Source organism: Chromobacterium phragmitis, assembly GCF_003325475.1.
GTDB lineage: Bacteria > Pseudomonadota > Gammaproteobacteria > Burkholderiales > Chromobacteriaceae > Chromobacterium > Chromobacterium phragmitis.
Genome location: NZ_CP029495.1, coordinates 4,341,652 through 4,399,322 on the forward strand (window position 1 = coordinate 4,341,652; position 57,671 = coordinate 4,399,322).

Here is a 57,671-nt window from a genome sequence, read left to right on the forward strand (position 1 = left end):
CCCACTCATGCGAGGCGCGCAGGGTGAAATTGCTGCTGCCAGGCGTATCGCTATTCAAATTCAAGCCGAAACGCAGCGTATTCTGACCTATGCCCCGTTCTACCGGCATGACCGTCATCACATTGCGGCCGGATACGTTGTCCACCCGGTAGCCGAGCTTATCGTATTCGCCGCCGGTGAAGATGTCGGCCAGCCGCTGGCGCGCTTCCCCAACCGGAATCGAGTGGCCTGGGAAAGTCAGCGATTTCTGCAACGTGGAGACCTTGGTGAAGTCGCCATCCTTGCCCTCCACCCTCACTTCGTCCAGCACCGGATAGTGCGGCCTGCGCAAGCGGCTTTTCCAGGCCGCGTACGCCTCTTCGGACACCGAGTACGCCGACAGCTGCTTGGCCATATTGCGCGCGGCCTCTGTTCCCCGGTCCACAATGGCCTGATGATCCGCGAAGGAGGATGTGGTGTAGCCGCTCAAGTCCGGCCTAACCACGATGTCCTGCTTGTCCAGCAACTTCATCTGCTCGCGCACGTTGCGCATCACCGCCAGATTGGAGCTCTGGTCGACGACATCGAACAGGGTGTGGATTTCGTCAGCCTTCAGCAATGGGGTGCTCACATCCACCACGATCACATGCTGCGCGCAGCGGCCCTTGACGTCCTGCACCGGCACATTGCGGGCAATCAGGCCATCCACCAGCAGCTTGCCATCTTCCTCCACCAGGTCGAACACGCCCGGCACCGCCATGCTGGCCCGAAGCGCGCGCGACAGCGAGCCCTTGTCGAACACCACCGCGTCGCCGGTCAGCAAGTCCGCCGCCACCGCGCGGAACGGGATGGGCAGCTTGTCGAAACTGTCGATGTCACGGTCGCGCGTCAATTTGTGGATATAAAGCTCGATGCCCTGGGAATTGATCGCGCTGCGCGGCACCCGCAGCGCGCCATGCTTCACGCCGATGCTGATATCGGCATAGTTTTTGTAATCGTTGCGCTTGCGGTCATAGGGAATCTCGGAGCGGACTGGCTTGCCGGACAGCATCTGGTCCCAGTCCGCCGCATTGAACTCGCGCTCCATCTCATCCAGCGGCAGGCCATTGGCGTAAATACCACCAATCAGGGCTCCAGCGCTGGTGCCTGCTATGCATGCCACAGGTATCCGCAGCCGCTCCAGCTCCTTCAACACCCCCAGATGGGCGAAGCCCCGCGCCCCGCCGCCGCCCAGAACAACGCCAACGCCTTCAGGCACTTGCGTCGCACTTTCCGCCGCCGTAGCTGTCGAAACAAACAGTCCAGCCGAACACAAAGCCGCGGCCAGACGATGATAAGAAAAAATCTTGCTTTTAGGCATGCCCGATAAATTTGCGATTATGGTTTCACCAGCGTCAAAGCGTGACGTAAGATAGAGTGACATATAAGTGTGAACATAAATCCCCAATCCCGAAACCTGGTTCAATGTTCGACTTCAAATCCCTGGTCAGCTCACTTTTAAGCAAGAACACGCCGGCATCCGGCGTGGCGCAATCGGCGACCCTGTTGGTTCGCGATCTGCCGCAGGCAGAATACTTTACCGCCTTGGTGGAAATCATCAAGGCCGTATCCAAAATCAACGCCGATCCGGAAATGTCGTTGAAGGAGCGTGTCAAAACGCTGCTCTACGTCGACGACAAAGCCGCCGGCATCCATCATCAGCTCTGCCAGGACTACCTCCATTCGAAAGGCGGCAGCAAAGGCTACCTGCCCACCATTCTCGCCTATTGGCACGAACTGGCCAGCGCCTACCAAATTTGCCTGCGGCTCTGCCGCGGCGCACCTAACCAGATAGCCGAGCCCGAGCAGCAATTGGTCACCGCCCGCGGCCTGCATCACCAGATGCGACTGCTGGCCTGGAACGCGCTGCGCTACCTGAAGCCGGAAGGCAACGCCTGGCAGCAGGGTTTCCGCTTCTACACTCACGCGGAAGAATCCGGCTTCGCCCGCACGCCCGTCGCGCTCTATCCCGACTCACACCAGGAAGTCAGCTGCGAGCATCTGCTGATCCAGGCCGGCATGCTGCATATGGCCCAGACCGAAAACATGCTGCACAAGGAAATCGTCGCGGTCGACCAGTTGCTGATGCTGCTCTGCAATCAGATCCCGCTGGAAAAGCAGCCTCCGACCGAAACGCCGATTTTCGTCTACAACCTGTCCATGCCCGAGCCGCCGCAGCCCATGCTGCGCGGCATGGCCGGAAAATGGCATCGCTACTGGTCATCCTACGAGATATCCACCCGTCTGGCCGACCTGATGTTCGACCTTGACACCCGCATCCCGTCCCAGTTGGCCGCGCTAGGTTGCGAGCTGGAACGCGAGGAATGGTCGGAGCTGTGCGAAAAGCTGGCGATCCGCTGGTCCAACGACGGCGGCAAATCGCTGCGCAAATCCGAACGCTCGCTGCACTCGTCCAGCGCCCAAGTCTCCATAGGCTTCGACCGGGTCGCCTTTCACATCAAGGTGCAAGACGTCGGCGGCCTGGATTCCGAGCGCAGCGACGACTGGCGCATCAATGATATCAGCAGCACCGGCATGGGACTGACCTTCATCGGGAAAACCGTAGACCAACTGTCGATCGGCCGGCTGATCCTGGTGAAGACCGAGAGCCACCCCCCGCTCCTGGGCGTGATCAGGCGCATTTTACGCCAGAACAACGGCACCAAGGTCGGCATAGAAATCCTGGGGCAAACGCCGGTCGGCGTATCATTGCTTGACCCCGCTCAACCGGACAGCCCCCCCTTCACTGCGATTTACATCACCCAACCCAACTCCCGCAAAGGCCAGCGCTGGTTCCTGATGCCCAAAACCTTAATGGCGGACGACAAACAGCTAGTGCTAAGCGCGCAGGGCAAATCCTATCAGATCAAGCTGAAGGCGCCGCAGCAGGAGTTTGAGGATTGCAGCCACAGTAATTTCGACACGCTGGCCAAGATGGACTGAACCTGTACGCGGGAACAGTCCAGCCGACACACTGGCCCACAGCCGGCCTTGCCATGCAAGGCCGGCTTCTTTTTGTCCGGCGATCATCCAAACTGTAAATTCTTTCATGCGAAGATAATATGACAAAAAGATATTTGCGCAATAAAAATTTACAAATATGATCCTCAAACGGCAACAGCCGCAAAACACAAAGGCAAATAGAGGATCTCAATCATGCGAGTTCGCATCACCAGCAGTGCTGTCGTGCTGGCTCTGGCTTCCATGGCCAGTCATGCCGCCCCAACCGCGGAACGCAGCATTCCGCAGCTGCCGGGCGACCCCCTGGCCAACCAACAATGGTTCCTGAAAAACACTGGCCAAAACGCTTTCTCCAAGCGAGGCGGCGTCAAAGGCATCGATCTCAATCTCGGCTTCAGCCATGTGCGCGGCATCCGCGGACTGGGCGTCACGATCGCAGTGATCGACGACGGCCTGGAAATCAAGCACCCCGACTTGGCAGCCAATATCGTTCCGGGTTCGAAAAACCTGGTTGACGGCAGCAACGATCCGACCCCCGCGTCCGGGGAAAACGGCCATGGCACCGCGGTGTCCGGCATCGCCGCCGCAGTGGCCTTCAATGGCATCGGCGGCCGCGGCATCGCCCCTTCCGCAGGCCTCAAAGGTTTCAACTGGCTGCTGAACCAGACGCTGGACGGCTGGCTGCTGGCACATGGCAAGAAACCCAATGGCGGCTCGCTGGAAGCCTTCACCGACGCCCGCGTATTCAACCAGAGCTACGGCTCCTCCACCCTCACCTCGGTGCCCGCCAATCCGGATCAGGACATTGAGCTGAAAACCGAGGAGGAAACCTACGAAGACATCAGCCGCAACAGCCATTGGGGCCGCGGGGCAATCTTCGTCAAATCGGCCGGCAACGCCTACAACTCCTTCCGTCTGAGCCAAACCGAATCGCTTCTGGGCTACCAAGGCAATAACGGCCTGCCGGTGCAAGACTCCAACCTGACCGCCGACAACAACAACTACTGGAACGTGGTGGTGTCGGCGCTGAACGCCGACGGCGTCCGCTCCTCGTACTCGTCGGTCGGGGCCAACGTGCTGCTCACCGCGCCCGGCGGCGAATACGGCACCGACTCCCCGGCCATGGTCACTACCGACCTGTCCGGCTGCGCCCGGGGCTACAACGTGGCCGGCAACACCTCCAACGGCCTGCATGGCGGCACCGCGCTGGACCCCAATTGCGACTACAACGGCATCATGAACGGCACCTCGTCGGCCGCGCCGTCCACCTCCGGCTCTTTCGCCGTGGTGATGTCGGCCAACCCGGCCCTGTCCGCGCGAGATGTGCGCCACATCCTGATCACCACCGCTCGCCAAGTGGATGCGGCGAATCCGGGCGTGACTCTGGCGTTCAAGGACAAGAGCGGAGGCGCGCATAGCTACCAGGCGATCCCCGGCTGGCAAAAGAACGCCGCAGGCCTGCCCTTCCACCAGTTCTATGGTTTCGGCCTGATCAACGTCGACAAGGCCGTGGAAAAGGCTCTGTTCTACAACAAGCCGCTGCCGCCGCTGAAGAAGACCCGCTGGGAAACCATCCCGGTCCAGGCCGCCATTCCCGACGCCAACGAGAGCGGCGTGGAAAGCGTGTTCAATCAGCCGTCCGACCTGACCGTGGAAGCCGTGCAGGTCCTGGTGGACGCCGAGCACGGCCGCGCCAACGACCTAGCGGTGGAGCTGATCTCTCCGTCCGGCACCCGCTCTGTGCTGCTGTCGCCGCGCACTGCCCTGGTGGCGGAAACTTATGGCCTGAACCAGCAGCGCCTGTTGTCCAACCAGTTCTACGGCGAGCAGGCCAAGGGCCAATGGCGTTTGCGCGTGATCGACACCAACGGCGCCGATTACCAATACGTCATCCGCAACCGCTCGACCGGCGCCAACACCACCTACTCCCTGCCTAACGCGGAAGGTAAACTGAAATCGTGGTCGATCCGCTTCTTCGGCCACCGGAGCGCAGCATGAAACTGATCACCCGACTCTTCCCCCTCGCCCTCTTGACCCTGGCCGTCCACAGCCAGGCCGCCGAGCCCTCCTTTCTGGCCAAGCCGGCCGGCCAGGCCGTGGTGATCAACGGCAAGACCTACTACAAGCAGGTTCCGCAGTCCAAGTTCAACGCTTCCGCCCGCAGCACCGGCGTATCCGCGCCTTCGCTGAAGCGCGGCGACGTGGTGCAGGCGTCGAAGCAGCTGGTGCCGTCCGTCGTCAGCGGCACCGTGCTGGTGCAGCTGGCATCGCCGCAGGATGAGGCTGCTGTCGCCCGCGACCACAACCTGACCGTGCGCTATCGCACCGCCAGCATCGTCATCTTCAACGCGCCGGCCCAGGCCGACCTGTTGGCGCTGCAGCAAAAGCTGTCCGCCGACAAGCGAGTGAAGAAGGCTCAGCTGGAGCTGGCCAGCAACGACAAGCAGATCGAATAAACGGAAATCCTCTTCGCGCACAAGGACGGCCCCGGAATCTCCGGGGCCGTTTTTCATCTTTCAGCCCTTGCGGCAGCCTCTCCTCCGCTGCAGAAAGCCAAACGCCTCACCGCCGGTGCGCATCGCATCCGCAGCCATGCCAACACCAACGAGATGCCTCCCGAACCGGCTCAACATTTGGCGGACAGCGGCGCAAACCGCCGGCCACACCCGCATCCGGCTCTACAGGCAAAGAAAAACGCCACAGCACATGCTGTGGCGTTGAACCGACTACAACCAAAATCGCGTGCTTACAGCACTTCGATGATGCCCGCCGCGCCCATGCCGGTGCCGATGCACATCGTCACCATGCCATGGCCCTTCAGGCCGGCGCCGCGCATGCCGTGCACCAGCGTGGCGGTACGGATGGCGCCGGTGGCACCCAGCGGGTGGCCCAGCGCGATGGCGCCGCCATGCGGATTCACCTTGGACGCATCCAGATTCAGATCGCGAATGACCGCCAGCGCCTGGGCGGCGAAGGCTTCGTTCAACTCGATCCACTTCAGATCGTCCTGCTTCAGGCCGGCCTGAGCCAGCGCGGCCGGGATGGCCTCCTTGGGACCGATGCCCATGATTTCCGGCGGCACGCCCTTGACCGAGAAGGTCACGTAGCGAGCCAGCGGCGTAAGGTTGAACTCCTTCAGCACCCGCTCGGACACCAGGATCACCGCGCCGGCGCCGTCGGACATCTGCGAGGAGTTGCCGGCGGTGACGGAGCCCTTGGCGTCGAATACGGTTTTCAGCTTGGCCAGGCCTTCCAGCGAAGTCTCGCGGCGCGGGCCTTCGTCGGTGTCCAGCACGCGCTTCTTCACCACCACTTCGCCGGTTTCCAGATTCGGCGTGCGGTAGGTCGCTTCCAGCGGGGTGATTTCGTTCTTGAACTTGCCGCCGTCGATGGCCGCCAGCGCGCGGCGGTGGGATTCCACCGCGAACGCGTCCTGATCTTCGCGCGACACGCCCCATTGCTGTGCCACTTTTTCAGCGGTCAGGCCCATGCCGTAGGCGATGCCGTAGTTTTCGTCCTTGGCGAAAATTTCCGGATTCAACGACACCTTGTTGCCCATCATCGGCACCAGGGACATCGATTCGGAACCCGCCGCGATCACCACGTCGGCTTCGCCCAGGCGGATGCGGTCGGCCGCCATCTGCACGGCGTTGATGCCGGACGAGCAGTAGCGGTTGATGGTGATGCCGCCCACGGTGTTGGGCAGGCCGGCCAGCAGCACGCCGATGCGCGCCATGTTCAGGCCCTGCTCCGCTTCCGGGAAGGCGCAACCCACCACGCAGTCGGAAATCAGTTTCGGGTCCAGATTCGGCACCTGGGCCAATGCGCCGGTGATCACATGCGCCAGCATGTCGTCCGGGCGCACATGGCGCATCATGCCGCGCGGCGCCTTGCCCACCGGGGTGCGGGTGGCGGCGACGATGTAAGCTTCTTGTACTTGTTTGCTCATTTTCGATTCTCCTGTCGGCCGGCTGATCCAAACTGTAGAAATCAACCGACCTATCATCTGGCTATTGGCCGTGCTTGCGGGAGGATTCGCAGCGAGCGGGCTGAGGTCAAGGCGAGAAGCGCAGCCGTACAAGTGGTACGGCGAGCATCACAGCCTTGAGATCGGCACGCGCAGCAGAATCATCCCCAAGCACTTAGTTGCGCAGCGGCTTGCCGGTGGTCAGCATGTTCGCGATGCGGTCCTGGGTCTTGGAGTTCTTCAGCAGGGTCATGAAGGCCTTGCGCTCCAGGTCCAGAATCCATTGCTCGTTGACCAGGGTGCCGGCTTCAACATCGCCGCCGGTCATCACGTCGGCGATCTGCGAGGCGATGAAGAAATCGTGCTGGCTGATGAAGTTGCCTTCCAGCATATTCACCAACTGGCCCTTGATCGACGCCGCGCCGGCACGGCCGGCAACCGGGAAGCCCTTCACTTTCAGCGGCGGACGGTAGCCGGATTCGGCCAACGCCAGCGCCTGCTGCTTTGCGACATAGAGCAGTTCATAAGCGTTGAACACCACGGAATCGCCCTTGCGGAAGAAGCCCAGCTCTTGCGCTTCCACGCCGCTGGTGGCGACCTTGGCAGTGGCGATGTTCATGAAGTAGTCCTTCAGCGCGGCCAGCACATCGCCCTTAGCCTCCTGAGCGGCGCGCAGCGCGAACTCCTTGCAGCCGCCGCCGCCCGGCAGCAGGCCGACGCCCACTTCCACCAGGCCGACGTAGGATTCCAGCGCGGCCACGGTCTTGTCGCAGTGCATGGCGAACTCGCAGCCGCCGCCGAAGACATAGCCCTGGGTCGCGGCGATGGTCGGGATTTGGCTGTAGCGCAGGCGCAGGGCGGTGGATTGGAAGCGGCCGATCATGGAATCGATGGCATCCCAGTCGCCCATCATGAAGGCCGGCATCATGGACTGCAGGTCGGCGCCGACGGAGAACGGCTCTTCGGTTTGCCAGATCACCAGACCCTTGAAGCGGTCCTCGGCGATGTCCAGCGCGGTGTTCAGGCCGTCCAGCACGGCCGGGCCGATGGCGTGGGCCTTGGATTTGAACGACACCACCAGCACCTCGTCGCCAGTGGTGAAGGCGCGCACGCCTTCGTTCTCGAACACGGTTTCGCCCAGTTGCTCGGACTTCTCGCCCAGCACCTTGGCCGGGGCCAGTTGACGCTGGTAAACGTCCAGGGTCGAGCGGCCCACCAGTTTCTTGTCGGCGGCATTGTAGGAGCCATCGGCGAAATGCACGCCGGCGCGGTCGCCTTCCAGCACCCAGCTCGGCAGCTCGGCCTTGGCCAGGGTCTTGCCGGCGGCGATGTCTTCCTGCAGCCACTTGGCCACTTGCTGCCAGCCTGCGGCTTGCCAGGTTTCGAACGGGCCGGAGGACCAGCCGAAACCCCAGCGAATGGCGAAGTCCACGTCGCGCGCGCAGTTGGCGATGTCGCCCAGATGGAAGGAGATGTAGTGGAACACGTCGCGGAAGCAGGCCCACAGGAATTGCGCCTGCGGATGCTGGCTCTCGCGCAGCTTCTGGAATTTTTCGGCCGGATTGGCGATCTTCAGGATGTCCTTGACCGCGTCGTCGCCCTTCTCGCCGGAGCCCACGTACTCGCCCTTGGCCGGGTCCAGCACCAGCATACGCTTGCCGTCTTTCTTGTAGATGCCGGCCTTGGTTTTGGAACCCAGCGCGCCAGCCGAGATCAGGCCTTGCATCCAGTCAGGCGTGGCGAACAGGCTGTGCCACGGGTCTTGCGGCAGCGTGTCTTGCATGGTCTTCACCACGTGGGCGAAGGTGTCCAGGCCCACCACGTCGGCGGTGCGGAAGGTGGCGGACTTCGGACGGCCCAGGCGCGGGCCGGTCAGATCGTCCACCACGTCGAAGCGGATGCCGTACTTGGCGGCGTTGGCGATGGTGGCCAGCATCGAGAACACGCCGATGCGGTTCGCCACGAAGTTCGGGGTGTCCTTGGCGCGCACTACGCCCTTGCCCAGGGTGGACACCAGGAAGCGTTCCAAGTTGTCCAGGATGTGGGCGTCGGAAGTCACGCAGGGAATGATTTCAACCAGGTGCATATAGCGCGGCGGGTTGAAGAAGTGCACGCCGCAGAAGCGCGGGCGCACCGCGTCCGGGCAGCCTTCGGCCAGCTTGTTGATGGACAGGCCGGAAGTGTTCGTCGCGAAGATGGTGTGCTCGCCCAGGTGCGGCGCCACCTTGTGGTACAGGTCCACCTTCCAGTCCATGCGTTCGGCGATGGCCTCGATCACCAGATCGCAGTCTTTCAGCAGATGCAGATGGTCGTCGTAGTTGGCGGGCTGGATGTGGGCAACCACGTCTGCGCCGGCCAGCGGCGAAGGCTTCAGCTTCTTCAAGCCCTCGATGGCCTTCAGCGCGATGCCGTTCTTGTCGCCTTCCTTGGCCGGCAGGTCGAACAGAATGGTCGGCACTTTGGCGTTAACCAGATGCGCGGCGATCTGCGCGCCCATCACGCCAGCGCCGAGCACGGCAACCTTGCGTACGTTGAATTTGGTTTGAGACATGGTTTCCTCGTTTTGTTGAAACACACATGAGACAGGCCCCTCTCAACCTGTCCTGCTTGCTTCCAAGGACGGGCGTTGAATCGTCCTTGCCCGGTTTCGCGCCGGCTGAGACGGGCGCGGCGCCGGGGTACTGCTTGATAGAAACGACCGGCGATATTCGCTGTTGTTCCGGCCGGGACCGCCATCGCCTCCGATCGAGTCTTGACAGCGGCCATCGCGCGCGCAGATAAAATATCAAACACTCGCTTTTATGTCGGATTAGTCTAACCCATTTTGGGCAAAATCAAAGCAGGTTTTGTAAAAAAAACGCATGCGGCGCTGGCGCGAGCGCAACACCCGCGAAACATCGGCCAAAACCAACGGGGCGGACGCTTCCGCGTCCGCCCCGAACCAGCCTCACAACGGCATGCCGCCGCTTAGAAACGGTAGTTGTATTGCACGCCGATCAGCTGCAGATAGGTCTTGTAGCTGCCCTTGACTGTGCCGCCGTTGCCGGTGCAAGTACCGCTCTGACCCGTGGGATCACATGCGTCGGTGTAGTTCATGGAGGCATTCTTGAAATCGATGAAGCTGTAAGCCAGATCAATGGAACTTTGCTTGCTGATCTTGTAATTGGCTCCCAGCGACAACCACAGACGATCGCTATCCGGCAGCGCGGGATGGCGATCATTGTCCGACTGAACCGGAGACTGCTCCCAGGCCACGCCGCCGCGCAACATCCAGGAATCGTTCAACTGGTAGTTTGATCCGAGCGAAAGACGCCAGGTATCCTTCCAGTTCTGATGCAGAACCAGGTCGCCTTGCACGGTGCCATTGACCACTGACTGTTTGATGTTCAGCTGTTTCAGCCGGGAGTTGCGCACCCAGGTAACGTCGCCCATCAAGGCTACCTTGGGATTCAACTGGTGGAAGAAATTCGCGGAAACCGTTTCTGGCGTGGTCACATCCACGGACGCGGAAGCATTCGGGTGCTTGGCTTTCGCAGCTTGCGCCGGCGTGGTGGCCGAACCGGGAATCACTCCGGTGACATTATCGAAAGTCCAGGTCGATGAACCCTGCAGGGTTTGCTTGACGCTGGAACGATAGGCCAAACCGAAACGGGTATTTTCGTCCAGCTGGAACATGTAGCCGACATTCCAGCCGAACCCCCAGTCATCTCCCTCTACATGCGCCAGGCCATCGCCCTTGATTCCGGCGAGCGCAACCGCGCCCTTGCCCGTTGCATCGGCAACCGCGGCGGACGCCCCACCCAGAATCGCCTGCTTATAAGCCGCGCTGTAGATCCCGGCGTTCAAACCCGTAGTGGAATCCGCCATCTGCTCCAGTGTGGCCTTCATGTATTGGGCAGACACGCCGAAGCCGAACGAATGACGATCATCCAGCTTGAACGACATGGAGGGGTTGATATTCAATGATTGCAGGTTGACGCTCTTCAGCGCGTATCTGCCAGCCCAATCGAACCCATAATCCAGCTTGGCGCCATAAGGCACGAAAATACCGACACCTGCCGTTATTTTGTCGTTGATCTTGCGGGAAAGATAAAATGTGGGCGCCGCTACGGCTTTAGGAGCGAAAGTGCCGCCATTGCCTCCGCCGGTAGCGCGCGAGGGAATGCCGATGGCGGCGAAGTTGCCAGTTGTGACCGAGCCATTGTCGGTATATTCAGAATGGGGCACGACCAGCGTCGCGCCGATCGCCAATTGGGTGCCGTCCAACCGCGACAAGCCAGCCGGGTTGGTGAAGATGGTGGAAGGATCGTTGGCTTCGGCGCCGTTGGCGTGGGCGGTGCCCTGGCCGGAGACGCTCTGCGAGCCGAACTGATAACCCGAGGCCGCAGCCTGAGTCGATGCCAGACCGAGCGCGGTGCCCATGATCATCACGGACAGGCTGAGATGCTTGAGCTTCATGCTTCCCTCTCTGTAGCTTGCTATAAGTTTTTTCATTAACGATGACCCGGCCAATGACCGCATCATCATCGATGCTACCAGAGAATTAGAGCATTCCAACCAGATATCAGAGCTTTTGTTCCAAACGTTCGTTTAATGCAACATTTCCACAACAATTTGTTTCCGCCACCGTATTTCGGCTAGGCGTCGCCCAGCAATCTGGACTTGCCCTCGCGGTCCACCGCCACGAAAGTGGCGATCACCTCGGTGATGCGCACATGCGCCCCATCCATGCGCTCCGCCTCCACCGATATTTTCAGCGTGATGGATTTCTGCCCGATTCGCAGCCGCTCCACATACATGTCCACCACGTCGCCCAGCATGATGGGCGCGGCGAACTGGAAAGCGTTGACCGCCACCGTGGTCACCGGCCCCCGCGACAGCCTTTCGGCGTCCAGACTGCCCGCCATGTCGATCTGGCTCATCAGCCAGCCCGCCTGCACCCTGCCGTAAGCGTTGGTGCTGGTGGGCAAGGCCCTCACCCTCAACACCGGGATGCGGCTTTCTTGCTGTTCCATCTCTGCTTCTCCCGCCCTTTCCGGGCTTGTATCGCGCCATTCGAAACGGCCGCCGAGCCGGCAGCCGCTTTGAATGGCGCCGAATGCCAGCGGCATCCGGCGCATGGTACCACGTTGACTGGCTTAGAAAATCAGGCGCTGCAGCAATTCTTCGTCATGCTGCTCCAGCTTCTTGTCGAAGTCGTCCACCATGATCACGTCGCGCTTGAGCTTGCGGGCGCGGGTGACGGCATCGAACTCTTCCTGATTGATCAGGCCGATCTGCAATGCCTCGGCCAGTCGCTCGCGCGCGGTGATGGTCTTGAACTTGCCGTCGCGCGCCAGCTTGCGCAGCTTCTGTTCCACCGGCTCCGTAGCCAGGATGGCGTTCAGCGCGTGGCCCAGCACGCCCACGGCATCGCCCTCTTCCTTCGGCACGTACATGCCGTGGGTCAGGCGGTCGCGGGTCGCGCCCGGCTCCATCATCGCGCGCGCCACCTTGGTGCCCACGCGGTCGGACGCCGGCTTCAGCGTCAGGCCCCACGGGAAGATGACGCGGCGCAGCACCCAGGCCAAGCCGCGATTGGGCAGGTTCGCCAGGAAGCCGTCCATCGCCACTTGCACGTCGTACAGCGCGTTTTCCACAGCCCAGCTCATCACGGCGATGTCTTCCTTCGGCGCACCGTCGCGCTCGAAGCGCTTCAGCGAGGCCGTGGCGATGTACAGGCCGGACAGCATGTCGCCCAAGCGGGCGGACAGCTTCTCGCGGAACTTCAGCGAGCCTCCCAGACTGAACATGGCCATGTCGGACAGCAGCGCGAAGGCGCTGGAGAAGCGGGTGACCCGCTTGTAATATGCCGACGTGGCGCCGCCCTTCGGACTGGATGCGAGGCAAGCCCCGGTCAGGCCCAGCCACAACGAACGCACGAAGTTGCTGATCACGAAATTGATGTGGCCGGTGATCGCCTTGTCGAATTCGACGCCGTCATTAGCCATCGCCGACTTCATTTCGCGCAACACGAACGGGTGGCAACGGATGGCGCCCTGGCCGTAGATGATCATCGAACGGGTCAGGATATTGGCGCCTTCCACCGTGATGCCGATGGGAATGGCCTGGTAGCCGCGCGCCAGATAGTTGCGCGGGCCCAGCACCACGGTCTTGCCGCCGTGCACGTCCATCGCGTCGTTCAGCGTTTTGCGCATGCGCTCGGTGTTGTGGTACTTCAGGATGGCGGACAGCACCGATGGCTTCTCGCCACTGTCGAGCGCGGTCAGCGCCAGATCCTGCGACGCCTCCATCTGGTAAGTGAAGCCGCCGATGCGGGCCATCGCCTCATCCACGCCTTCGAACTTGCCGATGGGCAGCCCGAACTGGTCGCGGATGCGGGCAAAGGCGCCGGTGGTGTAAGTGGTCAACTTGCCGCAGGCGACGGACATCGCCGGCAAGGAGATGCAACGGCCGACGGACAGGCACTCCACCAGCATGCGCCAGCCCTGGCCGGCGTATTCGCGGCCGCCGATGATCCAGTCCAGCGGGATGAACACGTCCTTGCCCCAGGTCGGGCCGTTCATGAAGGCGGAGCCGCCCGGGAAGTGGCGACGGCCGATCTCAACGCCACCGTGCTCAGTCGGAACCAGCGCGCAGGTGATGCCGATTTCCTCCTTGTCGCCCAGCAGATGCTCCGGGTCGTACATCTTGAACGCCAGGCCGAGTATGGTGGCGACAGGCGCCAGCGTGATCCAGCGCTTTTCCCAGCTGACGCGCACGCCCAGCACGTTCTCGAAGTGTTCGCCAGTGCGCGGATGAGTGTAGGAGCCGCGGCAGACCACGCCGTAATCCGGAATGGCGCCGGCATCGGAGCCTGCGTAAGGGCTGGTCAGCGCGAAACACGGCACTTCCACGCCCTTGGCCAGACGCGGCAGATAGTAGTCCTTCTGTTCTTCCGTGCCATAGTGCTGCAGCAACTCTCCCGGGCCGAGCGAGTTCGGCACCATCACCGACACCGCCGCCGTGCCGCCGCGGGTGGCGATCTTGGTCACCACCTTGGCGTGGGCGTAGTTGGAGAACTCCAGGCCGCCGTATTTCTTTTTGACGATCATGCCCAGGAAGCCGTGATCCTTGATGAACTGCCACACTTCGGGCGGCAAGTCTTTCAGCTCATGGGTGATCTTCCAGTCGTCGATCATCGCGCACAGCTGCTCGGTCGGGCCATCCAGGAAGGCCTGTTCTTCCGGCGTCAGCTTCGGATCCGGAAAGGACAGCAGGCGGCTGTAATCCGGCTTGCCGGAAAACAGGTCGCGATCCCACCAGACGGTGCCGGCATTGATCGCCTCCTGCTCGGTCTGCGACATCGCCGGAGTGATTTTCTTGAACACGCCGAACACCGGACCAGTGAATACGGCGCGGCGCAGCGGCGCGATATTGAGCACCGCCGCGACAACGGCGAACACCGTCCACACGGCGACAGGCACCGGACAGTGGAAGACGAATTGAAGCGCGGCCAGCCAGGCGGCGATAGCGACGGTCCAAGCCAGCACCGGCGCGGCGAAGTAAGCCAGCGCGCCTAGCAGCGCGACCAGAAGAATGGCAGCAATCATTGTGTTTACCCTCGTGTTGACCCCTCAGCTCCACACTCGCCGCCTTGATATTGTTATCGGCCGGCGGTGGGGAATCAGCTTTCGATGGGCGAGACCAGACCGGCAATCACGAAAGGCACCAGGTATTTGACGATCATGTCCGGATCCCGCGCGGTAACGATCTGGCTGCGCGTGAAGATTTTCAGCACATCGTTGCCGGCGAAGGCGTTGAACATGACGCTGAAGGCGAGGTGCATGCGCCAGGCGAGCTGTTCGGACTCCAGGTCAGGCAGCGCGCGTTGGAAAGCGCTGGTATAGCGTTGCACGAACACACTGTATTGCTGCGAAATGGTCTCTCGCAACAGGCGGTGGTTTTCCACCAGGGTCCGAGACAGCAGGCGCACGAACATGGCGCCGCCGCGCGACGGGTCCTTGGACAAGGCTAGACAGGGCCGTATGAAGGACAGCACGAGCTGTTCCAACGGCAAGTCGCCTTCCGCCGCCTCCAGCGTATCCAGTTCCGCCAGGCAGTCTTCCAGCAAGGGCGCCAGCCTGCGCAGAAACACGGATTCGAACAACGCATCCTTGGAGCCGAAGTGATAGTTCACCGCGGCCAGATTCACCTCGGCCTGCTGGGTGATCATGCGCAAGGAAGTCGCCTCGAAGCCGTGCTCCACGAACAGACGCTCAGCGACGTCGAGGATGCGGGTTGCGGTATCGGGACGGTTTCCCTCCATGATCTCCAGTGCCTTTGTTGTGTTTTGTGATTTGGTCTTGCTCATCTCTGCTTTCGAACAAGCGTTTCAAACTTACGTTTTAACTTGATCGATGTCAAGGCATGCTCAGCTCGCCTAGCCACCCATCTCCCAGGGCACACGAAAAACGGCAGTCCATATTTTAGACTGCCGTTTGAATGAAACACGCGTTAAAAGCGCTTAGTCAAGGCCTCGCGACAGATCTTGCTCGAGGTCCCGCACATTTTCCAGGCCGACGCTGATGCGCAACAGGCCCTCCACTATGCCCGCCCGCTCTCGCGCCTCCGGGGTCACTCGAGCGTGGGTGGTGCTGGCGGGATGCGTGATGGTGGTTTTCACATCGCCCAGATTGGCGGTGCGGGAAATCACCTGGACAGCGTCCACCACCTTCCAAGCCGCCTCGCGCCCTCCCTTGACCACGAAGGACACCACCGCGCCGCCGCTCTTTTGCTGGCGGAGAGCCAAATCATGCTGCGGATGGCTCTCCAGGCCGGGGTAGTAGACACGCTCGACATGGGGCCGCGCCTCCAGCCAGCGCGCCAGTTCCAGCGCGTTGGCGCTGTGTTTCTCCATGCGCAGATGCAGCGTCTCCATGCCGGACAACAGGGTCCAGGCATTGAACGGCGCCAGCGACGGCCCGGCGGCGCGCACGTGCAGATAGATCTGCTCGATCAGCTTGTCGCTTCCCACCACCGCGCCGCCCATCACCCGGCCATGCCCATCCAGAAACTTGGTGGCGGAATGCATGACCAGATCGGCGCCGAAGCGCAAAGGCTGCTGCAAGGCCGGGGAACAGAAGCTGTTGTCCACCACCAACAGCGCGCCATGGGCATGGGCGATATCGGCGATGGCCTGGATGTCGGCCACCTCGGTCAACGGATTGGACGGCGTCTCCAGGAACAGCAGCTTGGTATTGGGCCGCAAAGCCTCCCGCCAGGCCGACAGATCGCGCGCGTCGACAAAGCTTGTGGTCACGCCGAACTTGGACAGCTGGTTGGCGAACAGATTGGTGGTGGAGCCGAACAGGCTTTGCGAGGACACGATATGGTCGCCTGCCTGCAGCAGGGTCATCATGATGGCCTGGATCGCCGCCATGCCGGTCGCGGTGGCGATGGCGCGCTCGCCGCCTTCCATTTGCGCCAGCCGCTGCTGGAACGCCGCGACCGTGGGGTTGGTGAAGCGCGAATAGGTATAGCCGTCGATCTCGCCCAGGAACATCGCGGCGGCCTGGGCGGCGGATTCATAGGTGAAGCTGGAGGTGAGGAACAGCCCTTGGCTGTGCTCGTTGAACTGGCTGGTTTCCCGGCCGGCGCGGATGGCCAGGGTTTCGGGATGCAGGGTCGGGTGCGGCGCGTCGGATGCCATGATGATTCTCTCTTTGTTTCAGCCCGCTCCATGGCGGGCCGCTTCCCGACATCTTGCCTGAAAACGGCGGGTTCGCTAAATGCCGTCAAGCCATATGCAATTGCCCGGGCCGCTATTTGCCCTAGCCCAGCGCTTCCGGCGGCTGCAGCTGCCGCTTGACCTGCAACAGCAAGTCCAGCGACAAATGGCCGCCGTGATCCTGCAAGGCCAGCAGCTCGTCTCGGTGCGCGCCGGCCAGCCGGGCGACCAGCTGCTCGCCCTTCTCCTGCAAATGCACCTCCACGCAGCGCCTATCTTCCCTGCCCGGCTGCCGCCGCACCAGTTGCTGGCTCTCGCAACGGCTGACCAGTCCCACCACGCTGTGATGATGGGACTGCAGCCGCTCGGCCAACTCCGCCACCGTGGCCCAGTTGCGCCCCGGGTAGCCTTTCAATTGCAACAGCAACTGGTACTGCAGCGGCGTGATGCCGTTATCCTGCGCCAAATCCTCGCTGAAACGCAGAAAACGGCGCAAACGGTAGCGAAAGTCCGCCAGGCGTTCGAAATCTTCCTTGCTAAGTGTCATGCCGTCACTTCAATGCCATGAGGTAAGGCATGGCAGTCTACTCCATTGCAGCCGGGGCACAGAAGCCGCGCCGCTCATGCCGTCTCGGCTTGCCTTTCCCGGTAGCGCTGCGTCAGGAAGGATTCCAGCGCTTTCACCGGGCTATGCTCGTCGGCCTCACCGCTGTGCAGCAGCACCAGTTCGCCCTGCTCCATCGTCCGCAGCAAGGGCAGCCAGCGGCCCGGATTATTGCCCATGTCCGACCAGTAGATGTCGCAGAAAGTGGACCAGCGCAGCGGCTGATACCGCATCCACGCCACCAGTTCGTCGGTCGGCATCACTCGAGGCAACCAATGCCCGGCCGCCAGCGCCGAGCGCGGCAGCCCCCTGGGCCACTTGCCGTCCACCAAGAAAGCGCCTGCCGGAGGCTTGCGGCACCCATCCACCTGCACCAAACGAATTTCGATTCCCATGATTGTCACCCTTTATCCTGTTTCACTCGCGAATTGCGGCTCTCCAATGTTCTTCGCCTGCATAGCTTCTCATAAAAATATCGCAATACGATACATAAAATTAAAAAAAATCCGCGTCGGCGAGGCGACTTACCGCCGCCCCGCCTGCCGGGCCATCGCCCGGCTATTCAGGCATCGCTGCCTCTGGCACTGCTATAACGCCGCGCGGAAGATCGCGCAGACATCCGCATGACTGCCCTTGCGCGGATTGGTCAGGCCGCAGGCATCCTTCAACGCGTTGTCGGCCAAGGTTGGAATATCCTCCTCTTTCACGCCCAGCTCTTTCAGCCCCGTCGGGATTCCCACATCCGCCGACAGACGCTTGATCGCCGCGATGGCCGCCTCGGCCCCGCGGGTTTTCTCGCCCAGCGCCAGCGCCACGTCGGCCAAGCGCTCGCCAGCCACCGCCGCGTTGAAAGCCTGCACGTGCGGCAGCAACACGGCGTTGCACACGCCATGCGGCAGGTCGTAGAAGCCGCCCAGCTGATGCGCCATCGCATGCACATAGCCCAAGGACGCGTTGTTGAAGGCCATGCCGGCCAGGAACTGGGCGTAGGCCATTTGCTCGCGCGCCTCCATGTCTTTGCCATCCGCCACGGCGCGACGCAGAAAGCCGGCGATCAGCTCGACGGCCTTCAGCGCGCAGGCGTCGGTGATGGGCGTGGCGATGGTGGACACGTAAGCCTCCACCGCGTGGGTCAACGCGTCCATGCCGGTGGCTGCGGTCAAGGAGGCCGGCATGCCGGCCATGGTTTCCGGATCGTTGACCGACAGAATGGGCGTGGTGTGCTTGTCGACGATGGCCATTTTGATATGGCGGGATTCGTCGGTGATGATGCAGAAGCGGGTCATCTCGGACGCGGTGCCGGCGGTGGTGTTGATCGCCACCAGCGGCAGCTGGGGCTTGGCGGACTTGTCCACGCCTTCGTAGTCCTGGATCTTGCCGCCGTTCACCGCCACCAGCGCGATGCCCTTGGCGCAATCGTGCGGCGAGCCGCCGCCCAGCGACACCACCACGTCGCACCGCTTTTCCCGCAGCAGCGCGAGGCCGGCGTTGACGTTGGCGCAACTGGGGTTGGGATGGACGCCGTCGAAAACCACCGGCTCGATGTCGGCTTTGCCCAACATGTCGGCCACCTTGCCGGCCAAGCCCGCCTTGACCAGGCCCTGATCAGTGACGATCAGCGCGCGGCGGAAGCCGTGCCCGCGCATGGTATCCACCGCTTGTTGCAGACAGCCCGCGCCCATCAGATTCAGCGAGGGGATGAAGAAAGCGCTCGTGCTCATTGTCCGTCTCCATGAATGGACTTGGTATGAACTCAGTCTGCGCGCATCCCCCGCCGGCCTCTTTGCCTCAAATCAATAAACGCAACGCCATCCTCACCCGAAACGCATTTTGCGGGACTACCCCAGCAATGCGGCGTTGTCGCGCAGCCACTGGCTGGCCAGCTCGCCGAAACCGTCCCACATGATCTGCACGCCCAGACACAGCAGGATGAAGGCGGACAGCCGCAGGAACACCACCGAGCCGGTCTGGCCCAGGTAACGCAGCAGCTTGTCGGCGTTGGCGTAGCACAGATAGACCAGGGTGCTGCATACCAGCACCGCGCACAGCCCCGCGACAGGGCTGATCACAAAGCGCACCAGGCCCTTGCCGCTTCCGGTGAGCGTGGCACCGATGGTGATCGCTACCGATACCGAACCCGGCCCCACCGTCAACGGAAAGGTCAGCGGATAGAAAGCCCGTTGTTTGAGCTCGGCCTGGCTGTCCACCCTGGCCTGTTCGGCAGACGGCTGGCTGGATTCGGCCGGCGTGTCGTTCAGCATCCGCCAGGCGGCGAAGGTGATCAGCAGGCCGCCGGACATCTGCACCACTGGCAGCGACACGCCGAAGAAAGACAGCACATAGCCGCCGACGAACATGCTGCCGATCAACAATAGCGCGCAATAGACGGCGATGCGCCGCGCCAGGTAGCGCCGCTGCTGGGGCGTGTTGCGCGCCGTCATCGAGATGAAGATGGGCACCAGGCCGGGCGGGTTCATGATCGGCAGCAGCGCCGCCATCACGAACAGAAACTTGGTAATGAAGGTGGACAGCAACTGCATACGGCACCCCGCCTGGAAGGTTTAAAATGTTGTCAGGATAGCGGATGAAACCATAAAAAAAGCCCGCTTGCCAGCGGGCTCCGTCAAACGTTTTGCCAGATATGTCACACCTGGGCCGCGGCGGGCTTGCCGCCTCGATTTTCCTCGCGCTGGCGCACGGCGTTGTCGTGCGCTTCGGCCAGGTCCACCTTGTCCAGCGGCACCAGGCTGGTCTTGTGCTTGACGCGGTATCCCCACCACAGCGCCACAAACAGCGGAATGCCCAGATAGGTGGCGATGACGCCGTTCCAGTCCACCTTGGCCGCGGTGAAGGCGGTATAGTTCTGGCCCAGCATGATCAGCAGGCACAAGATGAAGGCGAACACCGGGCCCAGCGGGAACCACTTGGCTTTGTACGGCAGATCATCCAGGCTGTAGCCCTGCTTCACATAGGCGCGGCGGAAGCGGTAGTGGCTGATGGCCACGCCCAGCCAGGCGATGAAGCCGGTCATGCCGGACGAGTTCAGCAGCCACATGTAGACCGCGTTGCTCTGGAACAGCGAGGTCAGGAAGCACAGGCAGGCCACCAGCGTGGTGGCGTACAGCGCGTTGCGCGGCACGCCGTTGTCGGTCAGCTTGCCGAAGACCTTGGGCGCCATGCCGTTCTTGGCCATCGCGTACAGCATGCGGGTGGACGCGTACATGCCGGAGTTGCCGGCCGACAAGATGGCGGACAGGATCACCGCGTTCATCAGGCTGGCGGCGAAAGCCAGGCCTGCCCGGTTGAACACCAGCGTGAACGGACTGGCGCCCACGTCCTTCATGTCGTTCTTCAGCAGCGACGGATCGTTGTGCGGCAGGATCAGGCCGATGATCAGGATGGACAGCATGTAGAACATCAGGATGCGCCAGAATATCTGGCGCACGGCGCGCGGGATGGTGCGGCCCGGATTGGCGGATTCGCCGGCGGCGACGCCGATCAGCTCGGTGCCCTGAAACGAGAATCCCACCACCATGGCGACCCCGACGAAGGCCGCCAGGCCGCCGACGAAAGCGCCCTCGCCCTGCATCATCACATTGAGACCCGGCGCGATGCGCTCCGGATTGGGGCCGGTCATGATGCCCAGAATCATCAGGAAACCGATGACGATGAAGGCGATGATGGTGGCCACTTTCAACATGGAGCACCAGAACTCGGCCTCGCCGAAGCCCTTCACCGAGAAGTAGTTGAGCGCGAAGATGATGGCCAGGAAGCCGCCGCTCCACACCACGCCCGGTATGCCGGGATACCAGTAGTTCATGATGATGGCGGCCGCGGCCAGCTCCACCGCCACGGTGATGGCCCAGTTGTACCAATAGTTCCAACCCTGGGCGAAACCGAAGGCCGGATCGACGAAGCGGGAACCATAAGCCTGGAAGGAGCCGGACACCGGCATGAAGGCGGCCATCTCGCCCAGGCTGGTCATCAGGAAGTACACCATCAGGCCCACCAGCGCGTAAGCCAGCAGCGCGCCGCCGGCGCCGGCGCCGGAAATGGTGGCGCCGGACGCCAGGAACAGGCCGGTGCCGATCGAACCGCCGATGGCGATCATCGACAGGTGTCGAGCCTGCAGCGAGCGCCGCAGTTCGGGCGCTTCTTGTTTCTTGCTCATATCCAACTCACTCTATTGTTCTGCCGCGAGGGCCGAAACCCGCGCGCCCCAGGCTCTGCGCCGGGTTCGGGACAATCCAAAGCGGCAAAGAATGACATCGATCGCCGGCATTGCCTAGCCCGGATTAGGCGAATTACGCAAAAAACGAAGATGTCATGTTCAGAAGAGAAAGGAAAAGCCAACACCGGCAAGGCGCGGCCGCCTGCCAGCTCACAATACGGGCACGCAAAACTGGCTGAGGACAACACGCTACAGTTCGATGCGCGCCCCCAACTCCACCACCCGGTTGGGCGGCAAGCCGAAATACAGCGTGGCGCTGCGCTCGTTCTGCCGCAAAAAGAAAAACACCGCCAACATGGCGCGCCGCAAGCGGCCGCCGCGCGGCAACGCCACCAGCGTCTGCCGGCCCAGGTAATAAGATGTCGCCAAAGGCTCGAACACCGGAACGCCTAGCAGGCGGGCGGCGTCCGCCATCGCGGCCGGGACGTCCGGCTGCTCCATATAGCCGTAGCGCGCCGTCACCCGCGCCATCCCCTCGCCCAGCCAGCGCGCGCTCGTCCTCTCCCCTTCCGCCCGCGGCGCGTCCAGCATCTGCAGCGTCAACAGCAGAGCGGTTTCATGCAGCGCTTGGTTGTGCTTCAAATGGTGCAGCAATACCAGCGGCACGCCGTCCGGGCTCTCCGACAAAAACACCCCGACTCCCGGAATCCGCGCCACCGGATTGAGCCGCAGGCTGGACAACAGCGCATCGACGGGCAACAGGCCATCCCGCCCCTGCCGCGCCAGCATGCGCCGCCCGCCGAACCAGCACCCCATCGCGGCGAAAATCGCCGCGCCCAGCAACAGCGGCAGCCAGCCGCCATCCATGAACTTGAGCGCGTTGGCCAGCCAGAAGGCGAGATCGATGACGAGCAGCCCGCCTGCCGCCAGCGCCACCGCCCACCAAGGCCAACGCCAGCGCCGCCGCGCCAAGACTGCGAACAACACGGTGGTGATCGCCATGGTGGTGGACACCGCCAGTCCGAAAGCGGCGGCCAACTTGCCCGATTCGCGAAAGCCCAGCACCACCGCGATCGTAGCCAACATCAGCGACCAATTGAGCAAGGGCAGGTAGATTTGCCCCTTGTGGCTGCCAGAGGTATGCAAAGCCTTGACGCGCGGAAAAAAGCCCAGCTGCACAGACTGGTGCGTCAACGAAAACACCGCCGTGATCAGCGCCTGCGAAGCGACGATGGTGGCCAACGTGGCCAAGGCCACCATGGGATACAGCGTCCACTCGGGCGCCATCGAATAAAACGGCCGGCTCGAGAGCTCTGGATGCGACAGCAGCAAAGCGCCCTGGCCTAGGTAGTTCAGGATCAGCGACGGCAGCGCCAGCCCATACCAAGCCAACCGTATCGGCCGCGCGCCGAAATGCCCCATGTCCGCGTACAACGCCTCCGCGCCGGTCAGGCACAACACGACGGCGCCGAGGGAAACGAAGCCGGCGAAACCATTGCGCTGGAAATAGGCGATGCCCTGCGCCGGGTTGATCGCCTGCAGAATGGCCGGATTCTGCCACAGCTGGGCCAGTCCCAAGGCGGCGATGGCGGCGAACCAAGCCGCCAGGATCGGTCCAAACGCCGCCCCCACCCTGCCGGAGCCGAACGGCTGCACCATGAACAACAGCACGAGGATGAGCACCGTGCCGGGCACAACATAGGCGGACAAGACCGGCGCCGCCACCTGCAAACCCTCCATCGCGCTCAATACCGACACCGCGGGCGTGATCACGCCGTCCCCGTAAAGCATGGCCGCGCCGGCCAGTCCCAGCAACGTCCAGCGCACCGCGCCGCCGCCCTCGCCGCGGCCGCCGACGATCTGGGCCAACAAAGCCAGAATCCCCCCCTCCCCCTTATTGTCCGCCCGCATCAATAACAGTACGTACTTGACGCTGACCATCAGGATCAGCGACCACAGAAACAGCGACAGCACGCCCACCACATTGCCTGGCGTGGGCCGCACGCCATGGCCGCCATGAAATGCCTCCTGCAGCGCGTACAAAGGGCTGGTGCCCAAGTCGCCGAACACCACGCCCAACGCCGCCAAGGCCAGCCACGCCATCCCCTGGCCGGAACGCTGTCGGTCCAATGCCGAAATCGCCATGCTTCCGCTTCCCGCCGACATATCCATCCTCCCGCGATTCATAATCCAAGCGCTTGACGCTTCGACACGCATGCTAGGCCGCCGAAAATAAATTGCGGATATAGATCCGACCCATCCCATGTAAATAAATGGTAAAAACACCAAGAGCCGCCATCTTATCCACCGCTATCCGCAAACCCATGCGCGACAATGCCTTGCCGATGCCCCGCTGCTGTCGTTCAAACATAAAAATTAAACACTCTTTTTTCATTAACAATTCAAAACACAAAGTCGGGGCCGGCTCAAACCAGGCTCATACAATGCATTCACTCTTAAGCATGCGTATACGGCACTAAATCGCTGTTTTCACGCATTGCCGCAGCACAAAGCATGTAAAAATGACATGCTTTGCCATACAACAACATTCTGCCCGCCCGGAGCTCCCCGCATGTCGACCGCCGCGTCCGCCTCATCCAAACGCCTCCCCCTGATACTCGTCCTGATCGCCGCGCTGGGCGGCGGCTGGTGGTGGCATCAGCACAGCCAGAACGCCAAGGAGGCGGCCGCCAGGAACAAGGGCGGCGCGCCGGCGGCGGTCGGCGTGGCGGAGGTGCGGACCATGGACGCCCCTTTGCAACTGGGCGCGCTGGGCACCGTCGCCTCCACCTATACCGTGACCGTGCGCAGCCGCGTCGACGGCCAATTGGAAAAAATCCATTTCCAGGAGGGGCAACTGGTCAAGCAAGGCCAGTTGTTGGCCGAGCTGGACGCCCGCGCCTACCAGGCAACGCTGACCCAGGCGGAAGGCCAGTTGCTGCGCGACCAGGCGCTGCTGGAAAACGCCAGGCTGGATTTGGCCCGTTATCAGCAACTGGCCAGCCAGAACTCCATTTCCAAACAACAGGTGGACACCCAGAAAGCGCTGGTCAAGCAGTACGAAGGCACGGTCAAGGTGGATCAGGGCGCGGTGGCCGCCGCCAAGGTCAATGTCGACTACACCCGCATCACCGCGCCGGTGGCCGGCCGCGTGGGCCTGCGCCAGGTGGACCCGGGCAACATCGTCCGCTCATCGGATGCCAACGGCGTGGTCACCATCACCCAGACCCAGCCGATCAACGTGGTGTTCGCCGTGCCGGAAACCAGCCTGACCTCGGTGTTGCAAGCCGCCGCCGCCGACAAATCGTTGCGGGTGGAGGCCTGGGACCGGGACAACCGCGGCAAGCTGGCCGACGGCGCCCTGCTGGCGCTGGACAATCAACTGAATACCGGCACCGGCACCATCAACATCAAGGCGCGCTTCGCCAACGCAAAGCAACAGCTGTTCCCCAACCAGTTCGTCAACGTCAAGCTGCAGCTGGGCGTGCGCAAGGACGCCGTAGTGGTGCCCACCGAAGCGGTGCAGCTGGGCAAAACCGGCAGCTACGTCTACACCGTGGGCGCGGACTCCACCGTCAGCATCGCGCCGATCAAGCCCGGCCCGGTATCCGGCCACCACACCATAGTCGAAGACGGGTTGAAACCCGGCCAACGGGTAGTGGTGGACGGAGTCGACAAGCTGCGCAACGGCGCCCAGGTCAAAGTGATAGACCGCGCCGCCCAGGCCAAGACGCTGGGCGCGGACAAGGGGCCGCGCAAGCGCGACGGCAAACCTTCCGCCTCCCAGGCCGGCTAAGCGGCGGGAGCGAAGCATGAATCCTTCCCGCCAGTTCATTCTGCGCCCGGTGGCGACGACGCTGCTGATGGTGGCCATCCTGCTGACCGGCCTGGTCGCCTGGCGGCTGCTGCCGGTGTCGGCGCTGCCGGAAGTCGACTATCCGACGATCCAGGTGGTCACCCAATACCCGGGCGCCAGTCCGGACGTGATCACCTCCTCGGTCACCGCCCCGCTGGAGCGCCAGTTCGGCCAGATGCCGGGGCTGAGCCAGATGTCGTCCACCAGTTCGGGCGGCGCCTCGGTGATCACGCTGCAATTCAACCTGGACCTGACGCTGGACGTGGCCGAGCAGGAAGTCCAGGCCGCCATCAACGCCGCCGGCAACCTGCTGCCGTCCGACCTGCCCAGCCCGCCCATCTACAGCAAGGTCAATCCAGCCGATACGCCGGTCCTCACCATCGCCGTCAGCTCGCCCACGCTGCCGCTGACCAAGTTGCAGGACCTGGCCGACACCCGGCTGGCGCAGAAGCTGTCCCAGGTTTCCGGCGTAGGCTTGGTCAGCATCAGCGGCGGCCAGCGCCCCGCCGTGCGCATCCAGAGCAACCCGCGCGCGCTGGCCGCGCGCGCGCTGACGCTGGAAGACATCCGCACCGCCATCGCCGCCGCCAACGTCAACCAGGCCAAAGGCAGCTTCGACGGACCGAAACAGGCATCCACCATAGACGGCAACGACCAATTGCAATCGGCCGACGAATACAAAAACGTGGTCATCGCTTATCGCGACGGCGCGCCGGTGCGGCTGGAGGATGTCGCCAAAGTGGTGGACTCGGCCGAAAACACCCGGCTGGCGGCCTGGGCCGGCGACACCCCGGCCATCATCCTCAACGTGCAGCGCCAGCCCGGCGCCAACGTGATACAGGTGACCGACCGCATCAAGGCGCTGCTGCCGCAATTGCAGTCCACCCTGCCCGGATCGGTGGACGTCAAGGTGCTGAGCGACCGCACCGTGACCATACGCGCGTCGGTGGAGGACGTGGAGTTCGAGCTGATGCTGGCCATCGGGCTGGTGGTGATGGTGATTTTCGTCTTTCTGCGCAATGTGCCGGCCACCATCATTCCGGCCGTGGCGGTGCCGCTGTCGCTGGTGGGCACTTTCGGCGTGATGTACCTGGCCGGCTTCTCCATCAACAACCTGACGCTGATGGCGCTGACCATCGCCACCGGCTTCGTCGTCGACGACGCCATCGTGATGATCGAGAACATCGCCCGCTACATAGAGGACGGCGAAAAGCCGATGGCCGCGGCCTTGAAGGGTTCCAAGCAGATAGGGTTCACCATCATCTCGCTGACCATCTCGCTGATCGCGGTGCTGATCCCGCTCTTGTTCATGGGCGACGTGGTGGGCCGGCTGTTCCGCGAGTTCGCCGTCACGCTGGCGGTGTCCATCCTGATCTCCGCCTTCATTTCGCTGACGCTGACGCCGATGATGTGCGCTCGCCTGCTCAAGCATGTGCCGGAAGAAAAACAGGGCCGCTTCTACCACGCCAGCGGCAAGTTCTTCGACGACGTCATCGCCCGCTACGGCCGGTTGCTCAACTGGGTGCTGGACAGACAGAAAACCACGCTGCTGGTGGCTGTCGGCACGCTGGCGCTGACCGTCGCGCTTTACGTCTGGACGCCCAAGGGCTTCTTCCCGCAGCAGGACACCGGCGCCATCCAGGGCATCAGCGAGGCCTCGCAGTCCATTTCCTTTTCCGCGATGGCCCAACGCCAGGAGGCCTTGGCCGAGGCGCTGCTGAAAGACCCGGCAGTGGACAGCCTGTCGTCCTTCATCGGCGTCGACGGCACCAACGCCACCCTGAACAACGGCCGCCTGCTGATCAACCTCAAGCCCAAGGGCGAGCGCGACGACATGCGCTCGGTGCTGGCGAGGCTGCAGCAGCGCGCCGGCGATGTGCCCGGCATGTCGCTGTACCTGCAGCCGGTGCAGGATTTGACCATAGACGCGCGCGTCAGCCGCACCCAGTACCAGTTCACGCTGCAGGCCACCAGCCAGGACGAACTGTCCGCCTGGGTGCCCAAACTGGTGCGCAGGCTGCGGCAGGAGCCGGCGCTGGCAGATGTGGCCAGCGACCTGCAGGACAAGGGCCTGCAAGCCTATGTCAACATCAACCGCGACGTCGCCTCGCGCCTGGGCGTCAGCACCGCGGCCATCGACAACGCGCTGTACGACGCCTTCGGCCAGCGGCTGATCTCCACCATTTTCACCCAGACCAACCAGTACCGGGTGGTGCTGGAAGTCGACCCGCAGCACCAGCTCGACCCGCAGTCGCTGAAAAGCATCTACGTGCCCACCGCCGCCGGCACGCCGGTGCCGCTGGACGCGGTGGCCAGCATAGAGGAGCGGCCGGCCTCGCTGGCGATCAGCCATCTGGGGCAATTCCCCACCGCCACCCTCTCCTTCAATCTGAAGCGCGGCGCTTCGCTGGGCGAGGCGGTGGACGCCATCCGCCAGGCGGAGGCGGAGCTGGGCCTGCCGGCCAGCATAGACACCAAGTTCCAGGGCGCGGCCATGGCCTTCCAGGCCTCGCTGTCCAACACCCTGTGGCTGATCCTGGCCGCCATCGTCACCATGTACATCGTGCTGGGCGTGTTGTACGAGAGCTATATCCATCCCATCACTATCTTGTCGACCCTGCCCTCCGCCGGCATCGGCGCGCTGTTGGCGCTGATGGTGACGGGCTCGGACCTGTCGGTGATCGCCATCATCGGCATCATCCTGCTGATAGGCATCGTCAAGAAAAACGCGATCATGATGATAGACTTCGCGCTGGAGGCCGAGCGCGAACAGGGCATGAGTCCGCGCGAAGCCATCTACCAGGCCTGCCTGCTGCGCTTCCGCCCCATCCTGATGACCACGATGTCGGCGCTGTTGGGCGCGCTGCCCCTGATGCTGGGCAGCGGCATGGGCGCGGAGCTGCGCCAGCCGCTGGGCATCACCATGGTGGGCGGGCTGATGGTCAGCCAGGTGCTGACGCTGTTCACCACGCCGGTGATCTACCTGGCGTTTGACCGCCTGGCGCGCCGCTTCGGCCGCAAGGCCAAGCCGGAACTGGCCGAGGGCGAAGCATGATCCCGTCGGAACCGTTCATCCGCCGCCCGGTGGCCACCACGCTGTTGACGCTGGCCATCCTGCTGGCCGGCGCCATCGCCTTCAAGCTGCTGCCGGTATCGCCGCTGCCGCAGGTGGATTTTCCCACCATCTCGGTATCGGCCAAACTGCCCGGCGCCAGTCCGGAGACCATGGCCGCCACGGTGGCCACGCCGCTGGAGCGCGCGCTGGGCCACATCGCAGGCGTCACCGAAATGACGTCCACCAGCGCTCTGGGCTCCACCAACGTCACGTTGCAGTTCGACCTGGACCGCGACATCAACGGCGCCGCGCGCGACGTGCAAGCGGCGATCAACGCCGCGCGCTCGCTGCTGCCCACCGGCATGCCGTCCAACCCCACCTACCGCAAGGTCAATCCGGCGGACGCGCCCATCATGATCCTGGCGCTGACCTCGGACAGCCTGAGCCGCGGCCAGATGTACGACGCCGCCGACTCCATCCTGGGGCAAAAGCTGTCCCAGGTGGACGGCATCGGCAACGTGGTGATCGGCGGCGGCGCGCAGCCGGCGGTACGGGTGGAAATGAACCCGATGCAGCTCAACCACTACGGCATCGGCATGGAAACCGTGCGCGCCGCCATCACCGGCACCAACGCCAACAAGCCCAAGGGGTTTCTGGAAAACGATGCGCGCCATTGGCAAATACAGGCCAACGACCAGGCCGGCAAGGCCAGCGATTACCAGCCGCTGATCATCAGCTACAAGAACGGCGCCGCGGTGCGCATTTCGGACGTGGCCGAGGTCAAGGATTCGGTCGTGGACCTGCGCAACGCCGGCATGCTGGGCAAGCAGCCGGCGGTGATGCTGATCCTGTTCCGCCAGCCCGGCGCCAACATCATCGAAACCGTGGACCGGGTCAAGGCGATGCTGCCCAAGCTGCAGGCATCCATTCCCGCCGCGGTCCAGATCAACGAGGTGATGGACCGCACGCCCACCATCCGCGCGTCGTTGTCCGAAGTGGAGCGCTCGCTGGCGATTTCCGTCGCCCTGGTGATCCTGGTGGTGTTCCTGTTCCTGCGCAACGGCCGCGCCACCGCCATTCCGGCCATCACCGTGCCGGTATCGCTGGTGGGCACGTTCGCCGTGATGTACCTGGCCGGCTTCTCGCTGAACAACCTCAGCCTGATGGCGCTGACCATCGCCACCGGCTTCGTCGTCGACGACACCATCGTGGTGCTGGAGAACATTTCCCGCCACATCGAGGCCGGCATGAAGCCGTTCCAGGCGGCGCTGCGAGGCGCGCGCGAAGTGGGTTTCACCGTGGTGTCGATGAGCATTTCGCTGATCGCGGTGTTCCTGCCCATCCTGCTGATGGGCGGCATCATCGGCCGCCTGTTCCGCGAATTCGCCGTCACCCTGTCCGTGGCTATCCTAGTGTCCTTGCTGGTCTCGCTGACCACCACGCCCATGCTGTGCTCGCGCTGGCTAAAAGCGCATGAGGCGCACAGCGAACCGGGAAGACTGTTCCAATGGAGCGAGCGCGCCTTCGACGCCATGCTGAACGGCTATCGGCGCTCGCTATCCTGGGCGCTGCGCCACAGCCGGCTGATGATGGCCGTTCTCGCCGCCACCATCGCGCTCAACGTATTCCTGTACGCCGTGATCGCCAAGGGCTTTTTCCCGCAGCAGGACACCGGCAGGCTGATGGGCATGATACGCGCCGACCAGAACATCTCCTTCCAGGCGATGCAACAGAAGCTGCAGCGCTTCATCGACGTAGTGAGCGCCGACCCCGCGGTGGACAAGGTGGTGGGCTTCACCGGCGGCGGCAAACGCAACGGCGCCAATATGTTCGTCAGCCTGAAACCGTTGTCGGAACGCAAGGAAAGCGCCGACCAGGTGATCGCCCGCCTGCGCAAGAAGCTGTCGCACGAACCGGGGGCCCAGCTATTCCTGCAGGCGGTGCAGGACATCCGCATCGGCGGCCGCTCCAGCAACGCGCAATACCAGTACACGCTGCAGGGCGATGACCTGGCCGCCCTCCAGGAGTGGACGCCCAAGGTGCAGCAGGCGCTGAGCAAGATACCCATCCTGGCCGACATCAACAGCGATCAGGAAGTGCGCGGGCTGCAGACCACGCTGGCCTTCGACCGCGACGCGATGGCGCGGCTGGGCCTGACCCAGGCCCAGGTAGACTCGGTGCTCAACGACGCCTTCGGCCAACGCCAGGTATCCACCATCTACAACGCGCTCAATCAGTACCGGGTCGTGCTGGAGGTCGCGCCCGAGTACTGGCAGAGTCCGGAAGCGCTGCGCAATATCTACCTGCAAACGCCGGGCGGCCAGCCGACGCCGCTATCGGCCTTCGCCAGCTGGAAGCCGACCAACACCTCACTGTCGGTCAACCACCAGGGCCAGTTCGCCGCCACCACCATCTCGTTCAACCTGCCGGCCGGCGTCTCGCTGTCAGACGCCACCACGGCGATAGACGACGCGCTGGCCGACATCGGCCTCCCCAGTTCGATACATGCCAGCTTTCAGGGCACGGCCAAATCGTTCCAGGCCTCGCTGGACAGCCAGCCGCTGCTGATCCTGGCCGCGCTGATCGCCGTCTACATCGTGCTGGGCATGTTGTACGAGAGCGTGGTGCATCCGATCACCATTCTGTCCACCCTGCCCTCCGCCGGCGTGGGCGCGCTGTTGGCGCTGATGGCCACCGGCGGCGAATTCAACATCATCGCGCTGATCGGCGTGCTGCTGTTGATCGGGATCGTCAAAAAGAACGCCATCATGATGATAGACTTCGCGCTCACCGCCGAGCGCGAGCAAGCGCTGCCCCCGCGCGACGCCATCTTCCAGGCCTGCCTGCTGCGCTTCCGCCCCATCATGATGACCACCATGGCGGCGCTGTTCGGCGCGCTGCCGCTGGCGCTGGGCCGCGGCGACGGCGCCGAGCTGCGCACGCCGCTGGGCATCTCCATCGTCGGCGGCCTGCTGCTGAGCCAGCTCCTGACGCTGTACACCACGCCCATCGTCTATCTGTATCTGGACCGCTTCCGCCTGTGGTGCCTGAAGTGGCGCGGCAACCGCCGCCACGCGCTCGCCGGCGGCAACGAGGAATGACCCGCATGAAAACAAGAACAAGCCTGACCCCCATCCTGGCGGCGCTGCTGGCCGCCGCCGCGCTGACCGGCTGCGCCATCGGCCCCGATTACGCCAGACCCAAGCTCGACATCCCGGCCGACTTTAAAGAGGACGGCCGCTGGAAGAGCGCCGAGCCGCAAGACGAAGCGCCGCGCGGCGACTGGTGGGCGGCATATCGGGACGCCACGCTGAACGGCCTGATGGACACGCTGAACCGGCAAAGCCCCACCATCGCCCAGGCCGAAGCGCAATATCGCCAAGCCCAGGCCCAGCTCAACCAGGCCGAGGCGGGACTGTTCCCCTCGCTATCCGCCAACGCCTCGCAAAGCCGGGCCGTCGCCGCGCCCGGAAACGTCGCGTTCAACAACTACAACCTGGGACTGGCCGCCAGCTGGGAGGTGGACCTGTGGGGCGGCGTGCGCCGCGCGGTGGAGGCCGGCGAAGCCAAGCAGCAGGCCTCGGCGGCGCAACTGGCCGCCATCCGCCTCAGCAGCCAGGCGCAACTGGCCACCGCCTATCTGCAGTTGGTGGCGGCGGACAGGCAACTGGCCAACCTGCGCGACAGCGAAAAGGCGCTGGAAGAGTCGCTGCGGCTGACCCGCAACCAATTCGCCGCCGGCATCGTCGGCGACGACGCGGTGGCCTCGTCCGAAAGCCAATGGAAAACCGCCCAGGCCGCGGTCGTCGACAAACGGCTGACCCGCGCCCAGCTGGAGCACGCGATAGCGGCCGCGCTCGGCCAGGCGCCGGCAGGCTTCTCGCTGCCGCCGGCAGAAGCCGAGCCCCATCTGCCGCAAATTCCCTCCGGCCTGCCCTCGACGCTGCTGGAGCGCCGCCCGGACATCGCGCAGGCGGAGCGCAATATGGCCGTCGCCAACGCCCAGATCGGCATCGCCCAATCCGCCTATTTCCCCAGCCTGACGCTGGGCGCCAGCGGCGGCTACCGGGGCTCCACCTTCGCCGACTGGGTGACGCTGCCCAACCGCATCTGGTCCATCGGCCCTTCGCTCGCGCTGTCTCTGTTCGACGCCGGCCTGCGCCGCGCCCAGACCGCCCAAGCCATCGCCGCGTACGACGCCAGCGTAGCCGGCTACCGGCTAACCGTGCTGGCCGCGCTGCAGGGGGTGGAGGACAATCTGTCCGCGCAAAGCCTGCTGCATGAAGAGGCCGGACTGCAGACGGCAGCCCTGGCGGCGGCCAAGCGGGCCGAGACCATCGCCCAGAACCAGTACCGGGCCGGCACCGTGTCCTATCTGAACGTGCTGAGCGCGCAAAACGCCCGCATCGCCGCGGCAAACAATCTGTGGAATGTGAAAAACCGCCAGTACGCCAGCAGCGTGGCCTTGATCGCCGCGCTGGGCGGCGGCTGGCGCGCGCCGTAACGGCGCGGCGCTCGGATTCTCCGATGCGAAAAGCCGGACTCCCGTCCGGCTTTTCCATCCGCTAATGTTGCGACAATCCCTGCCTCACCGCGCTCCAAAAAGCGTCATCCTCCATTCCCAGTGCGTACAGCGAAGTGCCGCCCAGGCCATAAGCATTGACCAGGCTGGCCTTCAAGGCCACGCTGCGCGCGTTCTCCGTCCAGACCGTATGGCGGCTGCCATCCGCCGCGTCATAGCCGAAGGTCAAGGAATGGGTGCCGGCGTCGTAGCGCGGCTGCGCCCCATAGCGGGCGATCAAGGCCTGGGTGTCCTTCCAGTACAGCATCCTGCCGCTGCCGGGCAGCTTCCAGTCGTAGCCGTACGCCGGGATGCCGTTCAGCACCTTGGCCGCCGGCACCCGCTCCACCGCGTAGTCCAAGTCGTCCTCCATCCAGTCCGAGCCAGCCACCGGCCCCGGGTCCCAGGCCGGAATCGCCTCGTCGTAAGTCATGATCTGCAAATAGTCCGCCGCCGCGTCCAGCGCGCGCAGATCGTAACCATAATTGGCCTCATGATTCTCATCCTTGACGGAGAAAGCCGGCACGCTGACGATCAGCTTCAATCCCTTGGCATGCAACGCCTTGGCCAGCGTTTGAATGAAAGCGCTGAAGCGGTTGCGGTCGCCCTGCGCCACCGCCTCGAAATCGACATTGACCCCGACGAAGCGGTTGTCCTGCGCGAATTTCACCAGATTGGCCACCGACGCATTCAGCGCCGTGGTGGACACCGCGTGGGCGATGTCGGCGCTCCAGTTTCCCTTGCCGTCCACATTGGACACGCAGCCGTAGGCGGGAATCTTCTTGTCGCGCAGGAAAGCCAAGGCGTTCTCCGGCCGGGGATCGCCATTGCCCACAACCGCGCCCTGAGCGGTGATGTTGTAGAAATCCACGGCGACGGCATTGAAGTTGGCATGATACTTGGCCAGCGCCGCGTCATTGCCGGCATAGCCGGAATAATAAGCCAGCACCATCGGACCGGATTGCGCCTGCAGGGATGCCATTGCCGCAAGCAGGCTGAATATGATTTTTTTCATTCGATTTTCTTTCGCATGACACTCGCCGGCCATGTCGCGGCGGTGCTCAAGCGCCGTTATACCTGTTCGGCGAATGGCAATTCCACCCTGCCCGATGGCTTTGCTCGGCAACACGCGGCCAGTGCAGGCCATTCCTCGCTTTTCCGGATGAGATTCCGCATTTAATTTCCAAATTAACCCGAGACGGCGCCACGTCTCGCCCATCTTTCAAATAATCCGATAAGAACTATTCAGCCATTCGAAAAACAAGACGGTCCTTTTGTCACTATTGCCAATATTACATTTGTTAACAATCAGCGCATTTCTCTATAATCGCCGGATTTCCACACTACGCCACAGTCATGAATTCGCAGCTGCAACAAGCATCAAGCAACGTCCGCTCCGCCATTCGCAGCGCCACTCAAGGGCTGGTCGGCCGGGAACAGCTCGCGGAGCTGATCATTCTGGCGGCGGTCGCCCAAGAGCACCTGCTGGTCATTGGACCGCCGGGCACCGCCAAGAGCGCTGTCGTGCGGCGCGTGGCCCAGACGATGGGCGGCCGCTATTTCGAATATCTGCTTGGCCGCTTCACCGAGCCTTCGGAACTGTTCGGCCCCGTCGATCTGCGCAAGCTGCGCGAAGGCACTGTCGAGACCGACACCGCCGGCATGCTGCCCGAGGCCGAAATCGCATTTCTGGACGAGGTTTTCCTCGGCTCCACCGCCATTCTCAATACTTTGCTGGGCATTCTGAACGAGCGCCGCTTCCGCCGCGGCCACACCCAGCTGTACTGCCCGCTCCGCGTCTGCATCGGCGCCGCCAACCATCTGCCCAGCGACGAATCCCTGTCCGCTTTCGGCGACCGTTTTCTGCTGCACGTTTTCGTGGAGGCGGCCGCCGACCATCAGTTGGAAGCGATGCTGGAAGGCGGCTGGCAGGCCGAGCTAAGCCCGGCGGCACCCGGCATCAGCCTGGCTGATCTCGACCTGCTGGCCAACGCGGCCAAAGACGTGGACATGTCCGAGATCCGCCCCGTCCTGGCGCAAGCCATCCGCCAGCTGCGCGGCGCGGGAATCGCCCTGTCCGATCGCCGCATCGTCAGATCGCAGCGCCTGATCGCCGCAGCAGCTGTCCTCGCCGGCCGCGCCCGCGCCGACGCCTCCGACCTGTGGCCGTTGCTGTACGCGCTGCCGACTCAGGAAATCCAGCAACATGCCCGGGAGGTCTTGCGCGAACAATTGGCCGTCTGCGCCAACGGCGTGCTGGCCAGCGCGGTGGAGACCGCGGCCGTGCAGCCCATGTCACGGGTCGGCCGCCTGCTGGAAAACGCGCAATCCGCGCTGGCCGCCGAAACAGACCGGCCAGGCATCGAAGCCCTGTTGCGTGAAATCGACGCCAACTTCAGCGCCGAAAGCATGCCGGACGAACTGGCCGCTTCGCGCGAGAAACTGACGGCGCGCCTGGCGGAACCCGCATGAGCGGCTCCGCCATGTCCTGGCGCTGGCGGCCCATTCCGGAATGCGATATCGCCTCCCCTCAGGCCGCGGTCGCTTTCGGCGATGCCGCGGAGCGCCTGCTGAAACGGCTGGAGGCCATGCCGACCGAACAGCGGCGCACGCTGATGCTAACCGCCGGCGAACGGCTGCTGGTGGCGCTGGGGCGGGAAAGCGCGCTGCCCTGGGTGGAGGGGGTCGAGTACGCCCGTCCGGACGCCTCGATCCGACAGCTGTGGCTGCCGACCAAGTGGCAGCCGGACGTTTCCACCGACGCGCTGAGCATCGCCCTGAATGCGCGCGCGCCGGCTTGGCCGATGCTGCTCTGGCGCGAACCCGCGCTCATCATTCCCTTGAACCGGCAACTGCCGGCCGGCGACGAGCTGCTGGCCGACATCCGCCGCCGATGGAGCGGCGCCTGCCGCTCCTGAATTCCAGCTGACGATACCTATGCGATTACCCGAAGCGCTCATGCCTTGGCATGACTGCCTGAGCGGCTTTTCCGTCGAGCTCGCCACCGAACTGGGCGAGTTGCTGCGACGCCTCGCTCCGGTGCTAGGCAGGCACCGCGATCCCAGCCATGGCGGCGAGCTGCCCTCTCAAGGGCTGGATGACTTGCGGCGCCGCGGCCCCTACGAACGCCTGCTGGCGTCCGAATGGCTGCTGGCCGACGAAATCCCCGACGAATTTCTGCGCCGCGCCGCCAGCGGCGAGCATCTGTTTCTGTCTCCCACGCCGAACGAGCGCATGGCGGACCGGCGCATCGTCGCGCTATTCCATTCCGGCAGCTGGCAATTGGGCGCCCCCAGGCTGGCCCATCTGGCGCTGTGCATCCTGCTCGATCGCCGCGCCAGGGCCGCCGGCGGCGAATTCCATTGGGGCAGCCTGCAGGCGCCGGGCGAATGGCGGCAAGGCGCCGAGCCCGAGGCGCTGAAACAGCTGCTGCGCGCCCGCGCCTACCGCAACTTCGACCAGCAGCTTTACCAGGAATGGCACCAGAGCCTGTCAGAGCTGGGCGCCGTCGACGAGTGCTGGCTGATAGGCTACCCCTTGGACAAACAGGGCCTGCTCGCGCCGCTCTTCACCCACCAGGCGGACATCACGCCCACGCTGCGCGGCGACGCTCTGCGAATCGCCATCCGGGACCGCGGCGGCGAGCGCTCGTTGAATTTGCCGCTGCCATCCCGCGATGCCGGCCTCGCGCTGCTGCAGGGGCGCTTCCAAGCCGGCCAGGCTACCGTGCGGACAGAGACGCAGCGCTTTTCCCTGCGTCACGCGCCGCTGCTGTCTCCCAATGGCCGCCATGTCGCCGTCTCGCTTCAGGGCGGCTACGCGGCACTGATGCTGCCGGTGGACAAACCGGGACAAACATCGAAACAGAAGGCGCGCCAGCTGCAATGGCACAGGGCCGGCACCCTGCTGGCGCGGGCATTCACGGCCAAGACCCTGGGCGCCGTGGTTCAGCGCGGCGCCCTGCTGAGCTGCCTGCAGTTCCCGCGCATAGGCAAGGTGCCGCTGCCGCAGCAGGCCGAATTCCATGCTTCCCCGGGATCCTCCACCTTGCTGGATGCCGCCTGGCTGCCCGGCAAATCCGGCGGCAGGCTGTATTTGCGCGACTTGAACGGCAATCTTGTCTATTGGGAAAGCGGGGGCCCTGCCGGAACCGCCCCCATGCGCCAACAATGCGGCGGCGTGCAGGCCCTCTGCCAGATAGACGGCGCCTCCCTGCTATACGCCCGCCAGCAGAACGGCCAGCTCCGTCTAGGCTGGCTGGGCGCCGATCACGACCGGAAGGTGGTGGAAGTCGCCCCCGGCATCGCGGCCGACACCTATAGTCGAGTGTTGCTGCACGGGCTGCCGCAAGACCGGCGCTTCGCCTGCGCGGTCCTGCTACGCGGCGGCGAGCGGGAAAGCTGGCGGCTACACGCCGGCAGCGGCGGCGGCGCGCCGGATGGCCGGGAATGCCTGCTTCCCGCAGGCTGGCACGCGATAGGCGTGCAATTGACCGACAAGCCGCGCTTGCTGCTGGTCCACGACAAGCAGAATCAGATCGCCCTGCTGGACGAAGACAAGATCCTGCCGTTGTACGGGACTGCGTCGCCGATCGCCCGGCTCAGCTATACGCCCTCCTGCGCCGGCATCGCGCTGCTGACCGAACAAAGAGAGTTGATCGTGTACTCCCTGGCCGCCCGCGCCGTGGTTCTCCATCTGCAAAACCAGACCGCAGGCAAAGCACATGACTGAAAACCTCTCCTTAAGCTCCGAAATACGCCAGCCGGTGCTGAGCGGCCGCGCATGGCTGTCCGGCCTCTGGTTGCCCGCCGACCGGTACGGCGAGTCCGAACGCCGGCTTCGCATCCTGGCCAACTGGCACGCCGGCGCCGCGGCTTACCGCTTCCCGGAAGGCGATCTGCTGCGCTACGCCGCGCCGATGGAGCAGGATTGCGCGCGCGTGCCCGGCTGGCCTTTGCAACGAGTGGGCCGCGCGCTGTGCTCCGCGTGGATAACGGCCGACGAATACGAGAAGCTGCCGCCTGCAGACCTGTGGCTGGTGCGGGGCGGCCAGGTGCAAAGCCTGCGGCTGGCCGACGCCGAAGTCCTCAAGCCGGGGGAATGGCTGGACGTGTCGGCGTTCGCCATCCACGCGATGTACGACTGCCGCGTCGCCGAGAGAGTGCTGGATCAGCCGCTGGCAGCCGCTCAGCGGGATATCCGCCAGTTGCTGGGCAAACAAGTGCCGGCGGCCAGCCTCGAGCAAAAGCAGTTCCTCCACGCCCTGCAAGGCGAGGCTTCCGCGCCGCCGCCCAGCGCCCCCAAGGCGCCGGTCTGGCGCAAGCCGCTGATCGTGGCGGCGGTGCTGGGCGCCTGCCTGGCGCTGGGCGCCTTCATCGCCTCATCCGGCAGCGACAGCGGCGCCGCGCCCAGGGGGGCAGGCTCATCGTCCTCCAACTCCGCGCCCCACGTGCTTCCCTGGCTGATGTTGATCGCGCTAGCGGTCCGCTCATGGCAAAAAAGACAGCCGCCCGCCCCGCGAAAATCATCCGTCTCCACCCAGCCGTCCAATCCAAAACAGGCTGGCGGAGCGGGAAGCGCCGGGAAGCCCGGCGCAATCGCCCAGGCCATGATCCCCGCCCGGCGCGCCGTTGCGCGCGCGATGCCGCAAGCCTGGCGCGACTGGCTCGCCCGCGCGGCGATGACCAGCCATCTCTCCGGCATAATGGGCCGCCGCCAGGCCGCCTACATGCGCCAAATGCTGGAAATGTTCGAAAACGGCCGCCTGCAAGACGCGTTGCGCCACGCCATACCGCTGGGCGGCGCAGGCGGCAGCACCGGCCAAGCCTTCGGCGTGCCTCATGTCCGCCAGAACTTGGCATTGGGCATGAAAAACGGCGCAGCCGGTCCCTCCATGTATTTCGGGGATGAGCTCAGCCGCCACCTGCGACAGCTGTATCGCAAGAGTTTTGAAAAGCTGGATCGAGAAGGCAATGTCGATCAGGCGGTATTCGTGCTGGCTGAGCTGCTACAGTCCCACTCAGAAGCGATCGGCTACTTGGAAAAGCATGAGCGCTACGGCCAAGCCGCGGAGCTGGCCCTGCTCTGGGACATGGACGCGGCCTTGATCGTGCGGCTGATGTGCAAGGCCGGCGATCTGCCGCGCGCGATGGCGGTGGCGAGACGCGACGGCGCCTTCGCCGAGGCCATCGCCTTGCTGGAACCCCGCTGGCCGGTGGCGGCGCGCCAATTGCGCGAAGAATGGGCGCAGGCCCTGGTCGACCAGGGCCGCCGGCTGGACGCGGCGCAGGCGATCTGGCCGATAGAGTCGATGCGCGAGCGCGCGATCGAGTGGCTGCTGCGCGCCGAGGAAGCGGGCGGCAGCCTGGCCGCCGAAGCGCTGGTCAAACGCGCCAGCCTGCTCCCGGACTCGCTGGACAGCCAGGAAGCGCGCATCCAATCGATCCGCGACGACAAAGACCGCCAGCCGGAAAGGACCGCCGTCGCCCACGCCCTGCTGGCGCTGTCCAGCCATAACAAAGAAACGCGCCTGCTGGCGCGCGCGCTGTTCAATGCCTGGCTGGTGGACCAGGACGGCGGACTGGGCCGATTCAGCCCTCAGCAACTGCAGCGTCTGCTCGACATTGCGCAAGACCCGCTGCTGCGCGCCGACTTGCCCGGCAAGCTGCCATCCCCCAAGCCCCACCCCTTGTCCGAGAAAAAGGAAGTGTCCTGGATATCCGTCCCCGCCGCCATTGGCCAGCCGGTATCCGACATCGCCTTGCTGCCCGACATGCGCCTGCTGGTCGCGCAGGGCGAGGCTGGCGTCACCCTGCGCGACCCCAGAGGCAAGACCTTGCATCGCTTCCCCGCGCCCGCCGACAGCATCGTACTAGCCGACAGCGGCCACATCGCCCTCGCCGTGATCTACCGGGGCGACATGCTGTGCGTACAGCGTCTGGATCTGGTGACGCGTGAGCACCGAGACCTGGGCATCATCGCCGTCGACTGCTTCGCCGCCGGCTTCGACGGCATCGGCTGGACGGTTGGCCAGGGCGATGCGATCCGGGTATTGGACACCGGACACGGTCTCAGCCGCGTGCTGTGGCAAATCGACAAACTGCCGGGCCGGGCGGTGCGCATTTTGCGCAGCCCATCCTGCGAACAGTACGAACTGGTGGATCCAGACGATAAAATGGTGCTTTGGCAATATCGCTTGCCCGGCAGGCGGCTGGAGTCCCGCGGCCACGTGCCGGTTCTGGAGAAGAAAGGCGACATGTCCGTCATCCCCTCGCCCTGGGGCAGCTACCGCTACTTCTGGATGGCATGGGACGAGCAGGACAACCCATGGCTGGTCAGCCAGCATTCCGGCAACGACAAGGATCACGGCCTCGCACTGCCGCCGCAGATGTCCGGAGCCGCGCTCAACGTCACGCTGGGCCAAAACAGCGTAGCCGTGGCGATGCGGCAGGAAAACGATGCCTGCGTGCTGCTGGCGCGGGATGGGGAAACCTATCCGGACATCGCGTTCTCCTGGCCGGCGGGCGCTCACATCCGGGCGAAAATGCAGGGCGACTGTTGGCTGATGTTCGATCGTTTCGGCCGAATCGCGATCATGGACATGGTTCGTTGCTACGCCAGCATGCCAACCATCGCCTGACGCCCGCCATGACAAGGAAAAGGAAAAGCATCATGTACAAAAGCGCTGTTCTGATCGGCCTGGCCATGGCGGCGCCGCTCGCCGCCGCCGGCTCCCCGCAAGCCATGCTGGAAAGCTATCTGGCCAAGGACGCCGCCGGCATGCGGCTGCAGGAGTATCCGGCCGCCCGCTACTTTGCCAATTACCAAGACGAGCCGGGTTGGGACATGGTGACGCTGATCACCGGCTACGGCGTGCAGCCGCAGCGATGCGGCCCGCGCCGCTGCGAATTCGTGGTCCGCTATCAACTGGACCCCACCCGCCCTTCGGACGAGCAAGCCAAGCCCCACCCCAAAGGCGGCGAGGAGAAAGCCAGCTATGTGGTGGTCAAGCAAGGCGGCGCGTGGAAGATAGACAGCGGCAGCATGCGCGAACCGCACGTAAAGCGCGGCGCGCTGCGCTGACTCGCGCAGGAAGGGCCGGATGCGGCATTCCGGCCCGCAGGCGTTATTTCGGATGGGACAGCGTCACGATCTTGGCCGATACGCTGCTCTTCATCCTCTTTTCGTCGAGGCCGGAATGCCTCACGGTGGTGACGGCCACCTGGATTTTGCCATTGTCGCCATCCAGCACATTCAAAAACACCTGGCTTCCCTCGCAGGGTTTGCCATCATAGCCGCAGTCGCCGTAATTGCTGTCTTCTTCCGCTTTGAATAGCACTCTTGGCTTCCAGCCATCCAGCACCACCACGTACTGGGCATGGCCGTAACTGCCCTGGCCGGAGCCCGCGCTTCCCAACACCAGCATGTCGCCCTTGCGATCATCCCGGGCAATCATGCCCACATCGCTAGTCTGGCCTCCATACCCGTCCAGCACGATGGCCTTTGCCCTCGCCGGGCGCGCCAAAACGTAGCCCTGCATGAAATTCCGGCCTTGCTCGGGAAACTCAGCCTCAATCACGTAACCCTTCTCGCCGCCTTTCAGCGCTACGGCATGCATGGGGCCAAGCTCTATCTTGCCCACATCGCCCAGCCAGCGCCCGACCTGCGCTTTGGAAGGCTCCGCAGCCTGCGCGGCGGCGCAGCAAAATGCGGCCAGCGCCGCGGCGCGGCCAAACGGGATCATTATTTTCTCCATGCGTTTCAGCCCCGCGCCGGAATCGCCAGCCCGCGCGCGACCGCGGGCCGTTCGCCAAAAGCCAGCAATGCCCGCTGGACATTGGGAAAGTCATCGAAGCCCACCAGCTCGCCCGCGCCGTAGAAACCCACCAGATTGCGCACCCATGGCCAGGTGGCGATGTCGGCGATGGTGTATTCGCCGCCCATGATCCAGGCGCGGCCAGCCATCCGTCCCTCCAGCACCCGCAACAGGCGGCGGGACTCGGCGACGTAGCGGTCGCGCGGGCGCTTGTCCTCGTAGTCCTTGCCGGCGAACTTGTGGAAAAAGCCCAGCTGGCCGAACATCGGCCCCACGCCGCCCATCTGGAACATCAGCCACTGGATGGCTTCATAGCGCGCGGCAGGGTCCTTGGGCAGCAACTGGCCGGTCTTTTCGGCCAGATAGATCAGGATGGCGCCGGACTCGAACAGGGCCATTGGCTTGCCGTCCGGACCGTTGGGGTCGAGGATGGCCGGGATCTTGTTGTTCGGGTTCAGCGACAGGAATGCCGGCGACAGCTGATCGTCGCGCTCGAAGCTGACCAGGTGCGCCTCGTACGGCAGGCCGGTTTCCTCCAGCATGATGGAAACCTTGACGCCGTTGGGCGTCGGCAGAGAGTACAGCTGCAGGCGGTCGGGATGCCGGGCCGGCCATTTGCCGGTGATCGGGAAGGCAGACAAGTCGCTCATATCGGTCGTCATCGTCAGGTTCGAAAGGCATCCACTATATAGGCGAGAAAACCAAATGTCCTGTCCCGCCGCAAATGGCGTCAGGCCAACTCAGGCAACGGTTGGTCGTTGCGGTGCAGTACTTCGGACAGATCGCAGTCCTTGCACTCGACGAACAGGCACTCCTCCTGCTTGCGTAGGCGGGTCTGCTTGCCGCATTGCCGGCAATCCAGCCGGATCGCGGTGTTTTCTCCGCAATCTAGGCATTTCAGGTAGTAGCCGAACTTGCCGTAACGGAATTCCAACCGTTGCGATCCGCACCCCTTGCATAATGTGGCGTAGACCTTGCGCAGCGCCGCCCCGCCGGCCAGGCTACGCAACAATCCGGCCGGCTTCAGCAAGGGGCCGATGTAGGCCAGATGCCGCAGAACCGACGCTTCCGGCTTTGCCGTCGGCGCTGGAGAGGGCGCAGTCATGGGAGCGGCCGGCGCCACCACCATCGACTCGGTGCGCGGCTTGTGCATCTTGGCCAGATACTTGCCCAGAATGCGCCGATGCGACGCGGGAAACGCCGCCTCACCTTGAGTTTTGGCGCGGATGCGCTCCCCGACCTGATCCGCTTTGCACACCTCCGGCACCTCGACGCCCTTGGGCGGAATGAATTGGCCCTTGCTGGAAATGGACACGATCACATCCATCGCCAAACGGTCTATCACCTCCGGTTGCGCGGTGCGGCTACGCAAGTACTTGCGCAGGAACTCCGACTGCATTCTGGCCTGGATGATCGGGGACGCCATGCCCGAAGAGCGGTCGTCGAACCAGCGCAGCCATTGTCCATCCGCCCTCATCTGCAATTTGCCCGAAACGCTCTTGCTTTCGACTATGGTCAAGCCAGCCGGGTGAATCAGCACATGATCCATTTGCGCGGCATCGCCATCCAGTTCCAGCCTCACATCATTGAGGACATATACCTCCTGATCGTCGGCGAAATAACGCCGCAAATAAAAAGCCATTTCCTTTTCCGCGGCGTCGCCGGCTGCCTGCTTCCAATCCTTGGCTTCGAGAAAGACTTTTTCTTTCAAAATCATATTATTTCACAGCCACCATATAATTTATTGGCATTATTGTACTACTGAAATAATGACTTTTAAATTCCACTCTCGCCATGCAAGCCGGACGAGTCCACCCTCCATCATGACGGACAAGGGAAAATTGACGCGGCAACGATAGTACGCAGCCGGATAGCGGGTATATCATGTCGGGGTCCAGCAATGCGGCGAAAAGCTCGATCCGAACGAACAGCACCCCGCTTTCGCATATGTTCTACAAGATATAGGAAAAATCACGTGATCAACGTTCCCATCCAGTCCAACATCAATGTCAGCAATCAGGGCGCTTTCACGCTGTTCGGCGGCATCAATGTGCTGGAGTCCCGAGACCTGGCGCTGCGCGCCGCCGAAGAATACGTCCGCGTCACGCAAAAGCTGGGCATCCCCTACGTGTTCAAGGGCAGCTTCGACAAGGCCAACCGCTCGTCGATCCATTCCTACCGCGGCCCGGGCCTGGAAGAAGGCATGAAGATCCTGCAGGCGGTGAAAGACACCTTCGGCGTGCCGGTGATCACTGACGTGCATGAGCCGTGGCAGGCCGCCCCGGTGGCAGAAGTGGCCGACGTGGTGCAGCTGCCGGCCTTCCTCGCCCGCCAGACCGACCTGGTGGAAGCGCTGGCCAAGACCGGCCGCGCCGTCAACATCAAGAAGCCGCAGTTCATGAGCCCGGCGCAGATCCAGAACGTAGTGGAGAAGTTCGTCGAAGCCGGCAACGAGCAACTGATCCTATGCGACCGCGGCACCTGCCTCGGCTACGACAACCTGGTGGTGGACATGTTGGGCTTCGGCGTGATGAAGAAAGTCAGCGGCAACCGTCCGGTGATCTTCGACGTCACCCATTCGCTGCAACAGCGCGAATCCGGCGCCGCCGCGTCCGGCGGCCGCCGCGCCCAGGTGGCCGAGCTGGCCCGCGCCGGCATGGCCATCGGCATCGCCGGCCTGTTTCTGGAGGCCCACCCGAATCCGGCCGAGGCCAAATGCGACGGCCCCAGCGCGCTGCCGCTGACACAACTGGAGCCCTTCCTGGCCCAGGTCAAGGCCATCGACGACCTGGTCAAGTCCTTCCCCCCGCTGCAGATCGGCTAAACCGCTTTACAGCCGGGCGCAACGATACGCCTCGGTGCGGTAAGGAAACGCCACCTCCTCCCTGCCGCGCAAATCGGGATGGGTGGCGATCAGACGGCGCAACGCTTCGGCGAAGCGCCGTTTTTCATCGTCCGGCAAGGCGGCGATGAAGCTGACCGACAGAAAACGGTCGACGATCACGCGATCAGGCGGGCCGGCATGAGTGTGCGGAAGCATGGTCAAGGCCGGCGCGGCGAAATAGCGGCCGGCTTCGAACGGCCTGCGCCATGCGCCGGAGCGGAAGCGCGGCGTGTCGCCCTCATGCGGGGCCATCAGCCGGGTGATCTCCGCCACCCAGGCGCAGGACTCGTCTCTCACATTCCACACCAAGCCCAAGCTGCCGCCAGGCTTCAACACGCGATGGATTTCCGCCAGCGCGGTTTCGCTGGCGAACCAGTGAAAGGCCTGGGCGCAAACCACCGCATCCACGGCCCCGTCTGGCAAGGGAATCCCCTCAGCCGTGCCGGCCAGCGCAAGGGTGCCAGGCAGACTTTCCTGCAATTGCGCCCTCATCTCGGCCACCGGCTCCACCGCGATTGCCTCGCCGGCCACCCCAGTCAACAATCTGGTGAACTTGCCGGTGCCCGCGCCCAGATCCAGCGCGACGGAGTCTGCGCCCAGACCTAGCTCCCGCTCCAGCCAGTCCGTCAGCGCCCACGCGTATTCCGGCCGGCCGCGTTCATAAGCTTGCGCCTCTTTGGCAAACCCTGCCTGCGCCCGTCCATGCACCGCCGCCATGCCCACGCCTCAACGTTCCATTGAAAATATTTAAATAAAAATAGTATTGATACGTATTTTTAAGTTGCCCATCGCTACCTAATATGAAGCCAAGGCGGCCCACTCAGCTTGGCCTCCGTGTCCGGCTCGCGCCCGCATCGCTCATTCGGCGATCCTGAAGACTCCCCCGGGCCGCCCCTTTCTTTCCAAATCTCCCGGGAGGGAATGATGAGCACCGCCACCGAAACCCAGGCCGCCATCGCGGAAGCCACGGCCACCAAGAGTTACGCCTGGACGCTGACCGCGTTCCAGCAGCACGGTAATCTCTGGCTCAAATGGAGCAGCACCGCGCCGTTCCGCGCCCAACAAGGCCAAATCCACGTTTACGAAGGGACCAGTTTCCCATCCAACCCGCAGGACAAAACCAAGAAATGGACTTGGGACGATGCCCAGAACACCCCATGGGACACCGGCCTGCCCTGGGGCTCCAACTGGTATTGCGCCTACATCGCGGAACGCCCGCCCAACGGCCCTTATGCCTATGTGGTGCAGGTCATCACGCCGCAAGAAAAGTAAGCTGGCCATAAACGACAAGCGGAAGCCCTTGGCTTCCGCTTTTTCACGCCGTCGCCGCGGCCTGCAGCTCTCTCAAATAAGGCTTAACTTTGGCTGCAGCCACCTTCTGCAGCTTGCACATCAAAGCATGGTCGATATCGGCCAGCCGGTATTGCTGCTGCAGCGTATCGCCCAACAGCGTCAGCAGATTGGCGGCCATTTCGGCGTCCGCCAGCGCGCGGTGGGCGCGGCCGGTATCCGGCAGACTGGCCCAACGCGCCAGCGTGCCCAGCTTGTGGTCCGGCGCCTGCGGCAGCAAGCGGCGCGACAACATCAAGGTGCAGGCGAACTCCTGGCTGCGCGCCAGCCCCAACAAGCCAAGCTCGTAGTCCCAGAACTTGCGGTCGAAACTGGCGTTGTGCGCGGCCAAAGGCGTATCGCCGACAAAACGGGCAGCCTCGCGCATCGCCTGCTCCGCGGGCGGGGCGTCCTTCAGCATGGCGTTGCTGATGCCGGTCAGGCGCTCTATCATCGGCGGCACCCAGACGCCCGCGTTCATCAAACTCTGGAAACGGTCGACCACGCGGCCGCCCTCCACCATCGCCACGCCTATCTCGGTGGCGCGGCACTCCCGCCCGGGCGCCGCGCCGTTGGTTTCGAAGTCGATGACGGCTACGCGCTGCCTCATGCCAAAGCGGCCTTGGCCGCCTCTTCCGGCGTCAGGCCGTCAAAGAACTGGTCGGTATACCATTCGGCCTGCTCTTCGATGTGTTCTTGAGCCTCCGCCTCGGTCGCGCCGGCGGCCACCAGATGGGTCTCCACTTCTGCGCACCAAGCCAGCAGCGCCAGCGTTTCCTCGTCCAGTTTTTCCTGTTGTTTCTTCGCCATCGCGATTTCCCGTCAAATCAATGCATTGCCAAAGCGCGCATTCTACCCGGCTTTCTCCTTGAGACAAACGCCAAGCCTCCCGCAGCGCAAAATACCAAATGCAAACCAGTGGAAATTCATGTTGCCGATCGCATGCCACCTGATGGGAATTGGACTATAACGCCAAGGCATGCCCCTAGCGGAGAGGATGATGCGACAGCTGTCAGTCAAGCAGTTGATGATACTCGGCACCTTGATCGTCGCCGTGCCGCTGCTGATAGGCAATGCGATGATCTGGCTCAGCGATACCGCGTTGATGCGCGCGGAAACCGAGCAAAGGCAGCTGGCGGAAGCCACCATCGCCTTCAAGAACACGCGTTACAACGTGGTGCAGATCCAGCAATTCCTGACTGACGCCGCCGCTACCGGCGAAGGCTCCGACGACTATCGCGACGCGGAAACCAACCGCAAGCAGGCGCAGCAGGAGCTGGACAAGCTGATCCGGCTGCTGCCGGAGCTTTCGTCGTCGCTGCAGCCGCTGAAAGGACAGATCGACAAGCTGCACGAGGTTGGCCGCAAGATGGCCGAAGTGTACATCCATCAAGGACGGGAAGCCGGCAACGCCATCATGAAACAGCCCGGCACCGGCTTCGACGACACCACAGACGCGATAAACAAGCAATTGGAACAAGTCGCCGGCCAGCTGGATAAGCAGTCGTCCGCCGCCAGCAGCCGCCAGCGCGACATTCTGGACGACGCCTTCATCGTGAACGTCACCGTGGCCGCCATCGCCATGCTGTTGGTCGTCATCGGCAATTACTACCAGTTCCGCCGCCTGACGCGCATCCTAGGCGGCGAGCCCGCCTACGCCACGCAGGTGGCGCGCGAGATCGCCGCCGGCAACCTGGCGCTGGAAGTGGTCAACCGTTCGAAAGACCCTGACAGCCTGCTGGGCGCGATGAAGGACATGGCCGGCAAGCTGGCCGAATACATGCGGCTCCTGGATCTGGAATCCAAGCAGGTGGCGCAGTCCTCCTACCAGATATCCGACATCTCCAAACACATCACCGACACCTCGCAGCAGGAGCAAAGCCATTCGGCCGATGTCCGTCGCGCCACATCGGACCTGTCCGACACCGCCGAATCGGTGCGCAACATCGCCCAGATGGTCAGCACCCACGCCGATCAGGCCCGCAACAGCGCCGAACAAGGCATGGCCACCATGCGCGGCAATATCGAAGAGATGGGGCAGGCGGTGCACGAAGCCCGCACCGCGGAAAGCAAGATCTTGGCGCTGGGCGAAGCCAACAAAAAGATCCAGCTGATCACCCAGACCATCGCCAGCATCACCGACCAGACCAATCTGCTGGCGCTGAACGCGGCGATAGAAGCCGCGCGCGCTGGCGAGCAGGGCCGAGGCTTCGCCGTGGTGGCCGACGAAGTGCGCAAGCTGGCGTATCACGCCAGCCAGGCCACCGACGAGATCACCTCCATCATCGGCAACCTCAACCAGCTGATCGAAGAAAACACCCGCTCAGTGCAAGGCATCATCGAGCGCACCCACGCCGGCATGGAAAAGGCTGAACAAGCCAGCAGCGCCATTTCCGGCCTAGTGAAGGACATCGACAACAACGTCGACGCCGCCCATCGGATCGGCCAGGCCAGCGTGGAGCAGATGCTGAAACTGACGACGCTGCAGCAGCAGTTGGACACCTTGCTGTCGTCGCTGAACGAAAACTCGCTGAAGGTCCATACCACCGGCGCCATCAGCCAGGATCTGTACCGCGTGACGGAGAACTTGCGAGACATCATGCAACAGTTCCAGTTCGACCCCAACTGGATGGCGACGCCCCAGGCCAACGACAACCGCAAAACCCCCCGAGTCAGCAAGAACCTGCTGGTTCAGGTGCACGAAGGCGAGCGGCTGCGCGACGCCATCACCGCAGACTTCAGCATGTCAGGCCTGCAACTGCGGCTGCCCTTGCCGCTGGATGTCCCGATGGACAAGCCGCTGCAATTGAAGCTGCAACTGCCGCGCGACAGCATCGAGGACTATGTCAGCCAGGAACCGCTGGAACTCAAGGCCAAACTGCTATGGAGCAAGGAAACCGACGAGGGCCATCTGTACGGCCTGACCTTCATCGGCCCCTCGCTGCAGCAACAGGACAGGCTCAGGCAATGCTTCGAATTCTATAGCCAGAGCCCGCACTTTCATTAACCCCGGCGGCGGCCGAAAGCCGCCGACAGGCATGCGTCAAGAACGCAGCGATTTGACCAGGCCGTCGCACACCGGTTTTTGCGCATCCGCCTCTGGCAGCTTTTCGCAGACGCCGCTCAACTGCCCAGCCAGGCGATTGACCGCCTCGGCATGCTCCCTTCCCTGGTTCCAGGCCTTGAGCTTGCCCGCCACCTTTTCCAGCGATCGGCGGCTGCGCTCGTAAAAAGCGCTGCCCGACTTGCCGGCGTCGGCGAACACCTCGCCGGCGGCGGCCTCGATCCGTTCCGCGTCCTGCGGCGCGAGCTCCACCGCGTTGCTGACGTAGCTGGCGCCCCACTGCAGCCGGGTAGCCTGCCCCTCCGACGCCTGATAGGCCTTCTGGTACCAGGAAAGCGCTTCCGGCTTGTCGCCCCTCTCCTTGGCGTTGGAGGCCAGGATCAGCATGTGGTAATACGGCGCGTGCGAGGTTTTCAATTCGCCCTTCAACAGCTTGTCAGACTCGTCCAGCAGACCCGCATCTGCCAGCAGCTCGCCGGCGGCGGTGATCACCGCCTGGCGCTGATAAGGGTTGGAGCTGGCCTTGTCCGCCTCAGCCACTTTGGCTTTCACATCGGCCACTAGGCCGACAGGGAGCGGCTGCTTGGCGTGGCGCTGCTTGTATAAAGACAGCTGCGTGGACGCCGCGCCCAGCCTGTCGCTCCAGGATAGGGTCGGATCGGCCTCCAGCCTTTTCAACTGGACGTCGAGAGCCTGGCGCAACGCGGCGTCGTCGCCCAGCAGCTTCAGCGCGTCGCCAGCGGAATAAATGACGATATCGGCGTTGGCGCGGCTCAGCTTGTCGTCGCCCAACACGTGCAACAAGCGGCTGCGCGCCTGGCTCTTGTCGAAGGAAGGAGCGTCCTTCTCACCCGCCACGGCGGCCAGCGCCTTCAATTGCAGGCGGGTCGCGACGACGGCCGGCTCGGCCGGCACCCGTTCCGCCAGCTTCGTCAGCGTGGCGGGCACATCCAGCTCCGGAATCAGCTGGCCATGATCCACGTCCCAAGCGTAGTCGGCCAACAGTTGCCAGTCGGCCGTGGCCAGCTTGTTGCCGGACAACGCGTCGGACAGCAGAGTCTTCACCGGCTTTACCGCGGACAAGCCCAGCTGCAGCGTGCGCAGATAGCGTTCGGGGTCCACCTCGCCCGGCAGGCGGGTGATCTCCGCGCCGTCCGGGCGGAACAGAATCATGGTCGGGTAGCCGCGCACCTTGAACTTCTCGCCCAGTTGCTGCGCATTCTCGCTGTCGCCGTCCAGGTACACCGGCACGAACTGCCGAGTCGCGGCGATGAAGTCCGGGCGATTGAAGATAGTGGACTTCACCTGATTGCACGGTGGGCACCATACCGCGCCCCAATACAGGAACACCGGCTTGTTCTCCGCCTGCGCGCGCGCGAACGCCGCCGGCACGTCGCCCTGCTGCCAGCTGATGCCGGGCGGCAAGGCATGGCCGTCGATGACGTCAGCATGCGCGATCGGCATCAAACCGGCCAGCGCCAGGGCCATCACCAACAAGGTTCGCTTCATGTCTCAGCCTCTTTCTGTCTTTGTATGCGTGGCGCCATGCTACACCCGATATCCACAAAGCATAAAGACGGACTGGCGATTTGCTTAGCAGCGGCGCGGCAAAAGACGCCAGAACGATACCAATGGAATCCCCATGCCGACTCGCCTATCATCGACAACCATGAGCCGCCTGATCCTGCCGCCGCCGCTATCGCTGAGCGGCATCGTCCGCTACTTCCACATCGAGCATGCCGATGGCGGCGCGCTGCGCATGCCCGCCATGCCCTTCCCCTACATCGGCGCATTGCTGGCCGGCTCCACTCATGCCGAACGAGGCGAGGAGCGCATGGACTCGCCGCGCAGCTTCGCCGTCGGCATGCTGTCCCGCCCGGTGCGCCTGCACATTGAGCCCGGCACGGTGTTTGTCAGCGCGCCGCTGCGCATCGGCCAGTTGCAAACCTTGTTCGGCATTTCCAGCCATGAATTGACCGACCGGATCTGGCCGCTGGACGCCCTGATCGGCCGCGAGGAAGAGGACAAGCTGTTCGACAGCCTGCGCCTGCGCGATGGCCCTTCCCAATGGATGGAGGCCATGTCGGCATGGATGCGGGCTCAGCTGGCGCGGCGGGAGGCCCGATGCGGCCTGGACCGTTGGCAACTGCCCGCCGCGTCGCTATTCCTGGACAGCCAGACGCTGGCGAAACAATCCGGTCTGAGCTTGCGCCAGTTCGAGCGGCGTTTCCTCGCCCGCTATGGCCAACCCCTGCGCGACATGCGCCGCATGGCGCGCTTCTTGCAAGCGATGGGTGGAATGATCCAGAGCCCGGCTACCTCGCTGGCCGACCTGGCGCTGGCATGCGGCTACTTCGACCAGGCCCACCTCAGCCGCGACTTCAAGCTGCTGTCCGGCTTCACCCCGCGCGATTTCGCGCGCGGCATGCATGGCTCGTCCAGCCCGGAGCTGGGCCTGCTGCGTTACGACGAGAACGAAAAACGGCTGGTGCTGGCCAGCGTGGACGCAGATCTGCGGGAGATGCTGGCGGGCGAGGCCGCGGATGTCGCCTCGATGCAAGACGCGGTCTGAGCCGGCGGCGCAGCATGGGGAATCTGCCAAACGGAGAGGCCTGATGAATCACCCCTCGCTGGAAAAAGACGGATTCCTGCTCACCACCCTAGACAGCCTATTCGGCCGCGCCCAAGAGGGCAGCCTGTGGTATTTGTCGTTCGGACTGGCCTGCTGCGCGGTGGAAATGATGCATGCGGCGGCGGCGCGCTACGATATGGACCGCTTCGGCTGGATACCGCGCGCCACGCCGCGCCAGGCCGACCTGATGATCGTGGCCGGCACCCTGACCAACAAGATGGCGCCGGCGATGCGCAAGGTCTACGACCAGATGTCCGAGCCGCGCTACGTGCTGTCGATGGGCTCCTGCGCCAACGGCGGCGGCTATTACCATTACAGCTATTCCGTGGTGCGCGGCTGCGACCGAATCGTGCCGGTGGACGTCTACGTGCCGGGCTGCCCGCCCACCGCCGAGGCCTTGCTGTACGGTCTGATGCAGCTGCAGGCCAAGATACGCCGCAACGACACCGCCAGCCGGCGCGATCTGCTGGATCGCTCGGCAAGCAGGCAGCCCGGCTGAATCAGTCCTCGCGCAGCTCGAAATCGTGGGTGATGTCGGCGGTCTTGCCCAGCATGATGGAAGCGGAGCAGTATTTCTCCGCCGACAGCTTGATCGCCCGCTCCACCGCGTCCGGCTTCAAGCCTTTCCCTACCACCACGAAATGGAAATGAATCTTGGTGAACACCTTGGGGTCGATGTCGGCGCGATCCGCCTCCATCTCCACCCAACAGTCGCGCACGTCCTGACGGGATTTCTTCAGGATGGAGAGCACGTCATAGCTGGTGCAGCCGGCGGTGCCCAGCAGCACCAGCTCCATCGGCCGCGGCCCCAGGTTGCGGCCGCCGCCCTCCGGCGCGCCGTCCATCACCACCGCGTGGCCGCTGCCGGTCTCGCCCATGAAACACACGCCGTCCACCCATTTCAGCCTCGCCTGCATCGCCCTGCCCCCCTTTTTTGATCGAAAATGATCGTCAGACTAACATTGTCGATTGGGCGGACAAAGATTCACCGGTAGAATAGAAAGATTGTCCCGTTATATCCGAGCTGCACCCATGCTGGTATTAGGCATTGAATCCTCCTGCGACGAAACCGGCGTCGCGCTGTACGACACCGACAGCGGCCTGTTGGCCCACCAACTGCACACCCAAATGGCCATGCACGCCGAGTATGGCGGCGTGGTGCCCGAGCTGGCCAGCCGCGACCATATCCGCCGCGCCATTCCTCTGACCGAGGCTTGCCTCGCCGAGGCCGGCAAAACGCTGGCCGACCTGGACGCCGTCGCCTACACCCAAGGCCCCGGCCTGGGCGGCGCGCTGATGGTGGGCGCCAGCATGGCCAACGCGCTGGCCTTCGGCCTGAATCTCCCGGTCATTCCGGTGCATCATCTGGAAGGCCACCTGCTGTCGCCGTTGCTGGCGGACCCCAAGCCGGAATTCCCCTTCCTGGCGCTGCTGGTCTCCGGCGGCCACACCCAGCTGATGGCGGTGCGCGGCGTCGGCGACTACGAAATCCTGGGCGAAACGGTGGACGACGCCGCCGGCGAAGCCTTCGACAAAACCGCCAAGCTGCTGGGCCTGCCCTATCCCGGCGGCCCGCTGTTGTCCAAGCTGGCCGAATCCGGCAGCCCCGACCGCTTCACCTTGCCGCGGCCCATGCTGCACTCCGGCAATCTGGACATGAGTTTTTCCGGCCTGAAGACCGCGGTGTTGACCTTGGTGCGCCAGCAGGAATCCGCCCAGGGCGAGCTGGACGAGCAAACGCGGATGGACATCTGCCGCGCCTTCCAGGAAGCCATCGTCGAAGTGCTGGTGAAGAAATCGCTGGCCGCGATGAAGCTGGCCGGCATGAAGCGGCTGGTAGTGGCCGGCGGCGTCGGCGCCAACAAGCAGCTGCGCGCCGCGCTGAACGAAGCCGCGGCCCGCAAGCGTTTCGAGGTGTTCTACCCGCCCTTGGCGCTGTGCACCGACAACGGAGCGATGATCGCCTTCGCCGGCGCCATGCGGCTGAAATTCGCCGAGCCGGCAGGCGGCTTCACCATCAAGCCGCGCTGGGACTTGTCCAGCCTGCCGGCGGTATAAACCGAACACACATGCCGTCCGTCCGCGCGGACGGCCAAAAGAACATGATCCAACTGAAAAACCTCAGCCTGCGCCGCGGCCTGAAAGAATTGCTGATCGGCGCCAACCTGACGCTGAACCCGGGCTACAAAGCCGGCCTGACCGGCGCCAACGGCGTGGGCAAATCCAGCCTGTTCGCCATGCTGCTGGGCGAATTGCACGCCGACGGCGGCGACATGCTGCTGCCTCCCAACTGGACCGTGGCCCACGTGGCGCAGGAAACGCCGGCGCTGGAGCGCAGCGCGCTCGATTACGTGCTGGATGGCGACAAGGAGTTGCGCGCGCTGGAAGCCCAGCTGGCGGACGCGGAAGACAAGCACGACGGCAACGCCATCGGCCATCTGCACGGCGAGCTGGCCAATATCGACGCCTACTCCGCGCCGTCCCGCGCCGGCAAGCTGCTGACCGGCCTGGGCTTCGACGAAGCCGCGCAACAGCGCCCGGTGGCCAGCTTCTCCGGCGGCTGGCGCATGCGGCTGAACCTGGCCCAGGCGCTGATGTGCCGTTCCGACCTGCTGCTCTTGGACGAACCGACCAACCACTTGGACCTGGAAACGGTGCTGTGGCTGGAAGACTGGCTGCAGGCCTACCCCGGCACCCTGCTGGTGATCTCGCACGATAGAGACTTCCTCGACGCCATCTGCAGCCATACCGTGGAAGTGGCCAACCAGACGCTGACCTTGTACACCGGCAACTACAGCCAGTTCGAAGTGATGCGCGCGGAAAAACTGGCGCGCCAGCAAGGCGAATACGAGAAGCAGCAGCGCCAGATCGCCCACCTGGAATCGTTCATCAACCGCTTCAAGGCCAAGGCCAGCAAGGCGCGCCAGGCGCAGAGCCGGGTCAAGGCGCTGGAAAAGCTGGAGCGCATCGCGCCGGCCCACTCCGCCTCGCCGTTCGACTTCCACTTCGACAGCCCCGAGCATCTGCCCAATCCGCTGCTGAAGCTGGACAAGGCCGACGCCGGCTACGGCGACAAGACCATCCTGTCCGGCATCAGCCTGTCGGTGGAAGCCGGCGCGCGCATCGGCCTCTTGGGCGTCAACGGCGCCGGCAAATCGACGCTGGTCAAGCTATTGTCCGGCGACCTGGCGCCGCGCGCCGGCGAGCGCATCAACGCGCAGATGCTGAAGATAGGCTATTTCGCCCAGCACACGCTGGAAACGCTGCGGCCGGACGAAACGCCGCTGCAGCATATGCAGCGCCTGGCCCCGACCACGCGCGAGCTGGAGCTGCGCAGCTTCCTAGGCGGCTTCAACTTCCGCGGCGACGCCGCCACCGACCCGGTCGGCCCGATGTCCGGCGGCGAGAAAGCGCGTCTGGCGCTGGCGATGATCGTGTGGCAAAAGCCCAATCTGCTGCTGCTGGACGAACCGACCAACCACTTGGACCTGGAAATGCGCCACGCGCTGACGCTGGCCTTGCAGGACTTCACCGGCGCGCTGATCGTGGTATCGCACGACCGCAGCCTGCTGGAGTCCACCACCGACGTGTTCTGGCTGGTCAGCGGCGGCAAGGTGCAACCCTTCGACGGCGATCTGGAAGACTACCGCCAGTGGCGCATCGCCCAGTTGGCGGAGGGCAATAAGCTCTCCGACTGCGACGCCCAGGGCGTCAACCGCAAGGAGCAAAAGCGCCAGGAAGCCGAGGCGCGCCAGCAGCTGGCCAAACTGCGCAAACCGCTGCAAAACCGGCTGAACAAACTGGAACAGGAGATGAACAAGCTGAGCGAGGAAAAGGCCCAGCTGGAAGCCTTCCTGTCCTCCAGCGAGGCTTACGACGACGCCAACCGCCAGAAAATGGCCGACAGCGTGAAGCGCCAGGGCGAGGTGGCCAGCCGGCTGGAGGCCGTGGAAGAGGAATGGATGGCGGCGCAGGAGCAACTGGAGGCGCTGGTTCCGGCGGAGTGAGCGGACTTGCGCCGCGTCACGGCGGCGGCAGAAATTTCTTGTCATCCATGCCGCGCTCTTCTTACGCTTAAGGAGAAGCAGGGCTTGCCCCGCCAAACCGGAACGCACCATGCCGCACGCGCTCATGCCCAGACTATTGCTGGCCTGCACCTTGCTGCCGGCGGCGCCGGGCATGCCCGCGGCGGAGCCTGTCCGTCTCGTCACCCACCAGCAACCGCCGCTCTCGTTCACCCGCGACAATGGCCAGGCCGACGGCCTGGCCGTTCGCATCGTCGACTGCGCGCTGAAGAAAATGCAGCGTCCTTACACGTTGGAGTTCGTGCCCTGGCCGCGCGCGCAATGGCAGGTTCAGCACCAGCAGTCGGATGGCTTCTTTGCCGCCACCCCATCCGAAGAACGCGATGGCTACGCCATGCTCTCTCGCCCGCTGCTGCCCTACGAGCGGCGCTGGTACCTGCTGAAAAGCAGCCCGCTATCGCCCTCCAGCCCGGAATTCAAGCGCCAGGCGCGCATCGCCGCGTTCAATGGCTCGAACATGGACGCGTGGCTGCGCGACCATGGCTACCAGCTGACCTCCACGCCCGCCAACAGCGAGCTGCTGCTTCGCATGCTGCAATCCCGCCGCGTCGACGCAGTGCTGGGCAACGCCTACGCGGTGGACGCGCTGGTGGCCCGGATGGGTCTCCAGGCGGAGCTGCGCAGCGAGCTGGCCGAGTCCCTGCCCATGGGCGTCTACTTCGGCAAGGCTTTTCTCGCCCGGGAGGGGCCGCAGTTCCTGCAACAGTTCAACGCCGCGCTGCAAGGCTGCAGTTCCAAATGAAAATGCCGCCCGAAGGCGGCATTTTCGCACAGGAAGCCCATCCGCTCAGACGACGGACGGCTCCCGCATCAGCAAGGTGATCATGCCGGCTATCTTGCGCTTCAGCTCGCGCCTATCCACCACCATGTCCACCGCGCCCTTCTCCAGCAGGAACTCGGCGCGCTGAAAGCCTTCCGGCAACGTTTCGCGCACGGTCTGCTCGATCACCCGCGCGCCGGCGAAGCCGATGCGCGCCTTGGGCTCGGCCATCACCACGTCGCCCAGGAAGGCGAAAGACGCAGAGACGCCGCCCATCGTCGGATCGGTCAGCACCGAGATGAACGGCAGCTTGCTCTCGGTCAGCAATTGCAGCGCGGCGCTGGTCTTGGCCATCTGCATCAGCGAATTCAAACCCTCCTGCATCCGCGCGCCGCCGGAGGCCGCCACGCAAACGAAGGGCGCCTTGGCCTCCACCGCGGCGCGCACGCCGCGCACGAAGCGCTCGCCCACCACCGAACCCATGGAGCCGCCGATGAACTTGAATTCGAACGCGGCCACCACCACCGGCAGCGAGTGGAGGCTGCCCTGCATCACCACCAGCGCGTCGTCCTCGCCGGTATCGCTCTTGGCTGCCGTCAGGCGGTCAGGATACTTCTTGCTGTCCTTGAACTTCAGAATGTCCATGGGCTTTACTTCTTCGCCCACTTCACGCCGGCCTTCCTCGTCCAGCAGCAGGTTCAGGCGTTGGCGCGCCGTCAAGGGATGATGATGGCCGCACTTGGGGCAGACCTGGAGATTATTCTCCAGATCGGTGTAATACAGTACCGCTTCGCATTCCGGGCACTTGCTCCACAGCCCTTCGGGCACCGCGGAAGGCTTGTCGGCGCGATTCTCGCGCTTGATCTTCGGCGGGAGGAGCTTGTTCAACCAGCTCATGCTGACTCCTTGAATCTGGGTGTCCGGATATCACTCCGGCCACATTGCGACGGGGGCGCTGCGCCCCCGTCGGTGTTCTAGCGGATGGCGGCCTTCAGTTCGGCCACCAGACGTGTTAACTGCTCTCTGGCAGTTTCGGGTGTCGCCGCCTCAATTTCCTGTACCAGCCGGCTGCCCACCACCACCGCGTCGGCGGCGGAGGCGATGGCCTTCGCGGTCGCGGCGTCGCGAATCCCGAAACCCACGCCTATCGGCAGCGGCAATTGTTGTCTGAGGGCAGCAATTTTACGCGCTACGTCATCA

Annotated in this window: 45 protein-coding genes (2 of these 45 only partly in view); 20 read left to right on the forward strand and 25 right to left on the reverse strand. The window is 63.8% G+C overall.

Features of this window, described 5'->3' with window-relative positions:
- Positions 1-1,237, reverse strand: partial view of a patatin-like phospholipase family protein gene (locus DK842_RS20505; protein ID WP_168194944.1) — the 5' portion only. Its footprint begins 896 nt before the window's first position; the window shows 1,237 of its 2,133 coding nt (coding positions 1-1,237); it begins with the start codon at positions 1,235-1,237; its stop codon lies off the left edge, out of view.
- Positions 1,238-1,443: 206 nt separating this feature from the next.
- Here DK842_RS20505 and DK842_RS20510 point away from each other — a divergent pair, with 206 nt between their 5' ends.
- The 3 genes from DK842_RS20510 (at position 1,444) to DK842_RS20520 (ending at position 5,435) form a co-directional block, all read left to right on the forward strand.
- The gene (locus DK842_RS20510; RefSeq protein WP_114063128.1) at positions 1,444-2,961 is read left to right on the forward strand and encodes a PilZ domain-containing protein; all 1,518 of its coding nucleotides are present in this window, start codon (positions 1,444-1,446) and stop codon (positions 2,959-2,961) included.
- Between the two features lie 213 nt (positions 2,962-3,174).
- Positions 3,175-4,977, forward strand: coding sequence for a S8 family serine peptidase (locus tag DK842_RS20515; protein ID WP_232538543.1), 1,803 nt, complete (start codon positions 3,175-3,177; stop codon positions 4,975-4,977).
- Positions 4,974-5,435 carry a hypothetical protein gene (locus DK842_RS20520; RefSeq protein ID WP_145964107.1) on the forward strand — a complete coding sequence of 154 codons (462 nt, stop codon included), beginning with the start codon at positions 4,974-4,976 and terminating at the stop codon, positions 5,433-5,435. The genes DK842_RS20515 and DK842_RS20520 overlap by 4 nt, the downstream gene beginning before the upstream one ends.
- A 290-nt stretch (positions 5,436-5,725) precedes the next feature.
- On the opposite strand, the gene DK842_RS20525 is transcribed toward DK842_RS20520, so the two are convergent.
- From DK842_RS20525 to DK842_RS20585, 13 genes are all read right to left on the reverse strand, one after another.
- The gene (locus tag DK842_RS20525) at positions 5,726-6,928 is read right to left on the reverse strand and encodes an acetyl-CoA C-acyltransferase (protein ID WP_114063131.1); all 1,203 of its coding nucleotides are present in this window, start codon (positions 6,926-6,928) and stop codon (positions 5,726-5,728) included.
- A gap of 193 nt (positions 6,929-7,121) precedes the next feature.
- Positions 7,122-9,497 carry a 3-hydroxyacyl-CoA dehydrogenase/enoyl-CoA hydratase family protein gene (locus DK842_RS20530; RefSeq protein WP_114063132.1) on the reverse strand — a complete coding sequence of 792 codons (2,376 nt, stop codon included), beginning with the start codon at positions 9,495-9,497 and terminating at the stop codon, positions 7,122-7,124.
- A gap of 416 nt (positions 9,498-9,913) precedes the next feature.
- Positions 9,914-11,404 carry an OmpP1/FadL family transporter gene (locus tag DK842_RS20535; protein WP_114063133.1) on the reverse strand — a complete coding sequence of 497 codons (1,491 nt, stop codon included), beginning with the start codon at positions 11,402-11,404 and terminating at the stop codon, positions 9,914-9,916.
- A gap of 179 nt (positions 11,405-11,583) precedes the next feature.
- Complete coding sequence (locus DK842_RS20540) at positions 11,584-11,961, reverse strand: acyl-CoA thioesterase (RefSeq protein WP_114063837.1); 378 nt, start codon at positions 11,959-11,961, stop codon at positions 11,584-11,586.
- Positions 11,962-12,084: 123 nt separating this feature from the next.
- Complete coding sequence (locus DK842_RS20545; protein WP_114063134.1) at positions 12,085-14,538, reverse strand: acyl-CoA dehydrogenase; 2,454 nt, start codon at positions 14,536-14,538, stop codon at positions 12,085-12,087.
- 74 nt (positions 14,539-14,612) lie between these two features.
- Entirely contained in the window at positions 14,613-15,254 is a 642-nt protein-coding gene (locus DK842_RS20550) for a TetR/AcrR family transcriptional regulator (RefSeq protein WP_114063135.1), read from the reverse strand.
- Between the two features lie 198 nt (positions 15,255-15,452).
- Positions 15,453-16,637: an O-succinylhomoserine sulfhydrylase gene (locus DK842_RS20555; protein WP_114063136.1), complete on the reverse strand. Its 1,185-nt coding sequence runs from the start codon at positions 16,635-16,637 to the stop codon at positions 15,453-15,455.
- Positions 16,638-16,758: 121 nt separating this feature from the next.
- Positions 16,759-17,202, reverse strand: a complete 444-nt coding sequence (locus DK842_RS20560; protein WP_114063137.1) for a MarR family transcriptional regulator — start codon at positions 17,200-17,202, stop codon at positions 16,759-16,761.
- 74 nt (positions 17,203-17,276) lie between these two features.
- On the reverse strand, positions 17,277-17,654 hold the full coding sequence (locus tag DK842_RS20565) for a DUF488 domain-containing protein (RefSeq protein WP_114063138.1): 378 nt from the start codon (positions 17,652-17,654) through the stop codon (positions 17,277-17,279).
- A gap of 192 nt (positions 17,655-17,846) precedes the next feature.
- On the reverse strand, positions 17,847-18,980 hold the full coding sequence (yiaY, locus tag DK842_RS20570; protein ID WP_114063139.1) for an L-threonine dehydrogenase: 1,134 nt from the start codon (positions 18,978-18,980) through the stop codon (positions 17,847-17,849).
- A gap of 117 nt (positions 18,981-19,097) precedes the next feature.
- Positions 19,098-19,799 (reverse strand): MarC family protein, encoded by a 702-nt coding sequence (locus DK842_RS20575; RefSeq protein WP_114063140.1) that lies wholly within the window; start codon positions 19,797-19,799, stop codon positions 19,098-19,100.
- 104 nt (positions 19,800-19,903) lie between these two features.
- The gene (locus DK842_RS20580; protein WP_114063141.1) at positions 19,904-21,430 is read right to left on the reverse strand and encodes an amino acid permease; all 1,527 of its coding nucleotides are present in this window, start codon (positions 21,428-21,430) and stop codon (positions 19,904-19,906) included.
- Positions 21,431-21,679: 249 nt separating this feature from the next.
- A complete protein-coding gene (locus tag DK842_RS20585; protein WP_232538544.1) occupies positions 21,680-23,575 on the reverse strand; it encodes a potassium transporter Kup in 1,896 nt (631 codons plus the stop codon).
- Positions 23,576-24,002: 427 nt separating this feature from the next.
- Here DK842_RS20585 and DK842_RS20590 point away from each other — a divergent pair, with 427 nt between their 5' ends.
- From DK842_RS20590 to DK842_RS20605, 4 genes are read left to right on the forward strand one after another with little or no spacing between them, the layout of a single operon-like run.
- Complete coding sequence (locus DK842_RS20590) at positions 24,003-25,226, forward strand: MdtA/MuxA family multidrug efflux RND transporter periplasmic adaptor subunit (RefSeq protein WP_114063142.1); 1,224 nt, start codon at positions 24,003-24,005, stop codon at positions 25,224-25,226.
- Between the two features lie 16 nt (positions 25,227-25,242).
- Positions 25,243-28,341, forward strand: coding sequence for an MdtB/MuxB family multidrug efflux RND transporter permease subunit (locus DK842_RS20595; RefSeq protein ID WP_114063143.1), 3,099 nt, complete (start codon positions 25,243-25,245; stop codon positions 28,339-28,341).
- Positions 28,338-31,442 (forward strand): multidrug efflux RND transporter permease subunit, encoded by a 3,105-nt coding sequence (locus DK842_RS20600; RefSeq protein WP_114063144.1) that lies wholly within the window; start codon positions 28,338-28,340, stop codon positions 31,440-31,442. The genes DK842_RS20595 and DK842_RS20600 overlap by 4 nt, the downstream gene beginning before the upstream one ends.
- Positions 31,443-31,447: 5 nt before the next feature.
- Positions 31,448-32,845 (forward strand): efflux transporter outer membrane subunit, encoded by a 1,398-nt coding sequence (locus DK842_RS20605; RefSeq protein WP_114063145.1) that lies wholly within the window; start codon positions 31,448-31,450, stop codon positions 32,843-32,845.
- 61 nt (positions 32,846-32,906) lie between these two features.
- On the opposite strand, the gene DK842_RS20610 is transcribed toward DK842_RS20605, so the two are convergent.
- Positions 32,907-33,917, reverse strand: coding sequence for a glycosyl hydrolase family 18 protein (locus DK842_RS20610; protein WP_232538545.1), 1,011 nt, complete (start codon positions 33,915-33,917; stop codon positions 32,907-32,909).
- 341 nt (positions 33,918-34,258) lie between these two features.
- On the opposite strand from DK842_RS20610, the gene DK842_RS20615 reads away from it, so the two are divergent.
- The 5 genes from DK842_RS20615 to DK842_RS20635 are packed head-to-tail and all read left to right on the forward strand — an operon-like array spanning position 34,259 to position 40,984.
- Positions 34,259-35,374 (forward strand): AAA family ATPase, encoded by a 1,116-nt coding sequence (locus DK842_RS20615; protein WP_114063146.1) that lies wholly within the window; start codon positions 34,259-34,261, stop codon positions 35,372-35,374.
- The gene (locus tag DK842_RS20620) at positions 35,371-35,820 is read left to right on the forward strand and encodes a bpX5 domain-containing protein (RefSeq protein WP_114063147.1); all 450 of its coding nucleotides are present in this window, start codon (positions 35,371-35,373) and stop codon (positions 35,818-35,820) included. Before DK842_RS20615 ends, DK842_RS20620 begins: the two co-directional genes overlap by 4 nt.
- A gap of 40 nt (positions 35,821-35,860) precedes the next feature.
- Complete coding sequence (locus DK842_RS20625; protein WP_114063148.1) at positions 35,861-37,633, forward strand: hypothetical protein; 1,773 nt, start codon at positions 35,861-35,863, stop codon at positions 37,631-37,633.
- Entirely contained in the window at positions 37,626-40,541 is a 2,916-nt protein-coding gene (locus DK842_RS20630) for a bpX6 domain-containing protein (protein ID WP_114063149.1), read from the forward strand. The genes DK842_RS20625 and DK842_RS20630 overlap by 8 nt, the downstream gene beginning before the upstream one ends.
- 32 nt (positions 40,542-40,573) lie before the next feature.
- On the forward strand, positions 40,574-40,984 hold the full coding sequence (locus DK842_RS20635) for a hypothetical protein (protein WP_114063150.1): 411 nt from the start codon (positions 40,574-40,576) through the stop codon (positions 40,982-40,984).
- A gap of 43 nt (positions 40,985-41,027) precedes the next feature.
- Here DK842_RS20635 and DK842_RS20640 read toward each other — a convergent pair whose 3' ends face one another.
- The 3 genes from DK842_RS20640 to DK842_RS20650 form a co-directional block, all read right to left on the reverse strand.
- On the reverse strand, positions 41,028-41,645 hold the full coding sequence (locus tag DK842_RS20640; RefSeq protein WP_114063151.1) for a hypothetical protein: 618 nt from the start codon (positions 41,643-41,645) through the stop codon (positions 41,028-41,030).
- Positions 41,646-41,662: 17 nt separating this feature from the next.
- Positions 41,663-42,379 carry a glutathione S-transferase N-terminal domain-containing protein gene (locus DK842_RS20645; RefSeq protein WP_232538546.1) on the reverse strand — a complete coding sequence of 239 codons (717 nt, stop codon included), beginning with the start codon at positions 42,377-42,379 and terminating at the stop codon, positions 41,663-41,665.
- A gap of 68 nt (positions 42,380-42,447) precedes the next feature.
- The gene (locus DK842_RS20650; RefSeq protein ID WP_114063153.1) at positions 42,448-43,434 is read right to left on the reverse strand and encodes a nuclease-related domain-containing protein; all 987 of its coding nucleotides are present in this window, start codon (positions 43,432-43,434) and stop codon (positions 42,448-42,450) included.
- A gap of 261 nt (positions 43,435-43,695) precedes the next feature.
- Here DK842_RS20650 and kdsA point away from each other — a divergent pair, with 261 nt between their 5' ends.
- Positions 43,696-44,541 carry a 3-deoxy-8-phosphooctulonate synthase gene (kdsA, locus tag DK842_RS20655; RefSeq protein WP_232538699.1) on the forward strand — a complete coding sequence of 282 codons (846 nt, stop codon included), beginning with the start codon at positions 43,696-43,698 and terminating at the stop codon, positions 44,539-44,541.
- A 6-nt stretch (positions 44,542-44,547) separates the two neighbouring features.
- On the opposite strand, the gene DK842_RS20660 is transcribed toward kdsA, so the two are convergent.
- Complete coding sequence (locus tag DK842_RS20660) at positions 44,548-45,318, reverse strand: class I SAM-dependent methyltransferase (protein ID WP_114063155.1); 771 nt, start codon at positions 45,316-45,318, stop codon at positions 44,548-44,550.
- Positions 45,319-45,525: 207 nt separating this feature from the next.
- Between DK842_RS20660 and DK842_RS20665 the strand changes: the two genes are divergently transcribed.
- The gene (locus DK842_RS20665) at positions 45,526-45,873 is read left to right on the forward strand and encodes a hypothetical protein (RefSeq protein ID WP_114063156.1); all 348 of its coding nucleotides are present in this window, start codon (positions 45,526-45,528) and stop codon (positions 45,871-45,873) included.
- Between the two features lie 43 nt (positions 45,874-45,916).
- On the opposite strand, the gene DK842_RS20670 is transcribed toward DK842_RS20665, so the two are convergent.
- Together DK842_RS20670 and DK842_RS20675 are read right to left on the reverse strand one after the other, a co-directional pair.
- Positions 45,917-46,540 (reverse strand): 3'-5' exonuclease, encoded by a 624-nt coding sequence (locus DK842_RS20670; protein WP_114063157.1) that lies wholly within the window; start codon positions 46,538-46,540, stop codon positions 45,917-45,919.
- Complete coding sequence (locus tag DK842_RS20675; protein ID WP_114063158.1) at positions 46,537-46,740, reverse strand: hypothetical protein; 204 nt, start codon at positions 46,738-46,740, stop codon at positions 46,537-46,539. The genes DK842_RS20670 and DK842_RS20675 overlap by 4 nt, the downstream gene beginning before the upstream one ends.
- A 190-nt stretch (positions 46,741-46,930) precedes the next feature.
- Between DK842_RS20675 and DK842_RS20680 the strand changes: the two genes are divergently transcribed.
- Positions 46,931-48,937 (forward strand): methyl-accepting chemotaxis protein, encoded by a 2,007-nt coding sequence (locus DK842_RS20680; RefSeq protein ID WP_168194945.1) that lies wholly within the window; start codon positions 46,931-46,933, stop codon positions 48,935-48,937.
- 36 nt (positions 48,938-48,973) lie between these two features.
- Here the strand turns inward: DK842_RS20680 and DK842_RS20685 are convergent, their stop codons facing one another.
- A complete protein-coding gene (locus DK842_RS20685; protein ID WP_114063160.1) occupies positions 48,974-50,503 on the reverse strand; it encodes a thioredoxin family protein in 1,530 nt (509 codons plus the stop codon).
- 133 nt (positions 50,504-50,636) lie between these two features.
- Between DK842_RS20685 and DK842_RS20690 the strand changes: the two genes are divergently transcribed.
- Both DK842_RS20690 and DK842_RS20695 read left to right on the forward strand, forming a co-directional pair.
- Positions 50,637-51,566: a helix-turn-helix domain-containing protein gene (locus DK842_RS20690; RefSeq protein ID WP_114063161.1), complete on the forward strand. Its 930-nt coding sequence runs from the start codon at positions 50,637-50,639 to the stop codon at positions 51,564-51,566.
- 43 nt (positions 51,567-51,609) lie between these two features.
- Positions 51,610-52,125: a NuoB/complex I 20 kDa subunit family protein gene (locus DK842_RS20695; RefSeq protein ID WP_114063162.1), complete on the forward strand. Its 516-nt coding sequence runs from the start codon at positions 51,610-51,612 to the stop codon at positions 52,123-52,125.
- Position 52,126: 1 nt separating this feature from the next.
- Here DK842_RS20695 and DK842_RS20700 read toward each other — a convergent pair whose 3' ends face one another.
- Positions 52,127-52,543 (reverse strand): OsmC family protein, encoded by a 417-nt coding sequence (locus tag DK842_RS20700; RefSeq protein ID WP_114063163.1) that lies wholly within the window; start codon positions 52,541-52,543, stop codon positions 52,127-52,129.
- A 115-nt stretch (positions 52,544-52,658) separates the two neighbouring features.
- Here DK842_RS20700 and tsaD point away from each other — a divergent pair, with 115 nt between their 5' ends.
- The 3 genes from tsaD (at position 52,659) to DK842_RS20715 (ending at position 56,453) form a co-directional block, all read left to right on the forward strand.
- Positions 52,659-53,684 (forward strand): tRNA (adenosine(37)-N6)-threonylcarbamoyltransferase complex transferase subunit TsaD, encoded by a 1,026-nt coding sequence (gene tsaD / locus DK842_RS20705; protein WP_114063164.1) that lies wholly within the window; start codon positions 52,659-52,661, stop codon positions 53,682-53,684.
- 44 nt (positions 53,685-53,728) lie between these two features.
- Positions 53,729-55,633: an ATP-binding cassette domain-containing protein gene (locus tag DK842_RS20710; RefSeq protein ID WP_114063840.1), complete on the forward strand. Its 1,905-nt coding sequence runs from the start codon at positions 53,729-53,731 to the stop codon at positions 55,631-55,633.
- A gap of 109 nt (positions 55,634-55,742) precedes the next feature.
- Complete coding sequence (locus DK842_RS20715; protein ID WP_114063165.1) at positions 55,743-56,453, forward strand: substrate-binding periplasmic protein; 711 nt, start codon at positions 55,743-55,745, stop codon at positions 56,451-56,453.
- Positions 56,454-56,498: 45 nt separating this feature from the next.
- Here the strand turns inward: DK842_RS20715 and accD are convergent, their stop codons facing one another.
- Both accD and trpA read right to left on the reverse strand, forming a co-directional pair.
- Positions 56,499-57,368, reverse strand: a complete 870-nt coding sequence (gene accD, locus DK842_RS20720; protein WP_114063166.1) for an acetyl-CoA carboxylase, carboxyltransferase subunit beta — start codon at positions 57,366-57,368, stop codon at positions 56,499-56,501.
- Between the two features lie 77 nt (positions 57,369-57,445).
- On the reverse strand, positions 57,446-57,671 hold the end of the coding sequence (trpA, locus tag DK842_RS20725; RefSeq protein WP_114063167.1) for a tryptophan synthase subunit alpha. The gene runs 563 nt beyond the window's last position; only the last 226 of its 789 coding nucleotides appear in the window; its start codon lies beyond the right edge, outside the window — the gene reads right to left on this strand; the stop codon is at positions 57,446-57,448.

Excerpts from the sequence above, each read along its gene's own strand:
- tsaD (WP_114063164.1), top strand. The coding sequence starts at position 52,659 with ATGCTGGTATTAGGCATTGAATCCTCCTGCGACGAAACCGGCGTCGCG.
- DK842_RS20680 (WP_168194945.1), top strand. The coding sequence starts at position 46,931 with ATGCGACAGCTGTCAGTCAAGCAGTTGATGATACTCGGCACCTTGATC.
- DK842_RS20660 (WP_114063155.1), bottom strand. The coding sequence starts at position 45,318 with ATGGCGGCGGTGCATGGACGGGCGCAGGCAGGGTTTGCCAAAGAGGCG.
- DK842_RS20525 (WP_114063131.1), bottom strand. The coding sequence starts at position 6,928 with ATGAGCAAACAAGTACAAGAAGCTTACATCGTCGCCGCCACCCGCACC.
- DK842_RS20610 (WP_232538545.1), bottom strand. The coding sequence starts at position 33,917 with ATGAAAAAAATCATATTCAGCCTGCTTGCGGCAATGGCATCCCTGCAG.
- DK842_RS20540 (WP_114063837.1), bottom strand. The coding sequence starts at position 11,961 with ATGGAACAGCAAGAAAGCCGCATCCCGGTGTTGAGGGTGAGGGCCTTG.
- DK842_RS20690 (WP_114063161.1), top strand. The coding sequence starts at position 50,637 with ATGCCGACTCGCCTATCATCGACAACCATGAGCCGCCTGATCCTGCCG.
- DK842_RS20645 (WP_232538546.1), bottom strand. The coding sequence starts at position 42,379 with ATGACGACCGATATGAGCGACTTGTCTGCCTTCCCGATCACCGGCAAA.
- DK842_RS20565 (WP_114063138.1), bottom strand. The coding sequence starts at position 17,654 with ATGGGAATCGAAATTCGTTTGGTGCAGGTGGATGGGTGCCGCAAGCCT.
- DK842_RS20710 (WP_114063840.1), top strand. The coding sequence starts at position 53,729 with ATGATCCAACTGAAAAACCTCAGCCTGCGCCGCGGCCTGAAAGAATTG.
- DK842_RS20595 (WP_114063143.1), top strand. The coding sequence starts at position 25,243 with ATGAATCCTTCCCGCCAGTTCATTCTGCGCCCGGTGGCGACGACGCTG.
- DK842_RS20665 (WP_114063156.1), top strand. The coding sequence starts at position 45,526 with ATGAGCACCGCCACCGAAACCCAGGCCGCCATCGCGGAAGCCACGGCC.
- DK842_RS20700 (WP_114063163.1), bottom strand. The coding sequence starts at position 52,543 with ATGCAGGCGAGGCTGAAATGGGTGGACGGCGTGTGTTTCATGGGCGAG.
- DK842_RS20555 (WP_114063136.1), bottom strand. The coding sequence starts at position 16,637 with ATGGCATCCGACGCGCCGCACCCGACCCTGCATCCCGAAACCCTGGCC.
- DK842_RS20695 (WP_114063162.1), top strand. The coding sequence starts at position 51,610 with ATGAATCACCCCTCGCTGGAAAAAGACGGATTCCTGCTCACCACCCTA.
- DK842_RS20530 (WP_114063132.1), bottom strand. The coding sequence starts at position 9,497 with ATGTCTCAAACCAAATTCAACGTACGCAAGGTTGCCGTGCTCGGCGCT.
- DK842_RS20605 (WP_114063145.1), top strand. The coding sequence starts at position 31,448 with ATGAAAACAAGAACAAGCCTGACCCCCATCCTGGCGGCGCTGCTGGCC.
- DK842_RS20580 (WP_114063141.1), bottom strand. The coding sequence starts at position 21,430 with ATGAGCAAGAAACAAGAAGCGCCCGAACTGCGGCGCTCGCTGCAGGCT.
- DK842_RS20545 (WP_114063134.1), bottom strand. The coding sequence starts at position 14,538 with ATGATTGCTGCCATTCTTCTGGTCGCGCTGCTAGGCGCGCTGGCTTAC.
- DK842_RS20715 (WP_114063165.1), top strand. The coding sequence starts at position 55,743 with ATGCCGCACGCGCTCATGCCCAGACTATTGCTGGCCTGCACCTTGCTG.
- DK842_RS20635 (WP_114063150.1), top strand. The coding sequence starts at position 40,574 with ATGTACAAAAGCGCTGTTCTGATCGGCCTGGCCATGGCGGCGCCGCTC.
- DK842_RS20560 (WP_114063137.1), bottom strand. The coding sequence starts at position 17,202 with ATGACACTTAGCAAGGAAGATTTCGAACGCCTGGCGGACTTTCGCTAC.
- DK842_RS20670 (WP_114063157.1), bottom strand. The coding sequence starts at position 46,540 with ATGAGGCAGCGCGTAGCCGTCATCGACTTCGAAACCAACGGCGCGGCG.
- DK842_RS20625 (WP_114063148.1), top strand. The coding sequence starts at position 35,861 with ATGCCTTGGCATGACTGCCTGAGCGGCTTTTCCGTCGAGCTCGCCACC.
- DK842_RS20515 (WP_232538543.1), top strand. The coding sequence starts at position 3,175 with ATGCGAGTTCGCATCACCAGCAGTGCTGTCGTGCTGGCTCTGGCTTCC.
- DK842_RS20650 (WP_114063153.1), bottom strand. The coding sequence starts at position 43,434 with ATGATTTTGAAAGAAAAAGTCTTTCTCGAAGCCAAGGATTGGAAGCAG.
- DK842_RS20685 (WP_114063160.1), bottom strand. The coding sequence starts at position 50,503 with ATGAAGCGAACCTTGTTGGTGATGGCCCTGGCGCTGGCCGGTTTGATG.
- DK842_RS20615 (WP_114063146.1), top strand. The coding sequence starts at position 34,259 with ATGAATTCGCAGCTGCAACAAGCATCAAGCAACGTCCGCTCCGCCATT.
- DK842_RS20535 (WP_114063133.1), bottom strand. The coding sequence starts at position 11,404 with ATGAAGCTCAAGCATCTCAGCCTGTCCGTGATGATCATGGGCACCGCG.
- DK842_RS20620 (WP_114063147.1), top strand. The coding sequence starts at position 35,371 with ATGAGCGGCTCCGCCATGTCCTGGCGCTGGCGGCCCATTCCGGAATGC.
- DK842_RS20630 (WP_114063149.1), top strand. The coding sequence starts at position 37,626 with ATGACTGAAAACCTCTCCTTAAGCTCCGAAATACGCCAGCCGGTGCTG.
- DK842_RS20575 (WP_114063140.1), bottom strand. The coding sequence starts at position 19,799 with ATGCAGTTGCTGTCCACCTTCATTACCAAGTTTCTGTTCGTGATGGCG.
- DK842_RS20520 (WP_145964107.1), top strand. The coding sequence starts at position 4,974 with ATGAAACTGATCACCCGACTCTTCCCCCTCGCCCTCTTGACCCTGGCC.
- DK842_RS20585 (WP_232538544.1), bottom strand. The coding sequence starts at position 23,575 with ATGGCGATTTCGGCATTGGACCGACAGCGTTCCGGCCAGGGGATGGCG.
- DK842_RS20550 (WP_114063135.1), bottom strand. The coding sequence starts at position 15,254 with ATGGAGGGAAACCGTCCCGATACCGCAACCCGCATCCTCGACGTCGCT.
- DK842_RS20600 (WP_114063144.1), top strand. The coding sequence starts at position 28,338 with ATGATCCCGTCGGAACCGTTCATCCGCCGCCCGGTGGCCACCACGCTG.
- DK842_RS20640 (WP_114063151.1), bottom strand. The coding sequence starts at position 41,645 with ATGATCCCGTTTGGCCGCGCCGCGGCGCTGGCCGCATTTTGCTGCGCC.
- DK842_RS20675 (WP_114063158.1), bottom strand. The coding sequence starts at position 46,740 with ATGGCGAAGAAACAACAGGAAAAACTGGACGAGGAAACGCTGGCGCTG.
- DK842_RS20510 (WP_114063128.1), top strand. The coding sequence starts at position 1,444 with ATGTTCGACTTCAAATCCCTGGTCAGCTCACTTTTAAGCAAGAACACG.
- accD (WP_114063166.1), bottom strand. The coding sequence starts at position 57,368 with ATGAGCTGGTTGAACAAGCTCCTCCCGCCGAAGATCAAGCGCGAGAAT.
- DK842_RS20590 (WP_114063142.1), top strand. The coding sequence starts at position 24,003 with ATGTCGACCGCCGCGTCCGCCTCATCCAAACGCCTCCCCCTGATACTC.
- yiaY (WP_114063139.1), bottom strand. The coding sequence starts at position 18,980 with ATGAGCACGAGCGCTTTCTTCATCCCCTCGCTGAATCTGATGGGCGCG.